The organism is Marinobacter sp. LV10R510-11A, assembly GCF_900215155.1.
Lineage (GTDB): Bacteria > Pseudomonadota > Gammaproteobacteria > Pseudomonadales > Oleiphilaceae > Marinobacter.
This window is the reverse complement of sequence record NZ_LT907980.1, coordinates 804,152-861,822: the sequence shown is the minus strand read 5'-3', so window position 1 is coordinate 861,822 and position 57,671 is coordinate 804,152. Positions and strand designations below refer to the sequence as shown.

At 53.4% G+C, this 57,671-nt stretch carries 50 protein-coding genes, 1 tRNA gene and 1 pseudogene (2 of these 52 running past the window's edge); 19 read left to right on the top strand and 33 right to left on the bottom strand.

Annotation, left to right across the window (positions count from 1 at the left end):
* Both CPH80_RS04085 and CPH80_RS04080 read right to left on the bottom strand, forming a co-directional pair.
* On the bottom strand, positions 1 to 327 hold the 5' portion of the coding sequence (locus tag CPH80_RS04085) for a histone deacetylase (RefSeq protein ID WP_096275737.1). Its footprint begins 807 nt before the window's first position; 327 of the gene's 1,134 nt are visible here — the first part of the coding sequence; it begins with the start codon at positions 325 to 327; its stop codon lies off the left edge, out of view.
* Positions 328 to 522: 195 nt separating this feature from the next.
* A tRNA-Ser gene (locus CPH80_RS04080) sits at positions 523 to 613 on the bottom strand.
* A gap of 257 nt (positions 614 to 870) precedes the next feature.
* Here CPH80_RS04080 and CPH80_RS04075 point away from each other — a divergent pair.
* From CPH80_RS04075 to CPH80_RS04055, 5 genes are all read left to right on the top strand, one after another.
* The gene (locus CPH80_RS04075) at positions 871 to 1,587 is read left to right on the top strand and encodes a Bax inhibitor-1 family protein (protein WP_096275736.1); all 717 of its coding nucleotides are present in this window, start codon (positions 871 to 873) and stop codon (positions 1,585 to 1,587) included.
* A 136-nt stretch (positions 1,588 to 1,723) separates the two neighbouring features.
* On the top strand, positions 1,724 to 2,140 hold the full coding sequence (gene tusD / locus CPH80_RS04070; RefSeq protein ID WP_096275735.1) for a sulfurtransferase complex subunit TusD: 417 nt from the start codon (positions 1,724 to 1,726) through the stop codon (positions 2,138 to 2,140).
* 2 nt (positions 2,141 to 2,142) lie between these two features.
* Entirely contained in the window at positions 2,143 to 2,493 is a 351-nt protein-coding gene (locus CPH80_RS04065; RefSeq protein WP_096275734.1) for a DsrE family protein, read from the top strand.
* A 35-nt stretch (positions 2,494 to 2,528) separates the two neighbouring features.
* On the top strand, positions 2,529 to 2,813 hold the full coding sequence (gene tusB / locus CPH80_RS04060) for a sulfurtransferase complex subunit TusB (RefSeq protein WP_096275733.1): 285 nt from the start codon (positions 2,529 to 2,531) through the stop codon (positions 2,811 to 2,813).
* Positions 2,814 to 2,816: 3 nt separating this feature from the next.
* Positions 2,817 to 3,143 (top strand): TusE/DsrC/DsvC family sulfur relay protein, encoded by a 327-nt coding sequence (locus tag CPH80_RS04055; protein ID WP_096275732.1) that lies wholly within the window; start codon positions 2,817 to 2,819, stop codon positions 3,141 to 3,143.
* Here CPH80_RS04055 and CPH80_RS04050 read toward each other — a convergent pair.
* The 3 genes from CPH80_RS04050 to nfuA all read right to left on the bottom strand — a co-directional run bounded on the left by CPH80_RS04050 (position 3,140) and on the right by nfuA (position 5,594).
* The gene (locus CPH80_RS04050; RefSeq protein WP_096275731.1) at positions 3,140 to 3,496 is read right to left on the bottom strand and encodes a hypothetical protein; all 357 of its coding nucleotides are present in this window, start codon (positions 3,494 to 3,496) and stop codon (positions 3,140 to 3,142) included. The two genes, CPH80_RS04055 and CPH80_RS04050, sit on opposite strands and share 4 nt — an antisense overlap.
* Before the next feature lie 11 nt (positions 3,497 to 3,507).
* Positions 3,508 to 4,695, bottom strand: a complete 1,188-nt coding sequence (locus CPH80_RS04045; protein WP_096275730.1) for a hypothetical protein — start codon at positions 4,693 to 4,695, stop codon at positions 3,508 to 3,510.
* Positions 4,696 to 5,006: 311 nt separating this feature from the next.
* Positions 5,007 to 5,594 (bottom strand): Fe-S biogenesis protein NfuA, encoded by a 588-nt coding sequence (gene nfuA, locus CPH80_RS04040; protein WP_096275729.1) that lies wholly within the window; start codon positions 5,592 to 5,594, stop codon positions 5,007 to 5,009.
* A gap of 243 nt (positions 5,595 to 5,837) precedes the next feature.
* On the opposite strand from nfuA, the gene metH reads away from it, so the two are divergent.
* The 4 genes from metH (at position 5,838) to CPH80_RS04020 (ending at position 12,354) form a co-directional block, all read left to right on the top strand.
* Entirely contained in the window at positions 5,838 to 9,536 is a 3,699-nt protein-coding gene (gene metH, locus CPH80_RS04035; RefSeq protein WP_096275728.1) for a methionine synthase, read from the top strand.
* 33 nt (positions 9,537 to 9,569) lie between these two features.
* Complete coding sequence (locus CPH80_RS04030; RefSeq protein ID WP_096275727.1) at positions 9,570 to 9,806, top strand: DUF2970 domain-containing protein; 237 nt, start codon at positions 9,570 to 9,572, stop codon at positions 9,804 to 9,806.
* A 396-nt stretch (positions 9,807 to 10,202) separates the two neighbouring features.
* The gene (locus tag CPH80_RS04025) at positions 10,203 to 11,855 is read left to right on the top strand and encodes a nitrite/sulfite reductase (RefSeq protein WP_096275726.1); all 1,653 of its coding nucleotides are present in this window, start codon (positions 10,203 to 10,205) and stop codon (positions 11,853 to 11,855) included.
* The gene (locus tag CPH80_RS04020; RefSeq protein WP_096275725.1) at positions 11,848 to 12,354 is read left to right on the top strand and encodes a DUF934 domain-containing protein; all 507 of its coding nucleotides are present in this window, start codon (positions 11,848 to 11,850) and stop codon (positions 12,352 to 12,354) included. Before CPH80_RS04025 ends, CPH80_RS04020 begins: the two co-directional genes overlap by 8 nt.
* Before the next feature lie 144 nt (positions 12,355 to 12,498).
* Here the strand turns inward: CPH80_RS04020 and CPH80_RS04015 are convergent, their stop codons facing one another.
* On the bottom strand, positions 12,499 to 13,497 hold the full coding sequence (locus CPH80_RS04015) for a YhdH/YhfP family quinone oxidoreductase (RefSeq protein ID WP_096275724.1): 999 nt from the start codon (positions 13,495 to 13,497) through the stop codon (positions 12,499 to 12,501).
* Positions 13,498 to 13,519: 22 nt separating this feature from the next.
* The gene (gene sohB, locus CPH80_RS04010) at positions 13,520 to 14,584 is read right to left on the bottom strand and encodes a protease SohB (protein ID WP_096275723.1); all 1,065 of its coding nucleotides are present in this window, start codon (positions 14,582 to 14,584) and stop codon (positions 13,520 to 13,522) included.
* Positions 14,585 to 14,812: 228 nt separating this feature from the next.
* Between sohB and CPH80_RS04005 the strand changes: the two genes are divergently transcribed.
* Entirely contained in the window at positions 14,813 to 15,127 is a 315-nt protein-coding gene (locus tag CPH80_RS04005) for an SCP2 sterol-binding domain-containing protein (RefSeq protein ID WP_096275722.1), read from the top strand.
* A 79-nt stretch (positions 15,128 to 15,206) separates the two neighbouring features.
* On the opposite strand, the gene CPH80_RS04000 is transcribed toward CPH80_RS04005, so the two are convergent.
* The 4 genes from CPH80_RS04000 to CPH80_RS03985 all read right to left on the bottom strand — a co-directional run bounded on the left by CPH80_RS04000 (position 15,207) and on the right by CPH80_RS03985 (position 19,151).
* Positions 15,207 to 16,913 carry a chemotaxis protein gene (locus tag CPH80_RS04000; protein ID WP_096275721.1) on the bottom strand — a complete coding sequence of 569 codons (1,707 nt, stop codon included), beginning with the start codon at positions 16,911 to 16,913 and terminating at the stop codon, positions 15,207 to 15,209.
* A 213-nt stretch (positions 16,914 to 17,126) separates the two neighbouring features.
* Positions 17,127 to 17,837 carry a DNA polymerase III subunit epsilon gene (gene dnaQ / locus CPH80_RS03995; protein ID WP_096275720.1) on the bottom strand — a complete coding sequence of 237 codons (711 nt, stop codon included), beginning with the start codon at positions 17,835 to 17,837 and terminating at the stop codon, positions 17,127 to 17,129.
* 32 nt (positions 17,838 to 17,869) lie between these two features.
* Positions 17,870 to 18,313, bottom strand: coding sequence for a ribonuclease HI (rnhA, locus tag CPH80_RS03990; protein ID WP_096275719.1), 444 nt, complete (start codon positions 18,311 to 18,313; stop codon positions 17,870 to 17,872).
* A 46-nt stretch (positions 18,314 to 18,359) separates the two neighbouring features.
* On the bottom strand, positions 18,360 to 19,151 hold the full coding sequence (locus tag CPH80_RS03985; protein WP_096275718.1) for a class I SAM-dependent methyltransferase: 792 nt from the start codon (positions 19,149 to 19,151) through the stop codon (positions 18,360 to 18,362).
* 126 nt (positions 19,152 to 19,277) lie between these two features.
* On the opposite strand from CPH80_RS03985, the gene gloB reads away from it, so the two are divergent.
* From gloB to CPH80_RS03950, 7 genes are all read left to right on the top strand, one after another.
* On the top strand, positions 19,278 to 20,072 hold the full coding sequence (gloB, locus tag CPH80_RS03980; protein WP_096275717.1) for a hydroxyacylglutathione hydrolase: 795 nt from the start codon (positions 19,278 to 19,280) through the stop codon (positions 20,070 to 20,072).
* Between the two features lie 155 nt (positions 20,073 to 20,227).
* Positions 20,228 to 21,937, top strand: coding sequence for a LysM peptidoglycan-binding domain-containing protein (locus tag CPH80_RS03975; RefSeq protein ID WP_096275716.1), 1,710 nt, complete (start codon positions 20,228 to 20,230; stop codon positions 21,935 to 21,937).
* A 24-nt stretch (positions 21,938 to 21,961) separates the two neighbouring features.
* A complete protein-coding gene (locus tag CPH80_RS03970; protein ID WP_096275715.1) occupies positions 21,962 to 23,803 on the top strand; it encodes an extracellular solute-binding protein in 1,842 nt (613 codons plus the stop codon).
* A gap of 15 nt (positions 23,804 to 23,818) precedes the next feature.
* Positions 23,819 to 24,904 carry a microcin C ABC transporter permease YejB gene (locus CPH80_RS03965; RefSeq protein WP_096275714.1) on the top strand — a complete coding sequence of 362 codons (1,086 nt, stop codon included), beginning with the start codon at positions 23,819 to 23,821 and terminating at the stop codon, positions 24,902 to 24,904.
* A gap of 1 nt (position 24,905) precedes the next feature.
* Positions 24,906 to 25,931 carry an ABC transporter permease gene (locus CPH80_RS03960; protein WP_096275713.1) on the top strand — a complete coding sequence of 342 codons (1,026 nt, stop codon included), beginning with the start codon at positions 24,906 to 24,908 and terminating at the stop codon, positions 25,929 to 25,931.
* Between the two features lie 26 nt (positions 25,932 to 25,957).
* Positions 25,958 to 27,574 (top strand): ABC transporter ATP-binding protein, encoded by a 1,617-nt coding sequence (locus CPH80_RS03955; RefSeq protein ID WP_096275712.1) that lies wholly within the window; start codon positions 25,958 to 25,960, stop codon positions 27,572 to 27,574.
* Positions 27,575 to 27,640: 66 nt separating this feature from the next.
* Entirely contained in the window at positions 27,641 to 28,426 is a 786-nt protein-coding gene (locus CPH80_RS03950; protein ID WP_096275711.1) for an enoyl-ACP reductase, read from the top strand.
* A 60-nt stretch (positions 28,427 to 28,486) separates the two neighbouring features.
* Here the strand turns inward: CPH80_RS03950 and CPH80_RS03945 are convergent, their stop codons facing one another.
* On the bottom strand, positions 28,487 to 28,900 hold the full coding sequence (locus CPH80_RS03945; protein ID WP_096275710.1) for a PilZ domain-containing protein: 414 nt from the start codon (positions 28,898 to 28,900) through the stop codon (positions 28,487 to 28,489).
* Positions 28,901 to 28,931: 31 nt separating this feature from the next.
* Complete coding sequence (locus CPH80_RS03940) at positions 28,932 to 30,755, bottom strand: DUF1631 family protein (RefSeq protein ID WP_096275709.1); 1,824 nt, start codon at positions 30,753 to 30,755, stop codon at positions 28,932 to 28,934.
* 174 nt (positions 30,756 to 30,929) lie between these two features.
* Here CPH80_RS03940 and CPH80_RS03935 point away from each other — a divergent pair, with 174 nt between their 5' ends.
* Entirely contained in the window at positions 30,930 to 32,006 is a 1,077-nt protein-coding gene (locus tag CPH80_RS03935) for a 3-deoxy-7-phosphoheptulonate synthase (RefSeq protein WP_096281389.1), read from the top strand.
* A 24-nt stretch (positions 32,007 to 32,030) separates the two neighbouring features.
* Here the strand turns inward: CPH80_RS03935 and cobA are convergent.
* From cobA to leuC, 20 genes and pseudogenes are all read right to left on the bottom strand, one after another.
* Positions 32,031 to 32,873, bottom strand: a pseudogene (gene cobA / locus CPH80_RS03930) (uroporphyrinogen-III C-methyltransferase); the annotation flags it as partial.
* Positions 32,874 to 32,884: 11 nt separating this feature from the next.
* Complete coding sequence (gene serS / locus CPH80_RS03925) at positions 32,885 to 34,159, bottom strand: serine--tRNA ligase (RefSeq protein WP_096275707.1); 1,275 nt, start codon at positions 34,157 to 34,159, stop codon at positions 32,885 to 32,887.
* 102 nt (positions 34,160 to 34,261) lie between these two features.
* Positions 34,262 to 35,599 carry a replication-associated recombination protein A gene (locus tag CPH80_RS03920; RefSeq protein ID WP_096275706.1) on the bottom strand — a complete coding sequence of 446 codons (1,338 nt, stop codon included), beginning with the start codon at positions 35,597 to 35,599 and terminating at the stop codon, positions 34,262 to 34,264.
* Between the two features lies 1 nt (position 35,600).
* A complete protein-coding gene (lolA, locus tag CPH80_RS03915) occupies positions 35,601 to 36,260 on the bottom strand; it encodes an outer membrane lipoprotein chaperone LolA (protein ID WP_096275705.1) in 660 nt (219 codons plus the stop codon).
* 12 nt (positions 36,261 to 36,272) lie between these two features.
* Positions 36,273 to 38,837, bottom strand: a complete 2,565-nt coding sequence (locus CPH80_RS03910) for a DNA translocase FtsK (protein WP_096275704.1) — start codon at positions 38,835 to 38,837, stop codon at positions 36,273 to 36,275.
* A gap of 13 nt (positions 38,838 to 38,850) precedes the next feature.
* Positions 38,851 to 40,086 (bottom strand): O-succinylhomoserine sulfhydrylase, encoded by a 1,236-nt coding sequence (locus CPH80_RS03905; RefSeq protein ID WP_096275703.1) that lies wholly within the window; start codon positions 40,084 to 40,086, stop codon positions 38,851 to 38,853.
* A gap of 26 nt (positions 40,087 to 40,112) precedes the next feature.
* Positions 40,113 to 41,639 carry an amidophosphoribosyltransferase gene (purF, locus tag CPH80_RS03900; RefSeq protein WP_096275702.1) on the bottom strand — a complete coding sequence of 509 codons (1,527 nt, stop codon included), beginning with the start codon at positions 41,637 to 41,639 and terminating at the stop codon, positions 40,113 to 40,115.
* A gap of 34 nt (positions 41,640 to 41,673) precedes the next feature.
* Positions 41,674 to 42,210, bottom strand: a complete 537-nt coding sequence (locus CPH80_RS03895; protein ID WP_096275701.1) for a CvpA family protein — start codon at positions 42,208 to 42,210, stop codon at positions 41,674 to 41,676.
* A 91-nt stretch (positions 42,211 to 42,301) separates the two neighbouring features.
* A complete protein-coding gene (locus tag CPH80_RS03890; RefSeq protein ID WP_096281387.1) occupies positions 42,302 to 42,898 on the bottom strand; it encodes an SPOR domain-containing protein in 597 nt (198 codons plus the stop codon).
* 110 nt (positions 42,899 to 43,008) lie between these two features.
* Positions 43,009 to 44,316 carry a bifunctional tetrahydrofolate synthase/dihydrofolate synthase gene (gene folC, locus CPH80_RS03885; protein ID WP_096281385.1) on the bottom strand — a complete coding sequence of 436 codons (1,308 nt, stop codon included), beginning with the start codon at positions 44,314 to 44,316 and terminating at the stop codon, positions 43,009 to 43,011.
* Positions 44,300 to 45,226, bottom strand: a complete 927-nt coding sequence (gene accD / locus CPH80_RS03880; RefSeq protein WP_096275700.1) for an acetyl-CoA carboxylase, carboxyltransferase subunit beta — start codon at positions 45,224 to 45,226, stop codon at positions 44,300 to 44,302. The genes folC and accD overlap by 17 nt, the downstream gene beginning before the upstream one ends.
* Before the next feature lie 45 nt (positions 45,227 to 45,271).
* Positions 45,272 to 46,084, bottom strand: a complete 813-nt coding sequence (gene trpA / locus CPH80_RS03875; protein WP_096275699.1) for a tryptophan synthase subunit alpha — start codon at positions 46,082 to 46,084, stop codon at positions 45,272 to 45,274.
* Between the two features lie 54 nt (positions 46,085 to 46,138).
* Positions 46,139 to 47,347, bottom strand: a complete 1,209-nt coding sequence (trpB, locus tag CPH80_RS03870) for a tryptophan synthase subunit beta (RefSeq protein ID WP_413772265.1) — start codon at positions 47,345 to 47,347, stop codon at positions 46,139 to 46,141.
* A 26-nt stretch (positions 47,348 to 47,373) separates the two neighbouring features.
* Positions 47,374 to 47,991: a phosphoribosylanthranilate isomerase gene (locus tag CPH80_RS03865; protein ID WP_096275697.1), complete on the bottom strand. Its 618-nt coding sequence runs from the start codon at positions 47,989 to 47,991 to the stop codon at positions 47,374 to 47,376.
* Entirely contained in the window at positions 47,988 to 48,899 is a 912-nt protein-coding gene (gene truA / locus CPH80_RS03860; RefSeq protein ID WP_096275696.1) for a tRNA pseudouridine(38-40) synthase TruA, read from the bottom strand. The genes CPH80_RS03865 and truA overlap by 4 nt, the downstream gene beginning before the upstream one ends.
* A 106-nt stretch (positions 48,900 to 49,005) precedes the next feature.
* Complete coding sequence (locus tag CPH80_RS03855; RefSeq protein ID WP_096275695.1) at positions 49,006 to 51,984, bottom strand: FimV/HubP family polar landmark protein; 2,979 nt, start codon at positions 51,982 to 51,984, stop codon at positions 49,006 to 49,008.
* 315 nt (positions 51,985 to 52,299) lie between these two features.
* Entirely contained in the window at positions 52,300 to 53,415 is a 1,116-nt protein-coding gene (asd, locus tag CPH80_RS03850; protein ID WP_096275694.1) for an aspartate-semialdehyde dehydrogenase, read from the bottom strand.
* 112 nt (positions 53,416 to 53,527) lie between these two features.
* A complete protein-coding gene (gene leuB, locus CPH80_RS03845) occupies positions 53,528 to 54,601 on the bottom strand; it encodes a 3-isopropylmalate dehydrogenase (RefSeq protein ID WP_096275693.1) in 1,074 nt (357 codons plus the stop codon).
* A 126-nt stretch (positions 54,602 to 54,727) separates the two neighbouring features.
* Positions 54,728 to 55,375, bottom strand: coding sequence for a 3-isopropylmalate dehydratase small subunit (gene leuD, locus CPH80_RS03840; RefSeq protein ID WP_096275692.1), 648 nt, complete (start codon positions 55,373 to 55,375; stop codon positions 54,728 to 54,730).
* A 21-nt stretch (positions 55,376 to 55,396) separates the two neighbouring features.
* Positions 55,397 to 56,815 (bottom strand): 3-isopropylmalate dehydratase large subunit, encoded by a 1,419-nt coding sequence (gene leuC, locus CPH80_RS03835; protein ID WP_096281383.1) that lies wholly within the window; start codon positions 56,813 to 56,815, stop codon positions 55,397 to 55,399.
* 167 nt (positions 56,816 to 56,982) lie between these two features.
* On the opposite strand from leuC, the gene CPH80_RS03830 reads away from it, so the two are divergent.
* Positions 56,983 to 57,671, top strand: partial view of a LysR family transcriptional regulator gene (locus tag CPH80_RS03830; protein WP_096275691.1) — the 5' portion only. 256 nt of this gene lie beyond the right edge of the window; the window shows 689 of its 945 coding nt (coding positions 1-689); its start codon is at positions 56,983 to 56,985; its stop codon lies off the right edge, out of view.

Genomic DNA, 57,671 nt, shown 5'->3' with positions numbered 1-57,671 from the left:
TTGTCCATCCAGCGACTCGATGTGGGCCACATAGGCTGCATCATGTGCCCGCTCGAGCTGAGTGGCGCTGGCCGGGGCCGGCAGCATCCAGCGCAAGCCGTCGATAGGCTCCTTAAGCAGCTGATCGACAATCGCGGTCAGCCGATCCGGGCGTTCGGGGTGGCTATAGGTGTCCAGGTTGGCATTGGGGTACTGCAGCTCAATCATCGCCTTGACTGCGTCAGTCCATTCGGGACGGCCAGGATCCCAGCCGTGTGGATTGTGACCGAGCATGCGAAGGTCGTAATAGATCAATACGGACGCTGTCATAGCTGTCATCCAAGACATGATGTTTTCACCTGCCCATCTCAGCAGCGTGGATTATGCCAAAATGGGCACATGCCAACACAGTGCCATAATTGAGCGGGCAGGTCATGGCAGAGTCTAGTGTAGAAATCAGTGACGATAAAACCTGGTTAGCCCAGAGCACCAGCGCAGACAGGTCTTCAGAAGGAGGAATAAAATCTTGATTTTATGGAAAAATGGCGGTGGGCCAGGGATTCGAACCCCGGGTACGCTACTAACGTACGGCGGTTTTCAAGACCGCTGCATTAAGCCGCTCTGCCAGCCCACCGGTTTTCCATTGCTGCCTAGCGACAGCGGTGTGCATGATACCGGAATTGCCTGTACTGTCAACGCCCTGCTTAAAATTCCATGCATACTTCAACATTAACTGCTTTTAATGGAATCTGTAGGGTACTTTCATGTCGTAAATGATTGAAAGTTCAGAATTCGACATTACTATAGAGTGTAATTCTAGGTGATTGGCGTTTATCAGGCACCGCGCCTGGCGTCGACAACCAATTAAGCTGTATTAAACCGGAGATCAGAATGCAAAACAGACAGTACAATGCACAGCAGAACCACAAGGGCATGATTGCCCGTGGGTCCGCTACCGCACCCATCAGTGCTTCGGCGACCAAGGTTTTGCGCAACACTTACACCCTGCTTGCAATGACGCTGGTATTCAGTGCTGCCATGGCGGGCGTGTCCATGTCCATGGGTCTGAGCCAAGGCGCAAGCCTTGTATGCAGCCTGGGCGCTCTTGCTTTGATCTGGTTTGTGCTGCCGCGCACCGCCAATAGCTCTGCCGGCATTGCCGTTGTGTTCGCCTTCACTGGCCTGCTGGGTCTTTCGCTTGGTCCAAGTCTGCTGTATTACTTGCAGCTCAACAACGGCGGGCAGATAGTCATGCAGGCCCTAGGCGGCACTGGTGTGGTATTTTTCGCCCTGTCCGGCTATGTACTGACCACCAAAAAAGACTTCAGCTTCATGCGTGGCATGCTGGTTGCCGGCCTGGTTGTAGTGTTGGTAGCGGCTCTTGGCTCCATGGTTGCTGCAATGTTCGGGGTTGAGATCACTGCACTCAGCCTGGCCATCAGTGCTGCGATCGTGTTCCTGATGTCCGGTTTCATCCTGTATGACACAAGCCGTATCGTGAACGGTGGTGAAACCAACTACATCATGGCCACTACGGGCTTGTACCTGAACATCTACAACCTGTTCTTGGCCCTGTTGTATCTTACCGGCGCCTTCTCCGGCGATTAGTATCTGGGGTGCCTTTGGGCACGCCATAGTTAGCAAAAACCCCGGCCTTTGCCGGGGTTTTTGCTATTGCTACACTAACTAACAGGTACATTGGCTAACAGGTACACTGGCTTAACTTCAGGCAAGAACTGCAATCATGGCTGCTAACCTTCTGCAAAACTACACGCTGGTCATTACCGGGGCGCCCTATTCTTCCCAAGCTCCGCAGACGGCCCTGTCCTTCGCTCGGGCGGCAGTCGCTGCAGGCCATACATTGGACAGAGTATTTCTCTATGGTGATGGAGTGCATCTTGCCTCAGCGCTCGCTGCACCGCCTTCAGACGAAACCCATTGGCCTGCTGAATGGGCAAGGTTCCTGAAAGATAACGCCATACCCGGGGTCGCCTGTATCGCTTCTGCGTTAAGGCGTGGGCTGGTAGACAGTGCAGAACAAAAACGGTATGAGCTGCCGGCCAGCAACCTGCTGGAGCCTTTCATTATTGCCGGGCTTGGTGAGTGGGTTGAAGGCACCATGGCGTCGTCACGCGTTCTTTATTTCCATGGGGGAGGCTGAACATGAGCACGTTGATTGTAATTGACCAACCTCCATACGGAACCTGGGCTGGCCGTGAGGCCCTCGACATGGCCTTTTCGCTGGCTGCGTTTGACCAATCCGTGTCGCTGCTTTTTACCGGCGCGGGCGTTAACTGGCTACGGAGATCCCAGGAAACCAGCGGCATTGAACAGAAGTCCGTGGAAAAGAACCTTTCCGCAGCACCCATTTTCGGCGTAGAAGCTATGCACGCAGACGCAGCGGCCTGCACCCAATATGGGCTCGCCCTGGAAGATATGGTGGCAGGTGTCGTCATGACTGAAAGCAGTTCGGATCTGCTGCATCAATACGCACACACTGCCTTTGCTGGTTGATACCCAAACACGCTCTAACAGAGCGGGAACCCGTTATGACACCCATTCATACCCTTCACATTCTGAACAAAGTGCCCGGTCATCCGCGCACAGCGCAGTGCAAGCACGCGCTCAGGCCCGGGGATGCGCTGTTGCTTACTGAGAGTGCGGTGCTCGCACTTGCTGTATCGGGCGGGCATGACCCCAGCATTCCCGTTTATGCACTGGCGCCGGACGCTGTAGCTCGCGGTGTTGGGCAGTGCGGCGCTAAGGTGACCCTTGTGGACTTCCCGGCCATGGTTGATCTGACGGTTCAGGCCCAACACATAATCAGCTGGTGATCCATGACAAAGCTTCTAATGCCTGCAAGAAATAATGAGGGTTTTCTCGAAAACGCACGCGACTGGTCACCTGAAATTGCAGCGACAATTGCGGAAGATGACCACATAGGTCTTGATGAGAAACACTGGGAAATCATCACGTTTCTTCGCTTGTTTTACAAAGAACATGAACTGTCGCCGCCCTCCAACCGGTTGTTCGTCAAAGCGGTGAGGGAGGCTTTAGGTGAAGACAAGGGGAACAGTATTTATCTTATGCAGTTGTTTCCTGGCACCCCTGCAAAAACAGCGTGCCGCATAGCCGGTCTGCCACGGCCGACAAACTGCCTTTAGGGTGTATCTGGCGGCTGCTTTCGGCGCTCTAGGTCAGCGGCGCTGCCCAGTAAGCTACTGAGGCCGTTTTCAAACAACCCTGAACCGAACTTGAGGAACTGCCGGGTCGATTCTTTTACGGTGCCATCCCAGGCGCTTTCAGGCAGCTCCCGAATGGTGTCGGCAACGCCCTTTTTCACTCCAAGCGCCACTCGCGGTTCAATTTCCTCTGTCGCCGCTACAAGCTCAGCTACCTTGCGATCCAGGTAAGGCCGAACCACCAGTGCCCAAAAGCCCCAGAGAACAACAAAAACAGCAGCAGCCGTCACAAAAAACTGTGTAGTAAGTGTAGTAAATAGTGCCCAGGCAGGCATGGCGCCCTCCTTTAGGTCAGTGCAAAAAACTGAACGGCTCCAGCCAACGCGCCGAATATGCCGCCAATAAACATGAGCTGAATCTCTTCCTCGCGAAATGCAGGGCGAAGTATATCCTGGAACTCCGCCGGCCGGAGTGCTCTCATTTGTCCGGCTAGCACGCCGGCGACAACCGGTGCTCGCTCCTTATTAAAGCTCGGATCGCTGAACACATCGTGGGTCGCAAGCACCGCCTGCTCATTCATCGCTTTCTTCAAGTCGGTATAGCCGCTCATACCAACCGTTATTTGGGCACCGAGTTTCATTAGCAGAGAGTTATCCAGCAAAGGCCTTAGGTGCTTTTGTATAATGGCCCGGGTGCGGTCGCCCCCGCTACCGTTAAGCATGGCGTCAGCCACTTTTTCCACCGTGATCAACTCTTCTGCAACCAGCTTTGCCCAGATATCACTGATTTCTGGCTGGCGTCGTAAAAATAACCCCTGAATCTTCCAGAACAGAAACCGACGGGGCTTTAGCGGCGCAAAGATCAGATTAATGGCCAGCCAGTTCGTAATAAAGCCGATCAAAAACCCGCCAATAGGCAGCAGCCAGGGTGTTGGGTAGGCAGACCAAGCTGGTGCGAGAAAGCAGCCCAGAATTCCGCCAATAATAGCTCCGCGGTTGATAACCGACTTGAGTTCAACCGAACCCGCTTGTTTGAATATGCGATTCATGAGGTCTGGGTGTTGTTTCAGTTCACGACTCAGCAGCGCTTTTAGGTCGACCAGTTCATCAAGGTCATCCCCAAAATCATCGACCAGATCCTCAACCCGAGCCGGTAGCTGCTCCCGGGCCCATCGGTAAATCCGTCGGCGTAAAAATAAGGGCAGATTATCCCAGAGTACCGGTTGGATTTCGTACATAACTTCATCAATATACTCATCCAGCCGCGGTGTTACCTGGGAGATCACCTGTTCAATAATGCGCTGGGGTTCAAGCTTCTGATAAACGGCATTTAAATCGCCAAATTGCCGAAGCGTTCGGTCAATACAGATATGAGCCATTTTCTCGGATTTACGTGGAATAACACCCTGCCAGCCGATGGCACCAACACCCATAAACTTTACCGGATAGAAAGACATCTGTATGGCAAGCCAGTTGGTAAACCAGCCTACCAAGGCGGCCGTAATGGGCACGGACAGAAGCGCAGCGTCAAACAAGTGGAACCCCGGTTATACAAATGCAGATGAAGCATCTGCATATTATGTCATTTATAGTCCGGCGGGCCAGCAGCTACCGCCTCTATCTATAATGCAGATCATGCGGCAGCCAGGATTCTGTAACATTGGCCGAACCGCCATTGTCCTACAGCAAGTAGAGCAGCGTTTTGCGGGTATGTGTGGGAACTAGGCAGGTTTTACGAGATGTCACTGACATAACGAGGTTTTATTTTCCGGAAACACCTGCACAGCAATGGTCAGGTGTTTCCGTAATCGAGCGAACGGCTGCCCTTTAGCTGGGCAGTTGATCACTACTGGTAGTAAGCGTTCTCAGTCTGTGTGTGATCTGTTACATCACGCACTGTTGTTATTTCCGGTACCCTGTCCTTGAGCGTCGTTTCAACACCCTGCTTCAGAGTAAGGCTTACTGCGGAACAGCCCTGGCAGCCGCCGCCAAAACGTAAAACAGCAACAGATCCATCAACGATTTCAACCAGTGACACTTCGCCGCCGTGTGAAGCCAAGTTGGGGTTGATTTCCGAAGCCAACACGTAGTTTACTCGGTCAGGCAGTGGCGCGTTTTCATCAACGCTTGGAACCTTGGCGTTCGGCGCCTTGATTGTGAGCTGGCCGCCCATCTGATCCTTGGAGTAATCCACATACGCTTCTTCGAGGAAGGGGACGGAGTTATGATCCAAGTACAGCGTGAATCTTTTCAGATCGACCTGCTCATCGGTAGGTACAATCTCGTTAGGAGGGCAATAAGCCAAGCAGGTTTCTGCATTTTTGGTACCTGGCTGCGTTACGAAAATTCGTACACCCATGCCTTCCACATCCTGCTTTTCAATAAGCTCCGCAAGATAATCCCGTGCGGGATCTGTCACAGTAACCAAAGTCATGTTTTCAACCCGTTGGTAAGTTCAGAGTCATTTTAGGGGAGTTCGCGCCAACATGAAAGACCAAGTAAATTAGTTGGTCTTTCATGGGGTAGTCACTTTCCCGTACCACACGCCCCGCGCACCACACTTGACGCAAGTAAAGAATAACTACGGACGGAACTACGACTGGCGCTGACATTTTTGCTATCATCCCGCGCCATTGAAGCAAATACGCCGTTAATAACGACATCCGGAATACTGACTATGACCGATCGCGACATTCGCCTGACACAACTTCACAAAGCCCTGCGGGAACGCATTGTGATTCTTGATGGTGGTATGGGAACCATGATCCAGAACCTGAAGCTGGACGAGCAAGCGTTCCGGGGCGATCGGTTTGCCGACTATGACCGTGAGGTACAGGGCAACAATGACCTGCTGAATCTTACTCAACCTGCCCTCATGCGGAACATACACGCCGACTACCTAGATGCTGGCGCGGACATTATTGAAACCAACACCTTCAACTCAACCCGCGTGTCTCAATCGGATTATGGCCTAGAAGAGTTCTCCAAAGAGCTGAACGTGGCCGCTGCAAAGTTTGCACGACAGGTGGCGGATGAATATACCGCCAAAGACCCCTCTAAACCCCGGTTTGTAGCAGGCGCTGTTGGACCCACTTCGAAAACCGCCTCGTTATCTCCCGATGTGAACGACCCAGGCTTCCGAAACACTGATTTTCAAACCTTGGTCGACAATTACTACGAATCGGTAGAAGGCCTGGTTGAAGGCGGTTGCGATATAATCCTCATCGAAACCATTTTCGATACTCTGAACGCGAAAGCAGCGATTTACGCCACACAGCAGTATTTTTTAGACAGTGGTACCGAACTGCCGATCATGATTTCCGGAACCATTACCGATGCGTCTGGTCGCACGCTGTCTGGCCAAACCACTGAGGCATTCTGGAACTCCATCGCCCATTCTCGCCCGATTTCAGTGGGCTTGAACTGTGCCCTGGGTGCGGATGCATTACGCCCTTACGTGGAAGAGCTGTCAGCCAAAGCCAACACCTATGTTAGCGCACACCCCAACGCGGGCCTGCCTAACGAATTTGGTGAGTACGATCAAACGCCTGAAGAAATGGCAGAAACCATTGAAGGTTTTGCGCGGGATGGCTTTCTAAACATCATTGGCGGGTGCTGTGGTTCCACCCCGGAACACATAGAAGCGGTCGCAAAAGCCGTATCCAAGTACCCACCACGGAAGATACCTGAGCGCCCGGAAGCTTTACGTCTTTCTGGCCTTGAGCCCTTCACCGGCGATGAGAACACCCTGTTTATTAACGCGGGTGAGCGGACTAACGTAACCGGCTCCAAGCGGTTCCTACGCCTGATTAAAGAAGAGCAGTACGAAGAAGCCCTAAGCGTAGCTCGGGATCAGGTAGAAAACGGGGCCCAGATTATCGACATCAACATGGACGAGGGCATGCTGGAGTCCAAGGAGGTGATGGTCATCTTCCTGAATCTGGTTGCCTCCGAGCCGGACATCTCCCGTGTGCCCATTATGCTCGACTCTTCCAAATGGGACGTGATCGAGGCTGGGCTGCGTTGCATTCAAGGCAAGGCGGTGGTGAACTCCATCAGCCTGAAGGAAGGCGAAGACGAATTCATCAAACGCGCCCGAGACTGCATGCGATATGGCGCCGCAGTGGTGGTCATGGCCTTTGATGAAGACGGACAGGCGGACACCTATGAACGCAAAACCGAAATCTGTAAGCGCTCTTATGACGTTTTGATTGGCATTGGCTTCAACCCCGGTGACATTATTTTCGACCCGAACGTTTTCGCCATTGCTACAGGTATCGAAGAGCACAACAACTACGCCGTGGACTACATAAACGCCGCGCGTTGGATTCGGGCAAATTTGCCCCACGCGTCTATTTCGGGCGGTGTGAGTAACGTTTCCTTCTCCTTCCGTGGCAACGATATCGTGCGTGAGGCCATCCACTCGGTCTTTCTCTACCACGCAATCAAAGCCGGCATGAACATGGGTATTGTAAACCCCGGCCAGCTGGTGATTTACGACGAGATCAATCCAGAGCTGAAAGAACTGGTTGAGGATGTTGTACTTAACCGCCGCGATGACGCCACTGATCGCCTTCTGGAAATTGCCGAGCGCTACAAGGGCAAAGGCGGCAAGACCCAGGAGGAAGATCTGGCGTGGCGTGAGTGGCCAGTCACTAAGCGTCTGGAACACTCCTTGGTAAAAGGTATTACCAACTTTATTATTGAAGACACCGAAGAGTGCCGTCAGCAAGCCGAGCGCCCAATTCACGTCATTGAAGGCCCGTTGATGGACGGCATGAACGTGGTCGGCGACCTGTTCAGTGACGGCAAGATGTTCTTACCCCAAGTGGTCAAAAGTGCCCGGGTGATGAAACAGGCAGTGGCACACCTGATTCCGTTTATTGAAGCGGAGAAATCTGAGGGCCAGCGCGCCAAAGGCAAAATCCTGATGGCCACGGTAAAAGGCGATGTGCACGACATCGGCAAGAACATCGTGAGCGTGGTGCTGCAGTGCAACAACTATGAGGTCATCGACATGGGCGTTATGGTGCCCTGCGACAAAATTCTCGCCGCTGCCAAAGAGTACGATGTAGATATTGTTGGGCTAAGCGGACTGATCACCCCATCATTGGATGAAATGGTGCACGTTGCCCGGGAGATGCAGCGCCTCGACTTCCACCTGCCCTTGATGATTGGCGGGGCAACCACGTCGAAAGCACATACCGCGGTAAAAATTGAACCCCACTATAAAAACGACATTGCCCTGTACGTATCGGATGCCTCCCGGTGCGTTAGCGTTGCCTCGCAGCTTCTTAGTGAGACTGCCAAGCCCAAGTTAGTAAGCGACGCCCGCGACGAATACGACAAAATCCGCGAACGGCGCAAACACAGGGGTGATCGCACCAAGCTCGTCAGCCTGAAAGAAGCACGGGCGCGGGCTCCAAAAATTAATTTCGAAAACTACGTGCCGCCCAAGCCTGCTTTCACCGGTATTCGGTTATTTGAAGAGTATGATTTGGCCGAGCTAGAGCCCTACATAGATTGGACGCCATTCTTCATTTCTTGGGACATCGCCGGCAAATACCCACAGATTTTCGACGATCCCAAGCGAGGCGAAGCCGCCCGCAACCTGTTCGATGATGCCCAGATCATTCTTCGCAAGATGGTTGATGAAAAGCGCGTAAGTGCCTCGGGCGTCATAGGTTTCTGGCCTGCACATCGCCGCGGTGACGATATTGTGGTGTACACAGACGAAAGCCGAAGCGAAGAGCTGACCACCCTGCACCACCTGCGTCAGCAGGATGACAAGGCTCCGAATAAATCCATGATGACGCTGTCTGACTTTGTGGCTGAAAAAGGCACAGAGCATTGTGACTATATTGGCGGTTTTGCGGTGACCACCGGTATAGGTGCAGAAGAAATGTCGTTGGAATATAAAAACGCCAACGACGACTATAACGCGATCATGGTGAAAGGCTTGGCAGACCGCTTGGCCGAAGCTTTTGCCGAACGCATGCACCAGCGAGTACGCAAAGAGTTCTGGGGCTATAACAGCGATGAAACATTAGGCACCGAAGACCTGATCAAAGAGCGCTATCACGGAATCCGCCCAGCGCCTGGCTACCCCGCCTGCCCTGACCACACAGAGAAAGCGACACTGTTCGAACTCCTAGACGCCACCGCGCAAACGGGCATCGAGATGACAGAGAGCTTTGCTATGTTCCCGACTGCCGCAGTGTCGGGCTGGTACTTCTCGCACCCCGAATCCAAGTTTTTCGCGGTGGGTAAAATTGGCGTAGATCAGGTTGAAGACTATGCTGAGCGTAAAGGTCTTTCCAAAGCGGAAACAGAACGTTGGTTGGCACCCAGCCTCGCTTATGATCCAGATGAGTAAAAGCTAAATTTACACGCAGATAGGATGAATTTTATGACAAAGTCGTCTGGCACAGAGACTGATAAAAACAAAAAGCCTCGGGGCCCCAGCGTTTTTAAAGTGATGCAGAGCGTCGCAGCCGGCGCCCTAGGGGTTCAGTCCAGCAAGCACCATGGAGAAGATTTTGGTAGCCACAGCCCGTGGCCCTACATTATCGGTGGCTTGCTGTTCACAGCCCTCTTTATCGGCACACTCGTACTGATTGTGCAGTTAGCACTCTCCGGGCAGTAGCGTTACTGGCCGGACACCCACATCACAGCAAATGTAACCACAAGCGCAATAATCAATACGGCAGCTATGGCATCGACCTGGCTGTCTGATTGCATTAACTTCTTCATTATTTGCTCCTTTCCCGAGTTTATTGCATCAAAATTTAGTGAAGCAGGCCAACACCATCGCCTCCCCCATCAGTAAAGCAGTAAATTGACATTCGTCTAGCCCGCAACGCACCGGCTTATCGCTTGAATCGATAATCATATCTTGAAATAATCGTTTCTAGAATAAGAATGGCCTGCTATCCTTCGTTTCAGATATAAGGCTCCCGATTTTCGGGCGCAACCCTACAGTCCGGAATCGAACTCCCTTGGGTGCATGCCGCTACGATATTATTGTACAGGACTTTCCTTTATGTACGTATACGATGAGCACGACCGGCAAATGGCCGCCGAGCGGGTTGCACAGTTCCGCGATCAGACCGAACGGGCGCTGGCTGGAGAGCTGGAGGAAGACGAATTTCTTCCTTTGCGCCTCCAGAACGGGCTTTACATCCAACGGCTAGCACCCATGCTGCGTATCTGCGTACCTTACGGCATGCTGCGTTCTGTTCAACTGCGCCGTCTGGCACGTATTACGCGGGATTACGATAAAGGCTACGCACACTTTACCACGCGCCAGAACGTACAACTTAACTGGCCTGCTTTGGAAAGTGTGCCTGATATTCTCGCTGAGCTGGCAGAGGTGGAAATGCACGCCAACCAAACCAGCGGCAACTGCATCAGAAACACCACCACAGATCAGTTTGCGGGTGCGCAAGCCGACGAAATTACGGATCCCCGGCCCTACTGCGAAATTATTCGCCAGTGGTCGACTTTTCATCCGGAATTCGCGTACCTGCCCAGAAAATTCAAAGTGGCTGTCAATGCGTCTGAAAAAACAGACAGAGCAGCCATTCAGGTGCACGACATTGGCCTCCAAATCGTGCGTAATGAAGCCGGCGAGTTAGGTTTTCGGGTACATGTAGGCGGCGGGCTTGGGCGCACACCCATGGTTGCTCCTGTAATCCGTGAATTTCTACCTGAGCTGGATCTACTGACCTATCTTGAATCTGTTCTCAGGGTCTATAACCGTTACGGTCGCCGTGATAACAAGTTTAAGGCCCGTATTAAGATCCTGGTAAAAGCCCTAACCCCAGAAGGCTTTGCAGAGAAAGTGGAATCTGAGTGGGCGCACATTAAAGATTCTCCTACCCGGCTCACTCCGGAGGCTATCGAGCGCGTCCAGGGTTACTTTACCGAACCCGATTATGCACAGTTGGACAACGCAACTGAGTTGCTTGCACAGCAAAGGTTCGAAAACCGTACATTTGATCAGTGGCTGCAGCACAACATAGACACCCATAAAAAGCCCGGTTACGCCATTGTATCGCTGACCTTGAAGGAAACCGGAACGCCTCCGGGAGACGTCACCGATAAGCAGTTTGAGCAGATTGCAGACCTTGCAGACGAATACAGTTTTGGTGAAGTACGGGTAACACACCATCAAAACGTGGTGCTCGCAGATGTGCGCCAGGATCGCTTACTGGAGCTTTGGCAACAGCTCGGCCCCATGGGCTTTGGCACCGCCAACCTGCACACTCTAACGGATATTATCTGCTGCCCGGGCGGGGATTTTTGTGCTCTGGCAAATGCCAAGTCAATTCCCGTTGCCGAGGCCATTCAGCGACGCTTTGATAACCTCGATTACCTGTACGACATTGGCAATATCGACCTGAATATCTCCGGGTGCATGAATGCTTGTGGCCACCACCATGTGGGCAACATTGGTGTTCTGGGTGTCGATAAAAAAGGCCAGGAGTTTTATCAGGTAAGTCTTGGCGGCGCGTCACAGCACGATGCTTCTATCGGCAAGATTCTGGGGCCGTCTTTCGCCCGGGATGATATGCCCGACGTGATTGCGAAGATTATTGATGTGTACGTTGATAAGCGTACGGAAGAGGAGTCTTTCTTGGACACCTACCGCCGTGTTGGTATCAGTCCTTTCAAGGAGCGGGTTTATGCCTGATATTATTTTCCGAGATGGCAGCGTCCGTCAAAACCCTTGGGTTGTGGTTCAACGGCGTGAAAACGGTGACTCTCCGGATATTCCTGAGCAGCAAAAAGCGCTGATTCCAGCAGATCTGTGGATTGAAAATCGTGAACAGTTTGCCGGGAACGACGATATCGGCGTTTGGTTAGATAGCCATGATGAGCCAGGCGTTCTGGCGGATCACGTTCATGAGCTGCCTTTGATTGCGGTTAACTTTCCGAAGTTTAGCGATGGCAGGGGCTATAGCACTGCGAGATTGCTGCGGGAGCGTTTTGGCTACAAAAATGAGCTGCGGGCCATTGGTGATGTGTTGCTGGATCAGCTTCAATTTATGAAGCGCTGTGGCTTTGATACTTATGAGTTGCGGCCGGATAAAGATATTCGTAAGGCTGCGCGGTCTTTGAACTTCTTCAGCCAGGGGTATCAGGCTGCTACGGATACGGACTTGCCTTTGTTTCGGCGTCGGGCTTCTTAGTTCCGAACGCTGGAGTACGCAGTTAGGGCCGAAGAGCTTATCAAAACACGCTGTGAATACGTCCGTGTACGCTCGGCTCCGCCATCCATGGCTCCGCACGGTTTTGATAAGCCCTTCGACCCTAACTGCTCAAACTATGGCATTTCAGATCGCGTGATCTAAAACGATTTTCCCTGCTGATTCGCCTTTCAGGAACGCTTTCAGCGCTTCATCGAGATCAGCACGGCCAATCTGCTTTGCAGACGCTTCTGCCTTCGGGCATTTCCAGGCGCTCGCGAATCTATTCCACACAGCTTCTTTCTCAGCCAACGGAATTTCTACCGAATCCACACCCAGAAGGTTTACACCACGCAGAATAAACGGCAGAACCGTAGTCTGAAGTTGTGGCCCTGCAACTAGGCCACAGCAGGAAACTGAACCGCCCGGCTGGATCTGTTTAAGCAGTTCAGCCAGAGGTGTCCCGCCAACCGTGTCCACGGCGTTGGCGAAGGCCGGCTTCAGCATGGGTTTCTTATCTTCAGCCAGTGCGTCACGCCCTACTACCTCAGTAGCACCAAGTTCTTTCAAGCTTGCAACGTGATCGGCTTTGCCGCTGATGGCTACAACATCAAAGCCCAGCTTTGCCAGAAGTTCTACCGCAATGCTGCCCACGGCTCCGGAGGCGCCCGAAACGGCGACTTTGCCTTGCTCTGGCTTGGCACCCATGGTTAGGAGCTTCTGGACGCTCAAGCCGGCTGTCAGGCCCGCGGTGCCGTAGACCATTGCAGTTTCGGATTCCCAGCCGGCAGGCGTAGATACGCACCAAGCGGAAGGCACGCGAATGTATTCGCCAAAGCCGCCGTCGGTGTTCATGCCCAAGTCGTAGCCGGTTACGATCACTTGGCTGCCAACAGCCGGGGTTCCGGTGGCGGATTCGACAACTTCGCCAGCAGCATCGATGCCCGGTGTGTGGGGAAACGAGCGGGTGACACCCTTGTTGCCGGAGGCAGAGAGCGCGTCTTTGTAATTCAGTGATGAGTAGCTGACTTTTATCAGGACCTCACCCGGCGGGAGATCTCTGGTGCTAAGAGTCTGTTCGGCGCCTTTATAGGCGCCATCCTGTTCCTCGACACGCCAGGCTTTGAATTGGGTTTCGCTCGTCATGATCTTCCCCGTTTGCTGTTAGCTACTGAATTTTCTGGTTGCGAAAAGCGCTCAGAACCTTCCATACACTGTGCTCGAGTGCTGCACTGGTTGCCAGCCCGAGCTTCTCCGGCAGGGTTCGTTTGCGCTGGAATGACACGGAGACTACGTCTGCGCGGTCGCAAGCTTCAATGAGAAATTCGTCTGAGGTTTTGATTTCATCGATGAGTTTTACCTCAAGCGCCCGCTTACCGAACCAAATATCACCCGTTGCTACCGCCGCAATATCAAGCTCAGGACGGCGTTCACTGACATAGTCTTTGAATAGGACATGGGTATCTTCCAGGTCATCAAGAAATTTCTGACGGCCTTTGTCGGTGTTTTCGCCGAAGATGGTCATGGTGCGCTTGTGCTCACCCGCGGTGAGTATTTCGAAATCCACGTTGTTTTTCTTGAGCAGGCGGTGAAAATTCGGTAGCTGAGCCACCACGCCAATTGAGCCAAGAACCGCGAAAGGTGAGGCAATGATTCGGTCTGCAACACAGGCCATCATGTAACCGCCACTAGCGGCAACCTTATCGACGCACGCGGTAAGATGGATACCTTTACTGCGGATACGATCCAGTTGCGCTGCCGCGAGGCCGTAGGAGTGCACAAGGCCACCGCCGCTCTCGAGGCGAATGACTACTTCATCCTTATCTTGCTCGGCAACACTCAATACCGCAGAGATGGCACGACGAAGCGGTTCAGTATCACTGGCTTTTATATCACCATCAAAATCGAGCACATAGATACGCCCTGGCGCTTCTTTAACAGCGCCTGCATCTCCTTTCTTTGCTTTTCCGGCTTTCTTTTCTGCTTTATCTTCTTTCTTTTTTGCTTTGCTCCAAGCTTTCAGCTCGTGTTCGGACATGAGCCGAGCTTGAATGGTCTCACGAAGCTTGCGGTACTTTTCGTTGAGCTTAAGAATCTGCAGCTCACCGTCATCTTCATGATCGCCCCGGTCTTTGTGGGTAGCAGAGACAATAATGGACACAACCACCACTGCTGCAACAACAAAGGTGATCACTTTCGCCAAAAATAAACCGTATTCAGTCAGAAACTCCAAAACGCTTCTCCAGGAAGTTATGCAAGCACGAGAGTGTAACTTACCGAAACTCTGGTGATAAGCAGAGCAAATAAATTAAAACAAGCGTTCGATCGAGCTTGACAGGGGTAACATCTCACCATAAAGTCGATTTGCGAAGTCGGCTCTACCCGGCTACCGCCAAGGCGATCAAAGCTAGGCACGTAAAGCCGTTATCATGACAAGACAACCATCAAAAAGGGTAAAACAATGTCTGTAGATCAAATCTTTGAAAAACTCGAGAAAAATTTCAACGCAGACGCAGCTCAGGGCCTAGACCTGGTGTTTCAGTTTGATATCGAAGGCGACAAGAGCTACAACTTGGTCATCAATGACGGCACTTGCAAGCTGAACGACGGCGCTCACGCTGATCCTTCTGTAACGCTGATCATGAATGCTGAAACTCTGGAAGGTATCGTGTCCGGCGAAACTGACGGCATGCAAGCCTTTATGGCAGGCCAGCTTCGCGCCGAAGGCGACATGATGTTGGCCACAAAGCTGGGTGAGCTGTTCAACATGGGCTAATACCGCCCCGTTGAGCTCACAAAAAACCCGCGCTAGGCGCGGGTTTTTAATTGTGTAAAGCCTATTCGCTAGAACATCATTACAGCCCTACATCATCCATCGATGTTTCCGCCAGTCTGAGCAGGTCGGCATTACTCTCCTCACGCTTACCAATGCTTTCAATATAATACTCAAGAGATGTCAGAGCATCTGCCAGCGCTTCCAGAACCTGAGTTTCGGGCGCTTCACGGGCGTCTAATAAACGCTCCTGAATGGATGCAGCAACACGCTTAAGAACGTGAGCTGCCCCGGGATCATTTACCATCTTCAGTCCGCCCCAAATACTGTGCAAAGTAGCGGGCAGATTAGCGAGGTGAAGCTTGTCGTAATCTGATTCCACAAAGGCTGTAATCGCACGCTTGGCTAACGTGAGCGCACCACGGGCCTCATCGGCAACGACATAGACTGCTTCTTGGAAATAGATGGATTGCTCACGGCTTCGCTCACTGCCTGCCAGTGCGTCTGTCTCTGCTGTGATTCCGCGGCTAACAATTTGCATAACCGCATCTTCAATACTCAATACCGAATCGGCGAGACGAAAAAGCTCCTCCTCACCAGGCAACCGGGATTCAGCTTCCCATGTGCGAAGCGTAACCGCCTCTTCGCGAGCTATGGTTGCCAGGCGATTAAGGCCCAGCATAAGCAGTGTATTCCCAAGACGTTCCAGAGTTTCCGCTATGGATGAGAGCTCGGCCAAATCCGGCTCAATGCCTCGCTCTATGATATCGAGCTTATCTTTGAGTTGGTTGAGTTCATCCTGCAAGGCTTCGGAAAGAGATTCCAGCACATCCGTGCCCGGGCCATACAAGCGCCGTGCGTGGGCATCAAGAATGGAATCTGAAAACTCGGCCGGAACCAACTGGAAAGCAGACAGAACACGAGTGGCTTCGGGATTGCCGGAACCACTGCGGTAAACTAGGTAAACAAGATCACGAATGAGCGAGTCAGGCGCGTCCTTAGCGGTTGCGACCTTACCGACATAAACCAATTCCCGTGAATACTTTTCGATACGCATAAACATGCGCTTGCGGGCTTTGGTAAAGGTCATGGCGCGGTCTACCATGGTGTCTGCGGCAATTGCGACGAGACACCACATTTGACCCATGGGCGCGCCCTGACACAAGCGGGCAAAACCCCGTGCGGCGCGGCCTATAAGTTTTTGACTGACCACCGGGTTCCGATCCCTGAGTATGCCCAGCAAGGCTACCTGAAAGGTAAGGCGCATGCGCCGGGCAACGATCTCGTATTCGGCGTCAGTGCCTTCGAACGCCTGAACCGACAGGCCTGAGCAAAAATCCGGGCGGTCTTTAACATCAACTTCGAAGAAGCAGGATTCCGGGTAGGGTTTTTCGCGACGGGCTTCTCGCAGTTCGTTGATAACTGGCAGCAGCAGTTCAGGGTGATCCGCGCGCTGCTGATGGTAGTATTCTACGTAGCGGCGAAGGATAAATAGCGCACTGTTCAACGTGGTAAGCAGGATGTTCTTGTCGTCGTTTGCGCCGACAGGTACATCGTTTGCCATGGAGACCGCTTCTTGGCAGAGCAGCGTACCGCCGCGAAGTTCCACCAGAATGAAGATGCCACGAAGCTGATTCAGGAAATCCAGGCAGTTCTGCAAATCCTCCCCGCTCTCACGGTTTTCCTGAAAGCGCTCAAGACTGGATTCTGCCTGCTTGATGGTCTGCTCTATTTCACTTTTGACCAGATCAAACGACTGCGATTTCGTCGCCAGAGACGATTGAACCATAAACGCTTCCTATTAATCTGCGGAGACTACCGCACCGTCTTGGTGAGCTGTGGCCTGACAATGACGCGTGCCAAACTTTTTTATAAGTAGGATCACTCTTCCCGACTAAAGTGCACGACCAGAAAACTGGCGAACTTATCACTACTTATAACATAAAACTCAAGGGCCTCAACAAAGCCGGAATGTAACAAATGGTACAGGCAGACCCAGTTCTCATTCTGCGCCTTCCAGTTTGCTCCAAACCGTACCGCCGGCCTTTTTTTCCAAAGCCGTCATGAACGCCTGATGGGCTTTATTCTCGGCTTCAGTGGCTTTAACAATAGCCAGCTCAGGACGATCTGAACTCACTCTGCGAATACCGCCAGAACCACCCCCATTTTCAGACCCTGCATCGAGAGACAACGCGGTTTGTCCACCCGTGAGCAGCAGGTACACTTCTGCAAGGATTTCCGCATCCAGCAGCGCTCCGTGGAGCTCTCGGTTGCTGTTATCAACGCCATAGCGTTTGCATAGGGCGTTCAGGTTGTTCTTCTGGCCTGGGTGCTTCGCGCGGGCGAGGGCAAGGGAGTCCACAACGCCACAGTGGTCGGCGGTTTTTCGCACCGGTTTAATCCGTCCAAACTCTGAATCCATGAAACCGATGTCGAACGCGGCGTTATGAATAACGAGTTCAGCGCCTTTTATAAATTCAAAAAACTCATCAGCGACAGCCGAAAACTTTGGCTTATCCACGAGAAATTCATTGGTAATGCCGTGGATGGTAATGGCCTCCGCTTCCACTTCCCGCTCGGGATTGACGTAAACATGGTAGTTGCGGCCTGTTAATTGGCGCTCCACCATCTCCACACAGCCAATCTCGATAATCCGGTGCCCTTCTGCGGGGTCTAAACCCGTTGTTTCTGTATCCAGTACAATTTGTCTCATATATTCCACACAGGTTCCGTTCAGAGTGTGCTTCAGCTGCCAATCAGCTCGGCAACACCCTTGTTCGCAAGTTCGTCCGCCAGCTCGTTATCCGGGACACCTGCATGGCCTTTAACCCAGTGCCAGCTAACTTCATGCTTTGTGGTTTCCAAATCAAGCTCTCGCCACAGATCGTCGTTTTTCACGGGTTTTTTCGCCGCGGTTTTCCAGCCGTTTCGCTTCCACCCTGAAAGCCACTCAGTAATACCCTTACGCACATACTGAGAATCTGTATAAAGCTCCACTTGGCACCCGCGATTAAGTACCTTCAAACCTTGAATAGCCGCGAGTAACTCCATGCGATTATTGGTGGTTTGCCGTTCGCCGCCATGCATGGTTTTACAGACACCGCCGTAACGGAGTACAACGCCCCAACCACCTGGCCCTGGGTTGCCTTTGCAGGCTCCATCGGTATACACAATTACCTTTTCGGACATTAAAACTCCTGCTTCTATATAGGTCTGATGGCCCCATAATGGCCGGTCAATCTTCAGGGTGGTTCCGGTTCTGTGAAGGGCAGCCTCTAGATGCGCCTGCTGTGCTGGTTCCGGACAACCCCATAACCTTCTTCTGGCGCCATTGGCTCCGTTGTGGAATCCGGGCGCAAACCCGTTTTTTCGCAAGGATACAGTAATACGCCCCAACCGGCAGGAATCCGTAACTGGCTAAACGCTCACTGAACTTGCCCGAAGCCTTGCCACCATTGCGCTGGAAAGGCAGGCGAAAAAGCCGGGTCACAGACACCTCAACCTGAAAGTCCAGCAGACTAAGCCAGTCTTCCATGCGTCGCCGTAAAAGAAAGCGTCCTCCCCAAGGACCGGCATGATGTCGTGATATAAGCCTGCGCAAACCCCAAAAACTGATGGGATTAAAGCCAATAAGAGCGATAGTGCCGCCGCCCCTCAATACCCGCGCGCCTTCTCGCAGAACCTGATGGGGGTAATCAGAAAAATCAGCGGTGTGGTGAAGCACAACCAAATCCATAGAATCCCCGGGGAACGGCAACTCGTCCGCATCGCACACCACCACGCCGTCTGGTATTCCGGCAAAGCACCTGGGTGTCGTCATTATTTTCTGCGAAAAGTCAGTGCCGCTGGTAAGCGGCAGCCGGTGGCTAACACTCACCTGAAGCTGCCTTGCTCCCGTAAGGCTTGCAAGCCTGCGGTCAAGCAAGGCTCGCTGATCTGCCAGCAAAGTACGCCCAAGCGGCGTCTGAAACCAGTTCTCAAAACTCTCGTTTCGGGACGGATAATCAACGATTTGGCCTTTCTTCACACTGCCTGTACTCCCGCGTTAACAAAGAACCTGCAAGTAGAGTCACAGATTCAGAGGGTGTTGGGGCTATGGGTTTAATGCTCTATCATATCAGGCACACTTGCCAAGCACATACGGGGACATCTGATGCTCACCATCTCTGCCATCTCGGCATTCAGCGACAACTATATATGGTGTCTTGCAAACCCAGACACCGGCAAAGCATTGATTGTGGATCCGGGCCAGGCCAAACCGGTACAGGATCACCTTGCCAAACAAGGGCTGACGCTCGATACCATTTTGGTTACCCATCATCACCCGGATCACGTAGGCGGTATAAAAGCGCTGGTACAAGAACATCCTGACTGCCGCGTAACCGGGCCTGCGGATTCACCTTTTAAGGGTAGCACCAGCCTTGTTCACCCAGGCGATGAGGTAGTGTGGGAAGATGTCACATTCCAAGTAATGAGTGTGCCCGGGCATACCCTAGATCACATCGCGTACTTTACCGATGTCGCTATTGCCGGCCGCCCCGCTCTCTTTTGTGGCGACACACTCTTCGTCTGCGGCTGTGGCCGCTTGTTTGAAGGTACCCCCGGCCAAATGATGGAGTCGCTGAAGTCCCTCAGGGATCTGCCTGGTGCCACTGCCGTATATTGTGGCCATGAATACACTTTGGCCAACCTTCGCTTTGCCCGTAGCTGGCTGCCAAATGACAGCAAACTCGAAGCTTTTGAGCGTCAGTGTAAGGAGCGCCGGGATGCTGGCGAGCCAACTGTGCCCTCGATACTTGCAGATGAGAAGCAACTAAACCCGTTTTTGCGCTGGGATGACCCTGCAATCGTGGCCGTGGCGAAACAGTACTGTTCGGAGCAAGGGCTGCCCGCAGACTCTGACAGTGCAACCTTCGCCGCCATACGGCACGGCAAGGATAATTTCTGAGCGGTTAACATTACCTCTCATCACCGTAACGAGAGATCTGTTGACCACTGGAAAGGCACTCCCATAGAATTGTTTCACCTTCTTCTCGTAACTCACTAAATATGCCGGGTTTTTAGACATAAAACCTGGCAGTTAACCGGATTTGGAAATCGCTTATGTCGGTCAAACGATTGCCCCTGCTGTTTTTTCTTAGCGCCCTAGCAGGCGGCTGCAGTTCTCTTAATTTGGCAGCGGACACAGCCCCACAAAGCCCTCTTGATTCAGATGAGGTGACTCTCGCGGCCGGCGACGAAGGATTGAAAGAATCCGTGGAAACCGTCGAGAACAGCGATGCCGTCCGTGACGAGCCGCTTGATGATGCCATAGCGCCTGAACTTAAGGCCGCAGCACGAGAAGCACGGGAAAAACTCGACAACCCCGAACAAAAAGCCGCGAACCAAGCCACTGAACAAGCAGATATGTGGTTTCGGTTGCGGGCTGGTTTTGTTCTTGATCACGATATCGACAACAAACGCGTTAGGGATCAGTTGAACTGGTATGCACGGCACCCGAACTATATTAACCGGGTAGTCGAGCGCGGCAGCCGCTACCTGCACCACATAATTAACGAAACGGAGAAGCGTGGCCTGCCAGCCGAATTTGCACTTTTGCCTATCGTTGAAAGTGCCTTTGACCCCTTCGCTTATTCCCACGGCCGTGCCGCTGGGCTCTGGCAGTTCATACCTTCAACCGGTAAATATTTCGGCCTTACCCAGAGCTGGTGGCACGATGATCGGCGCGATGTGCTTGCCGCTACCGACGCGGCTCTCACCTATCTTGATCGGTTGTCCAACCGGTTTGATGGCGACTACACGCTGGCCTTGGCCGCTTATAACAGCGGGGGCGGCACAGTTTCCAGCGCCATGCGCCGTAATCGGAAAAGCAACAAGCCTCAGGATTATTGGTCATTGCAGTTACCACAGGAAACCGAACATTACGTACCCAAGCTGATCGCGCTGGCAAAAATATTCGATGATCCGCAAGCCTATGGCATTGAACTTCCGGCCCTTACGGACGAGCCGTATTTCGATGTAGTCGAAACCGGCGGGCAACTAGACTTGGCCCAGGCTGCGGAGCTAGCCGGCGTTGGTATTGACGAGATATACCTGCTCAACCCTTCCTACAATCGTTGGGCGACATCTCCCGAAGGCCCGCATCGCCTACTCGTGCCAAATCAGAATGCGGATGCGTTCCGTACGGCTCTGGCAGACATCCCCCCGGGTAAACGCGTTTCCTGGCGCAACTATGAGGTCAAATCTGGAGATAGCCTGAACACTATTTCCCGCAAGTTTTCTACCACGCCAGCGGTGCTGCTGCAGGTAAACAATCTCAACAGCGACCTTATCCGCATTGGTCAGCGGTTGATGATCCCATCAGCTTCAAAGAATTCCGATGCCTACGCGCTTAGCGCATCTAAGCGGCTTGAGCGCAAACAAACCAAAAAGCGCGACGGCAACAAACTAAGTTACAGCGTACGCCGTGGCGACACCTTTTGGGATATCGCCCGCGAGCATCGCGTTTCGGTACGGCAAGTCTCCGCCTGGAACGGCATGGCCCCCGGGGATCCTCTTATTCCCGGTAAAGAGCTGGTGATTTGGTCGAATACCGCACAGCCTACACTCGCATCTGCCGACAGTACCCGGGGTAAAGCCATGGTTCGTAAGGTGGGATACCGCGTTCGCAAAGGTGACTCTTTGGCGCGTATTGCCAATCGTTTTTCCGTGAATGTGCGGGACATCGCAAGCTGGAACGATCTGAACACCTCTCGATATCTGCAACCCGGGCAAAGTCTGGTACTCTACGTCGACATTCGGAACAGCCCCTAAAAATCAGCGGTTTACGAGAGACCCATGACAATAATACGAACAGTCTCAAGCCTTACAGCGGTTTTTTCATTCTTGGCCCTGCTGGCCACGCCAAGCATTGTTTCTGCCAGCAGCTCAGCACCTGACGCCCCTGAACCGGGTGCACAAGCTGTTCATGGCATGGCCATGCATGGGGAACCCAAATACCCAGAAGGGTTCAGTCACTTCGACTACATCAACCCCGACGCTCCTAAGGGCGGCGACCTTAAAATGGCCGTCGTCGCCAATGGTTTTGATTCCTTCAACCCCTTCGATATTCGAGGCGTGGCTGCAGCGGGCATTAGCAACTATCTTTACGACACTCTCCTTGAGTACTCAGCGGACGAGCCGTTTTCCATGTATGGGCTCATTGCTGAGTCGCTAGAAACACCGGAAGACCGTAGCTATGTGGTTTTCAATTTGAGGCAATCGGCCCGGTTTCAGGATGGTGTGCCCATTACCGCCAAAGACGTGAAGTTTTCATTTGAAACCCTCACCACCAAGGGTCACCCGTTTTACCGAAATTATTATGCGGACGTGAGTAAGGTGACGATTGAGAACGACAACCGGATTCGCTTTGATTTTCAGCAAACAAGCAATCGAGAACTGCCTCTGATTCTCGGGCAAATGCCCATTCTGCCCGCCCACTATTGGAAAGACCGGGAATTTGGAGATAATGGCCTAACGCCCCCTGTGGGCAGCGGTGCGTACCGGATCGGTAGCTTTGAAGCGGGCCGCTCCATTGTGTACGAACGGCTCGATGATTACTGGGCGAAGGATCTTGCGGTTCGAAAGGGCCGATTTAATTTCGATAAAATTAGGTATGACTACTATACCGACGAGACGGTTGCCCTAGAGGCATTCAAAGCCGGCAGTTTCGATTTCAGAGTAGAAACCTCCGCCAAAAACTGGGCCACTGCCTACACCGGTGATAGGTTCGATAACGGAACGATCATCCAAGAAGCAATCGAACACCATCGCCCGACCGGCATGCAAGGATTCGTGTTCAATACCCGCAAAGAGGTTTTTAGTGACCCAAGGGTACGGGAAGCACTGACCTACGCGTTTGATTTCGAGTGGACCAACAAAAACCTGTTTTATGGTCAGTATGCGCGCACCAACAGTTACTTCGAGAACAGCGAGTTGGCTTCCACCGGGTTGCCATCGGGCCGGGAATTGAACATCCTTGAACAATACCGGGGGCAGCTAGACGAAGATATCTTCACAAAGCCCTTCAAAGCACCGTCCACCGACGGCAGACAAGGCCTACGGGGAAACTTGCGGACGGCTATAGGGCTTTTGCGCTCGGCCGGTTACGAAGTACGTGACGGCAAGATGGTGCACGCCGAAACGGGCAAGCCTCTTAAGTTCGAGGTTCTGCTGTCCCAGAAAACCTTTGAAAGAGTTGTGCTGCCCTTTAAAAATAACCTGGCCCGGCTCGGTATTGAAGTGTCCGTGCGCTTGGTAGACAGCAATCAGTACGTCCAACGTGTGCGTGAATTCGATTTTGACATGATTACCCAGAGCATCGGCCAGTCCGACTCCCCTGGCAACGAGCAAAGGGAGTACTGGCATTCTTCTACCGTAGGCGCCAACGGCTCCCGAAATTATGCGGGTGTGAGCGATCCGGTGGTCGATCAACTTGTGAACCTAGTGATACAGGCGCCGAACCGAGAAGAGCTGGTGCAGCGCACTCGCGCCCTCGACAGGGTCTTGCTTCATGGGTTTTACGTGGTTCCGCATTGGCACCTAGCGAAAGATCGTGTCGCCTATTGGAGCCATCTGAAACATCCGGAAACAACACCCAAAAACGGTACCGACCTCGATAACTGGTGGGCTAAGCCCTGAGGAATCTGCCGCTAAATGGGCATCTACATACTCCGGCGCCTGGCGCTTATTATTCCTACCCTGCTCGGCATTCTGCTGCTCAACTTCCTGATCGTTCAGGCAGCCCCTGGCGGGCCAGTTGAGCAACTAATTGCGGAGATGGAAGGCCATGGTGGCAGTGCGCTGGCACGGGCCTCTGGTGGCGATATGGGGGCAGAGGTTTCCAGTGCCTCAGGTGACCGGCGCGGCTCCCGAGGTATTCCCGATGAAATGCTGAAGGAAATCGAAGTGATGTATGGCTTCGACAAACCGGTCCACGAGCGTTTCTTCAAAATGCTCAAAGATTACGCCACCTTCAATTTCGGCGATTCCTTCTTCCGGGAAAAAAGCGTAGCCGAACTGATTGTGGACAAAATGCCGGTCTCTATCTCCCTTGGGCTCTGGTCTACGCTCATTATTTACTTCATATCCATACCTCTGGGAATTCGCAAAGCGGTTTCAGACGGTTCCCGTTTTGATGTCTGGAGCAGTTCAGCCATTGTGATCGGCTACGCCATTCCGGGTTTCCTGTTCGCTATTCTGCTGATCGTTTTGTTTGCCGGCGGCAGCTACTTCGACTGGTTCCCTCTACGCGGCCTTACCTCTAACGACTTCGATCAGCTCAACTGGTATCAAAAGGTTGGGGACTATTTCTGGCACCTTGCTTTGCCGGTAACCGCCAACGTGATCGGCGGCTTTGCCACACTCACTCTGTTGACCAAAAATTCCTTTCTCGATGAGATAGGGAAACAGTATGTCGTAACAGCCAGAGCCAAAGGCCTCGACGAGAATCAAGTTCTGTACGGCCACGTATTCCGTAACGCCATGCTGATTGTCATCGCCAGCTTACCCGGAGTGCTGGTCACCTTATTCTTTACAGGCTCGCTGTTGATTGAGGTTATATTCTCTCTGGATGGGCTCGGCCTGCTAGGCTTTGAAGCCGCCTTGAACCGGGATTATCCAGTTATTTTCGGCACCCTCTTTATATTTACCCTGATGGGTCTCGCGCTCAAACTAATCAGCGACATCACCTACGTGCTGGTGGATCCGCGCATCGACTTTGAAAGCCGGGAGGGCGCGTAACGTGAAGGCGCTTACCCCAATTCAACAACGCCGCTTACGAAACTTTCGCAATAACCGTCGCGGCTTCTGGTCTTTATGGGTATTTCTCGCCATTTTCGGGCTAACACTGGTTGCGGAACTGATCGCCAACGACAAGCCGCTGGTCATCTCGTATCAGGACACTCTGTACTTTCCGGTGGTAGAGAACGTGACCGAGGAGACCTTTGGCGGCTTCCTCCCCACAGATGCGGATTATCGGGACCCCTTCATCTCTGAAGAAATTCTAGCCAATGGTTGGATGCTCTGGCCGCCCATCCGCTTCACCTATGACACCATTAATTACGATCTCGATGTGCCCTCGCCTGCACCGCCCAGTGCAGTAAACTGGCTGGGCACCGACGACCAAGGGCGGGATGTGGCTGCGCGCGTGATCTACGGCTTTCGTATTTCCGTGTTATTCGGGTTAACACTCACCATCGCCAGCTGTATCGTTGGCGTGCTGGTAGGTGCCATACAAGGCTTCTACGGTGGCAAGATTGATTTGATCGGCCAGCGCTTTATCGAAATCTGGTCGGGCCTGCCGGTTTTATACCTCCTGATTATTCTCTCGAGCATAGTGCAGCCGAACTTCTGGTGGCTTTTGGGCATCATGTTGCTGTTCAGCTGGATGGGATTAGTGGATGTGGTTCGCGCAGAGTTTTTGAGAGCCCGAAACTTTGAATACGTTAAAGCGGCCCGAGCACTCGGGTTAGATAACCGCAAAATCATGTTCCGCCATATTCTCCCCAACGCCATGGTGGCGACGCTGACGTTTTTGCCGTTTATCCTGACGGGCGCCATTACCGCCCTCACCTCCCTGGACTTCCTTGGCTTCGGTTTGCCCTCTGGCTCGCCCTCCCTTGGGGAACTAATTGCCCAGGGCAAGGCCAATCTCCATGCCCCCTGGCTGGGTATGTCGGCATTCGTTTCCCTATCACTAATGTTGACCCTGCTGGTTTTTGTGGGCGAAGCCGTGCGTGATGCCTTCGACCCACGCAAGAACGCATAAAAGCGAGCTGGTATGAGCGAACTAACATGAGCGAGCTGTTAGAGATTACCAATCTCTCGATCTGCTTTAACCAGGGCCAGAAGGCGGTGGATTCCCTGTCACTCACCCTAAAACAGGGCGAGACTCTGGCGTTGGTTGGCGAAAGTGGTTCGGGCAAATCCGTTACTGCGTTATCTATTCTGCGGCTGCTGGATGAACGGCACGCCAGCTATCCCAGTGGTGAGATCCGTTATCGCGGTGAAGACCTGCTTCAGGCGCCAGTGAAAAGATTGCGTCAGGTGCGTGGGCGGGAGATCAGTATGATTTTCCAAGAGCCCATGACGTCGCTCAACCCTCTGCATAGCGTGGAGAAACAGGTCAGCGAAACCCTGGAGCTTCACAAAGGTATGCGTGGGCCCCAGGCCAGAAAGCGCTGCCTTGAGCTGTTGCAACTGGTGGGCATCGAGAACCCTGAAAGTCGCCTTGGTGCTTATCCGCACCAGCTTTCTGGCGGCCAAAAGCAGCGGGTGATGATTGCCATGGCTTTGGCTAACGAGCCAGATATGTTGATCGCCGACGAGCCAACAACTGCGCTGGACGTAACGGTTCAGAAGCAGGTACTGGAGCTGTTGCGGGATTTACAGCAGAAGCTTGGCATGGCCATTTTGCTCATCACCCACGATCTCACCATCGTGCGCCGCTACGCCAACCGGGTTGCGGTAATGGAGCATGGCAAGTTGGTTGAGGAGCAGGAAACGTCTGCCTTGTTTGCATCACCCAGCCACCCATACACCCGCAAGCTTCTGGACGCAGAGCCTCCTGAAGCACCTGTCGCTCAAGCCAAAGGTGATATGCCACTATTGAGCGTAAGCAACCTAGATGTGCGATTTACAACCCGCAAAGGACTGTTCGGCAAGGTAAAAGAGTATTTTCACGCGGTTAAACGTGTCAATTTCACCCTCAATCGCGGCCAAACTCTCGGCATTGTAGGTGAAAGCGGAAGCGGGAAAACGACCATTGGCCACGCCCTTCTCAAACTCACGGCCAGCACCGGCAGTATAAAATTAGACGGGCAGGAACTGGCCTGGCTGGATCAAAACGCATTTCGGCCCTGGCGTCGCCGAGTACAGATTGTTTTTCAGGATCCATTTGGTAGCCTAAGCCCACGCATGTCCGTTGCTGAAATTGTTCGCGAAGGGCTGGAAATTCACGATTCTGAAAACCATGAACAACACGACCAAAAGGTGATCACCGCCCTGTGCGATGTAGGCCTAGACCCGGAGGCAAGGCACCGTTACCCGCACGAGTTCTCTGGAGGGCAGCGCCAGCGCATTGCGATTGCTCGGGCGTTGGTTCTTCAGCCAGATCTTATGATTCTGGATGAGCCCACATCGGCTCTGGATCGCACGGTACAGAAGCAGGTAATCGAACTGCTTCGGGATATTCAGGCACGCTATGGTCTAAGCTATATCTTTATTAGCCACGATCTGGCCGTTGTTCGGGCGCTCAGCCATCAGTTACTAGTACTCCGGCACGGAGCGATTGTGGAATACGGAGATGCGGGTGAGATTTTCAGATCGCCCAAAGAACAGTACACACAAGAGTTGCTTCACGCGGCGTTTTTCTACCATCAGGAAGATGCCACCATCACTAAGACTATTTGAGCGTTACGCCTGCCGGGATACTTCGGGGATAATGCACCAAAATCAAAAACACAGGGAGAACGACCTATGGGATTACTCAGTGGCAAGAAAGCGCTGATTGTTGGCGTAGCCAGCAAACTGTCCATTGCATACGGCATTGCAGAGGCCTTTGCCCGCGAAGGCGCGGAATTGGCCTTCACCTATCAGAATGAAAAGCTGCAACCGAGAGTGGAAAAATTCGCCGCCGGATGGGGCAGCGAACTGACCTTTCCTTGCGACGTAGCCAGCGATGAAGAAATCGAGAATGTGTTTAAAGAACTGGGCAAGCACTGGGACAACATCGACATTATCGTTCACGCCGTTGGTTTTGCGCCAGCAAACGAGCTAGACGGAAATTACGTGGATGCAACAACCCGTGAAGGCTTCCGGATTGCCCACGACATCAGCTCTTACAGCTTTGTCGCTCTGGCCAAGGCCGCTCGGCCCATGATGCATGAAGGCAGCTCCTTACTCACTCTGACCTACTTGGGCGCGGAAAAGGTTCTTCAGAACTACAACGTGATGGGCCTTGCCAAAGCGTCGTTAGAATCCAACGTGCGCTACATGGCAGCAAGCCTTGGCCGTGACGGCATTCGGGTAAATGGTATTTCTGCCGGGCCAATCAGGACACTGGCGGCCTCTGGCATCAAGAGCTTCCGTAAGATGCTCGCCGAAAACGCCAGGCGTGCTCCATTGCGCCGGAATGTGACCACAGATGAAGTGGGTAATGCAGCTGCCTTTCTGACCTCTGATATGGCCAGTGGTATTACGGGTGAAATCATGTACGTGGATGCCGGCTTCAACATTACTGGCATGGGGGAACTGGAAGAGTAAAAGCTCCGGTCACGTCTTCGTCTTGTGCAGAAAGCCAGCTACATGCTGGTTTTCTGCTAGTTAAGGCGCTTCCATGGCATTTGCGACCGCGTCTATCCACTCCACATACGCGGTTTGATCGGATTCAATTATCCGCACCCCCACTAGATAGTCCCGCTCATCTGGGCGGCACCAAACCACCTCCACGGTAAGAATGAAGGCGTCTGAGTGACTTCCCAGTGAAACAGAGGCAGCAAACAAGGCCCCATCAGAGAGCGGCTCGGCTGCGAGCAAGCAAAGCCCGCTCGCCGAGATGTCACGAATACCGCACACCAGTTCACGCCCGGGCGCACCCGGCACGCCTTCGGAAGCAGGATACCCGGCTTCCAGCTCCAGAATGATCCGTGCGCGGGCCGTTAAACGATACTGCATGCGGTTGTCCTGCCCGCCAGACGGCTCTTCCCGTGTTCCAAACGTGTAGTCAGTGTCTTTCATTGTTATTCCTGGCTTCTTATTTAGGGTTCCGTCAGTGTCGCCCGACACGAATACGACCGACCACTCTGCTCAGTGTGTCATCAAACTCCGCAGCACCACCCAGAACACGAACCCGCTCTTCAACAATACTGAGCACCAATTCGTGCTCCAGGAACTCCCGGCGATTGAGGCCCAATCGATCAACAAATATCAGTTTTCGAGAGGCGTTGGTGCGAACGGCCAGCTTGAGCCGGGTGTTTTCAGTGTCCGGCTGTTCGGCGTTCACCACTATCCAGCCACCAAGATTTATCTCATCTACCTGCTTTTGTGCCTGCAGCGTTTTTTCGTTATACAGTCGATCCTGCTCAGCCTTTTCATCGGCCAAGCGCTGGCTTTCTACTTCCTGATGCTGACGCTCCAAGTCGGCTTGTCGCGCAGCCTCCTGTTCCTGTCGCAGCCGTTCTGCGGTCTCATTTTCTTTGCGCAGGGCTTCTGCGCGGGCCTTGGCCGCTTCAGCCGCTTTCTCACGCTGTTTGCGTTGCCTTTCCCATGCTACTGCGAGCACTGCTACGGTTTCCTCAAGCACTTCACCAAACGGCGTTTGGGCTGGCAGGGGGCGAATGCGTCCTTTACTTTGCGCTTGGCAGAATTCTTGCCAGGGCTGTAGGCCGAGCTTCACTCCGGCGCCGTTTGTCCAAAGAATCTCAGCCGAGTCCTCAAGCAGGGAAAAAAAGTAACGACGCTGCTCGGTCGTACCTTCACCCTCAACAAACCACCTGCCCTCGAATGGCTGAGAATCATCGGCCGGGAGCATTTCAAAGCTGAGCCAAACCGGGTTCCATGGAAAACTCTCCGAATCCGGCAGTGCATCTACCCGTTCCGGCGTTTCGCCCCTTAGTCTAGACACCATCACAGACTCAACACCGGCAAGCGCATTGGCCTCAAGAGGGGCGTCGAATACACGGCTCCAAACATCCGTAATCCGATCACCTATCTGCTCACCCACATGGTATAGCCGGTTTCTGTCTTTGTCGGAAAGCGACGGATCGCCAATCCACACCAACCATTCAAGCAGCTTGCTGCCATGCCGGCAGATTTCACCGTTAACGCCGGAATCCCATACGGCCTGCTTCAGCAGACCCTGCCAATGATCGAAGATAAACCGAATCACCGGCTGCGGCAGTTTTCGCCCCTGCAGAGCCCTGCCGATGAGAGCCCTTGCGGTTTGATCCGCCCGTCTCTGGCGTGCTGCGCCCTGCTCGGTTGTCAGCAAACGCTCGCGCAATTTGCCCGTTTGAGCATTACGCCTAACGGAATCGTCCTGCCACTGCACACAAAATGCTTCGAAAGCTTCAATGTTGCCTGATTCGAAACTTGAAGAAACGGCTATAACCAACAAATCCAGCTGCTCGAGCAGGGCTTTCGATGAACGCCCGCCGGAGTTACTCCAGCCCCGCCACTCCCGAAAGCTGTCCAGCCATACCAGTAATATGTCACTGAACGCGTGTTGCCCATCAAGATTCATGCGCCAGGCGAGATAAAACCTCAGCCGTGCGAGACGGCGGGCAAGCTCGGTGTGCAACCCACTGGTTTTGAGGAATACATCCATGATGCGATCGGCCACATAAGCCGCATTGATCTGGCGCACGGACCAGTCAAGGTGCACGGAACGGATAAGGTGAGTTACACGCTCGTCCCGTTGCTCTATCCAGCACGAAAACAGCAAAGGTTGCCAGTCGCTTGCGGTTTCTGGCGACAGCTTTCCGGCAGGATAAGGAAGGTCGGGAACACGAATACCGGCAAGCACATCATCAATTTTTTCGGCAACTGCCTTCCGCGAGGCCACCTGATGCGATTTCGGCCTATTTTGTGACATCCATTCCCCGTGCTCAAGAAGCGTTGAAAAGGCCCAGTAAATAAAGCAGTATAACCAACTCGCCGGGGTTGACCACAACCGGATCCGGCGCTATTCGAGTTAATCTGCAGCCCGGCTGGAATATTGAACAGAACAGCCGGGGCAGCAATGAAAGAATCGGGGAAGCAGCAGAACATGTCCGGCAACAAACTTGAGAACCTGAACGTGGCGAGCCAGGAAGCACTAATTACCCCTGAAACGCTCAAAAAAGATATGCCGCTTGGCGGCAACGCAGCGCAAACCGTTACCAATGGCCGCCAGGCGATTTACGACATTATTGACGGCAAAGACCATCGTTTGTTTCTGGTAGTGGGCCCCTGCTCTATTCACGATGCTGAGGCAGCACGGGATTACGCCGCCCGCCTCAAAAAGCTGGCAGATGAAGTCAGTGACACGCTGCTTATCGTTATGCGTGTGTATTTTGAAAAGCCGCGAACGACGGTTGGCTGGAAAGGCCTGATCAACGACCCACACCTGAACGACACCTTTGATATCGAACGTGGCCTGCACTTGGGTCGTTGCCTACTGCTCGACATCAATGAACTAGGGCTGCCCGTTGCAACCGAAGCTCTGGACCCGATCTCGCCTCAGTATCTGCAGGATACGATTGCCTGGTCCGCCATTGGTGCGCGCACCACGGAATCCCAAACTCACCGCGAGATGAGCAGTGGGCTTTCCATGGCAATTGGCTTCAAGAACGGTACCGATGGCAGTCTCGATGTTGCGGTAAACGCCATGAAGTCTGTTTCTTATTCGCACAACTTCCTGGGCATTGACCAGCAAGGCCAGGTGGCTATTATCCGCACCAAAGGCAACCAGTATGGACACGTGGTTCTGCGCGGAGGCGGCGGCAAGCCTAACTACGATTCAGTCAACGTAACGCTTTGCGAGCAGGCGCTCGATAAAGCGGGATTACGTAAATCCATCATGGTGGACTGCAGCCACGCGAATTCCAGCAAAGACCCGGCCATCCAGCCACTGGTTATGCAGGATGTCACTCATCAGATCCTCGAAGGCAACACGTCTATCCAAAGCCTGATGATTGAAAGCAACATCAACTGGGGCAGTCAGTCTATTCCGGAAAACCTGGCAGACCTGAAGTACGGCGTATCCGTGACAGATGCCTGCATCGACTGGGAAACCACAGAAAAAGCCATTCGCGACATGCGTAACAAGCTTAAAGACGTTCTGCCGAAACGCAAAACAGTCTAAGCCCTACTGGCACTACCAACGCTGTCATACAGACAGCGTTGGTAGTGCCCCGACCCAATCTAACCTATCCCGCAACGCAACCACGTGGCCAACAATAACCAATGTGGGTGCCTGCACCTGTTCTTCGTTTACCCTCTGCACAATCGTTTCCAAATTGCCGGTAACCACTTGCTGTTCCCGAGTGGTGCCCTTGGAAATCAGCGCTACCGGCATGTCCGGCGCCATACCGTGCAATATCAACTGTTCGCAGATGATCGGTAAGCCGACCAGCCCCATATAAAACACCAGTGTCTGGTTGTTCTGGACAAAGTCCTTCCAGGGTAAATCACAGGTGTTGTTTTTCAGGTGACCGGTTACAAAGCGCACCGACTGGGCATAATCACGATGGGTCAGCGGAATACCGGCATAAGCAGCGCAGCCAGAGGCCGCTGTAATGCCCGGTACGACCTGAAACCGAACGCCAGCAGCCGCCAGAGTTTCAATTTCCTCGCCGCCACGGCCAAAGATAAACGGATCCCCACCCTTGAGCCGGACAACCCGATACCCTTCTTTTGCCAAATCGACCAGCTTTTGATTAATCTGATCCTGCGGCAACGCGTGGTTTGCACGCTGCTTGCCCACATGGATTTTTTCAGCCGCGTCCGGGATCAGTGCAAGAATTTCTGGCGAGACCAGTCGATCGTAAAGAACAACTTCGGCCGACGAAATAAGCCGCCAAGCTTTCAGCGTGAGCAGTTCCGGATCGCCTGGGCCGGCCCCCACAAGGGCCACCTCCCCTGCGGAGCTGTTGGGGTTGGAGGTAACCGGGTTTACTCTATAGCGAACCGGAGCCGGTGTTGCGCCAACGCCCGCTCCCACTTTTTGTTGGGGCTTGTCAGTCATTGAATACGCTCAACGCCACCCATGTAGGGCTTGAGTACCTCGGGAACAAGAATGCTGCCATCAGATTGCTGATAGCTTTCCATAACCGCTACCAGAGCCCGACCTACCGCTAGGCCAGAACCGTTCAGAGTGTGCACAGGCTCAGGCTTGCCAGTTTCCGGGTTGCGCCAGCGGGCGGACATACGGCGAGCCTGAAAGTCCCGGGCGTTGGAGCAGGAGGAGATCTCCCGAAACTTACTCTGCCCCGGTAACCAGACTTCGATATCGTAGGTTTTTGCGGCAGAAAAGCCCATATCGCCGCCGCACAGGGCAACCAATCGATAAGGAAGTTCGAGCAACTGAAGTACTTTTTCAGCGTGTCCGGTCAGTGCTTCCAACGCCGCATCTGAATCTTCAGGGCGAACCACTTGTACCAATTCAACCTTGTCGAACTGGTGCTGGCGAATCATGCCGCGGGTGTCGCGACCGTAGGAGCCGGCTTCACTGCGGAAACAAGGGGTATGGCACACCATTTTCAGGGGCAGTTCTGCTGCATCAAGAATCGTATCTGAAACCAGGTTCGTAACGGGCACTTCCGCTGTCGGAATCAGGTACAGCGGATGCTCTCCCTGCATCTTGAACAGGTCTTCTTCAAACTTCGGCAGCTGGCCGGTGCCGTAAAGCGCATCGGCGTTTACCAAGTAAGGCACATGGGTTTCGGAATAACCGTGTTCGTCGGTGTGCAGGTTTAGCATAAACTGCGCAAGGGCTCGATGCAGGCGCGCCACCTGCCCTCGCATCACCGCAAACCGTGAGTGGGCAATGCGCGTGGCCGTTTCGAAATCCAGGCCGCCAAGAGCATCGCCCAAAGCCACGTGATCTTTAGGTTCGAAATCAAAGGTTTTTGGTGTGCCCCAAGTACGGACTTCAACGTTGTCTGCCTCGCTGTTGCCCGTGGTTACGCCCTCATCCGGTAGGTTCGGAATGCCCGCCAGAAACGCGTTGAGTTCCGCCTGCAAGATGCGCAACTCTTCCTCGGCTTCCGACTTGCGGGATTTCAGACTCTCCACCTCATCCCGCAATGGCTGAATATCTTCGCCAGCGGCCTTGGCTTTACCAATTGACTTCGACTTTTTGTTCTGCTCGCCCTGCAAGGTTTCCGTGCTTACCTGAAGGGCCCGGCGGCGCTCTTCAAGCTTCTCAAAGGCGGCCACGTCAAAAACGAAATTTTTGATGGCCAGCCGACGGGCGATCTCTTCAGTCTGGTTACGGACGAGTTTGGGATCGAGCATGGTTATCCTGGATTTTCCGGTTTGCGATGTATGTAGATTAGCAGGCCATTATACCTGTGCCGCTGCTGCTGGCTAGCGCCGGCGGGCAACCTTATAAAAAGCTCAGGTATGGCGTTTGTTGGGGCTTTGTTCGTTCAGGGCATCGAGTCGTTGGCGCTTTTCGGAGAGCTTGATCTCTAGGCCACGGTTAACTGGCTCATAGTACCTGCGCTGATGGATGGCCTCTGGCAAGTAGGACTCTCCAGCGGCGAATGCATCCGGTTCATGGTGAGCATAACGATAGGAGTCGCCGTGCCCCATGCTTTTCAGCAGCTTGGTGGGCGCATTGCGTAAATGCACGGGAACCTCGTAATCTGGATCCTTCCGTATATCTGCCATGCACTGGTTGAATGCCTTGTAAACCGCGTCGCTTTTCGGCGCGAGTGCCAGATAGGTTACGGCCTGCGCTAGGGCCAGTTCGCCTTCGGGGCTCCCCAACCGTTCCTGTGCAAACCAGGCATCCATACTCAGCTGCAGGGCCCGGGGATCGGCGTTGCCGATATCCTCACTCGCAATGCGCACCAAACGGCGAACGACGTACAAAGGGTCGCAGCCACCATCAAGCATCCGACACAGCCAGTACAGCGAGCCGTCAGGGTCTGAGCCCCTTACGGATTTGTGCAGTGCCGATATCTGGTCGTAAAAAACATCTCCGCCCTTATCAAACCGGCGCAAACTGGTTTGCATCACTTGTTCAAGCTGGTCTGCGTTAACGCGATTTTTACCGTCACTGTCCAGCTCTGCTAGATCGGCAGAAATCTCGAGGATGTTAAGCGCCCGCCTAGCATCGCCGCCGGATGCCGATGCCATTACCCGCAGCACCTCGTCAGACACCGCGAGTTGGCCCCCAAAACCTTCTTCTGAGGTCAAAGCCCGGCTGAGCATACGGAGGATGTCGTCTTCTTCGAGATTCTTAAGCACATACACACGGGTGCGGGAAAGCAGAGCGCTGTTGAGCTCGAAAGAGGGGTTTTCAGTGGTGGCGCCGACAAAAATAAAGGTGCCATCTTCAATATGTGGAAGAAACGCATCTTGCTGGCTCTTGTTGAACCTGTGCACTTCGTCCACGAACAATAGCGTGTCTTGGCCCTGGGACTGCTTACGGTTGCGCGCTCGTTCAACGATCGCACGAATATCTTTTACGCCACTTAAAACCGCGGACACATTCTCAAAACTGAGGTCGCCGACGCTCGCCAGTAGTCTTGCAAAAGTGGTCTTACCCACCCCGGGCGGGCCCCAAAGAATCATGGAGTGGAGTTGCCCCTGCTCCACAGCTCTACGCAGCGGTTTCCCGGGCCCCACGAGGTGCATTTGACCCACGTAGTCGTCTAGGGATTCCGGCCGCATACGCGCCGCTAGAGGCCGGAACCCGACCTGCTCGGTGAACAAGCTGCTTTGCATGTCAGCTTTCGTCCCGGATTACGTCAACGTCCTCCGGGTATTCAAGCGTAAACACGCTCTTGTCGACGGTGTCGTTCAGCTGAATACGGTCAAAGCTGAGCACACTAAGCTGTGACAGGGAATCTTTCATGCGCATCTCCTGCAGTTCATTCTTAAAGAACGTCAGCTGCAGGGACACAAACAGTGAATCTTCGCTTTTGGGTTCAAGGGTGAATTCCCGTGTATCGTCGCTGATCTGACGACTGGACACCCGGTAAGTTTCTTCCAGGTTATCCACTTCACCACTCAACAGCAGTGCAGGTGTGGTCTGTACCCGATCATCCAAGTTATGCACAGTGACCTGTTCTAGGTCAGGATCATAAACTTGCACGGTGTTGCCATCACTGACGACAAACTGCGACATAGGGGCGCGGGTTTCCCAGTAAAACAGACCCGGCCTTTTGGCCTTCAGAGAGCCACGGGTTTCCTGAACCTTGCTGCCGTCTTCGTTTACCACAATTTGGATAAAGTCGGCTTGATAGGTTTCATAGCTTGTTAACACAGAGGCTAATTCCGCTGCCGATTCCTCGTTGTCGGCTGCCATTAGTGAGCTGCTGAACAAAAGTGCGACAACTACAGCCAGCACGGGGGCCAGCACGGGTTTTAGGGAAAACTGTTGCATACAATACGACTCCTAATTTCTCGGTGGGGGCGGCGCCAAGACTTCACGGCCACCGTTGTGGCCCGCAGCACTGACAACACCCGATGCTTCCATAGCCTCAACAATATTGGCCGCCCGGTTATAACCTATCCTGAACTTTCGTTGCACGGAGGAAATCGACACTCGGCGGCCCTCTGTTACAAAGGCTACAACCTCATCGAACAGTGCATCGCCTTCGCTATCGCCGCCTTCCGTTAATGTGGGGACGCCTGGCAGATTTTCGCCTTCGGCACCGTTAAGTACATCGTCTACATAAACGGGTTCGCCTCTGGCCTTCCAGGCACTTACAACCCGGTGAACCTCGTCGTCATCCACAAACGCACCATGAACACGCACAGGGAGGCCTGAACCCGGAGGCAAGTACAACATATCGCCGTGGCCGAGGAGCTGTTCCGCACCACCCTGATCCAGCACTGTGCGAGAATCGATCTTAGACGACACCTGGAACGACATACGGGTGGGAATGTTGGCCTTGATCAGGCCGGTGATCACATCTACAGACGGCCGCTGAGTGGCAAGAATCAGGTGAATCCCTGCAGCCCTCGCTTTTTGGGCAATACGCGCGATCAGTTCTTCCACTTTTTTGCCGACAATCATCATCATGTCGGCAAACTCATCAATAACTACGACGATGAACGGCAATGTCACCAGTTCCGGGCGCTCTTGTTCATCGCTGGCGAGATACTCATCCGGCTTCCATGTTGGGTCAAGCAGCGGCTCTCCGGCTTCTGCTGCGTCTTTTACCTTGCGGTTGAAGCCTGCAACGTTACGGACACCCAAGCTGGCCATAACGCGGTATCTGCGTTCCATTTCGGCCACGCACCAACGCAATGCATTTGCAGCATCTTTCATGTCGGTAACAACCGGCGTTAGCAGGTGAGGAATGCCATCGTAGATGCTGAGCTCAAGCATCTTTGGGTCGACCATAATGAAGCGGACTTCGTCTGGCCTCGCCTTCAACAACATACTTATTAGCATGGCGTTAACACCCACCGACTTACCAGAGCCGGTGGTGCCGGCAACCAGCAGATGGGGCATTTTTGAGAGGTTTGCAACCATGGGGTTGCCACCTATGTCATTACCCAGCGCCATGGTGAGGGCCGAGCTGGATTCGGTGAACACCCTCGATCCCAGAACTTCGCTGAGGCGTACGATTTCACGCGTTTCATTGGGAATCTCGATACCCACCACAGACTTGCCCGGGATAACCTCCACAACCCTAACGCTGAGCACAGCCAGTGAACGGGCCAGATCCTTTGCAAGGTTCGAAATCTTGCTAACCTTAACGCCGGCGGCCGGTTTGATCTCAAAACGAGTGATAACCGGACCCGGGTTTACCTCAACTACCTCAACAGAAACACCAAAGTCAGCCAGCTTTTCCTCAAGCAAGCGCGACATGTGTTCAAGGGCTTCCTCTGAGTACCCACTTTCCTTGTGCTCCTCAGGCGGATCTAACAGCGAGATGGGCGGGATTGGGCTTTCTATGTCTTCAAGCAGCGAAGGTTGAGAGTTTTTTCCGTTGCTTGCTTGAGGCGTTTGATCGTCTTTCTTAAACGGCGCTATTTTCAACGACCTGCCGACCGCCGACGCAAGCTTTGGCGTGCCCTGAGTGAACGGCTGCTTGCGAGCTTTAGCCGGTGCCTCATCACGGGAGCTGAAGCTTTCCAGTCTCGCGGGCTCCAGCTCTTCGCCGGCAGAAAAACCTTCAAGGCCTGGCTCTAGCCGTTCACCCGCTTGTTCTTGAGGCTTGGCCGCTTTGCGTGGGCCAAACCCAGGGATCTTGTGCCACCAGGGCGATCTGGGCTGTTCGTGTTCGGCAGCCGCCGCCTGAGCTTTTGCAGCATCGGCTTTATGCGCGGAGGCAGTGCTGGACTCTGGAGCTGGTTTCGTTTTGTCGGAGGTGGCAAGCCGCTTTAGTGCCTGCCCCAAGCGGAGCGTCATCTCACCCAACTGATCCATGAGCCAGAACCAAGAAAGCCCCACCGTAACCGTGAGGGCGAACAGAAGTATGGCTATAAGCAACAAGGTCGTTGCCGGTAAGTTGAAAAAACGAACCATGGCATCTGCAACGGCGGTTCCCAGCACCCCACCGGACGAGGCGCCTAACCCAAAGACTGAGTAAAGCGAAAGGAGGCTGGTCGCAGACAACAGAATCAGCAGAAACCCACCAAACCGCATCAGGAACAACGGCCAGTGCAAATCCAGAGAATCGTTTCGCAGGCGTATCAACATGATGGCGTAACCCGCCACCATCATTGGGAACAGGTAGGCCACATGGCCGAAGAAATCCATAAGCAGGCTTGCAAGCCAGGCGCCAGAGCGGCCCGCTGAATTGAGCACATTAGTGTCATGACCAATGCTGGCCCAGCCTGGGTCAGCAGCGTTAAACGTCACAAGAGCCATAGTTAGATATATACAAAGGGCAACAAGCCCAATCACCGCACCTTCACGCGCACCCTGCGCGGCAAGGCGGCGAAAGCGCAGCTGCTTCTGTGTTAGTTCTTGTGGTGATTTCTTCGCTTTTGCAGATTCGGCCATGAATGCTCAAACGTTAAATGTTGCTTGCGTTCTGAAGCGCCTGAAAACCTCTATACAAGTCTGTTTTCAGATCTTCAACTGCTTCTATACCCACCGACAGACGCAACAGGTTTTCGGTTATGCCTGCGCTGGACTTGTCTTCTGGAGACAAGCGCCCGTGGGTTGTGGTCGCCGGATGGGTAATCGTGGTTTTCACATCACCCAGGTTCGCCGTGATTGAAATCATGCGGGTTGCATCGATGAAGCTCCAGGCTTCTTCGCGATCGCCTTTTAGACAAAATGACAGCACCCCACCAAAACCTTTCTGCTGTTTTTTTGCAAGCGCGTGCTGTGGGTGGCTTTTAAGCCCTGCGTAATACACTTGTTCCACTTCCGGTTGCTGCTCCAACCACGTCGCTAACTCTAACGCATTGTCACAGTGAGCTCGCATACGGATTGGTAAGGTTTCCAAGCCTTTATGGAACACCCAAGCATTAAACGGGCTCATGGTGGGCCCTGCGGACCTTAGGAAGCCATAGACTTCGTCCATGAGTTTCGTGGGGCCGACAACAACCCCACCCACACAACGGCCCTGGCCATCGAGGTATTTGGTTGCAGAGTGAATCACGATATCGGCACCGTGCTCCAGGGGGCGCTGCAACACAGGCGTGCAAAAACAGTTGTCCACCACGAACAGGGCGTCATTGTCGTGGGCAAGCTTTGCCAAAGCACCCATGTCGGCAACCTCACAGAGTGGGTTAGACGGGGTCTCGACGAACAGCATGCGGGTATTTGGGCGTATTGACGATGCCCACTCTTCGGTATCCGTAAGGCTTACCAACGTTGTTTCAACACCAAACTTTGCCATGTATTTCTGAAACAGCACATTGGTGGTTCCAAATACACCACGGGAACAGATAACGTGGTCACCGCTTTTTAGCAGCGCCATACATGTGCTGAGAATGGCAGCCATGCCGGATGAGGTTGCTACAGCGCGGTCTCCCCCTTCCATGGCAGCAATGCGGCCCTCAAAGGCTTGAACCGTGGGGTTGGTGAAACGGGAGTATATATTGCCCGGCTCCTCGCCACCGAAACGCGCCGCTGCCTGAGCAGCACTGCCATAAACAAAGCTGGATGTAGGAAAAATCGCATCACTGTGCTCAAGCTGACCGGTCCGGATCTGCCCTGCCCTCACCGCCAGAGTATCCAGGGACATACCGTCGAGATCCGATTCGGGAATCTGGACAGTTTCTTCGCGGTGAAAAGTCATGAGCGTCTCCTGGTAAGGCTCGGTGTTCAGTCTTCGTCGTTGTAAAGATCAATAATGCCGTTGTCAGTTGACGCGGCGCCTGCAGTTCCCGACCGTTTCATATCATTGCGAGCGTCATCGAGGCGCTCGAGATACGCGGAGTCAATATCGCCCGTCACGTAGTTCCCGGTGAACACTGAGCACTCCCAGCCGTCAATGTTGTCATTTACATCGCTTACACTGGTCACCAGATCTTCGAGATCTTGGTACAACAGCCAGTCGGCTCCTATTAGACCGCGAATTTCCTCAACGGTCCTGTCATGAGCAATCAGCTCTTTGGCCGATGGCATGTCAATGCCATAAACGTTGGGGTAACGAACCGGAGGCGCAGCCGATGCGAAGTAGACATTCTTGGCGCCGGCGTCCCGAGCCATCTGCACAATTTCTTTGCACGTGGTTCCGCGAACGATGGAATCGTCCACCAGCATTACGTTTTTACCCCGGAACTCAAGCTCGATCGGGTTCAGTTTCTGGCGCACCGATTTTTTGCGCATAGTCTGGCCAGGCATGATAAACGTCCGGCCAATATAGCGATTTTTGATGAACCCTTCGCGGAATTTCAGGCCTAGTCGGTGGGCCATCTGTAAGGCCGATGTCCGGCTGGTATCAGGAATAGGCATAACAACATCAATATCGTGATCCGGGCGTTCACGCAGCACTTTATCTGCCAAGGTTTCACCCATGCGCAAGCGCGCCTTATACACGGACACGCCATCGATGATGGAATCCGGCCGAGCAAAATAGACATGCTCAAAAATACAGGGGTATAACTTCGGTTTTTTAGCGCATTGCTGGGTATACAACGTGCCGTCGGTTTCGATATAAACGGCTTCTCCGGGGGCGATATCTCGTACCAGAGTGTAACCGGCCGCGCTCAGGGCAACACTTTCGGAAGCAAGCATGTATTCCTTGCGGCCGGACTCGCTGGTTCGTTCACCGTAACAGATGGGGCGGATGCCGTTAGGGTCACGGAAGCCGACAATACCGTGCCCGGCAATCATGGCTACAACCGCATAGGCGCCGGCACACCGCTCGTGAACGGCACTTACGGCCGAAAAGATATCATCCTTTGTAGGATCAAGTTTGCGTAGTTTTTGCAGCTCGTGTGCAAACACGTTCAGCAGCACTTCCGAATCCGAGTTGGTGTTGATATGGCGCAGATCGGTGCGGAATAAATCCCGGCTCAGTTCGTCGGCGTTGGTCAAATTACCGTTATGGGCAAGAGTAATACCGTAAGGGCTGTTTACATAGAAGGGCTGAGACTCTGCAGAACTTGAGCTTCCGGCCGTCGGGTAACGCACATGGCCTATGCCTACGTTGCCCACCAGACGATGCATGTGGCGAGTATGAAAAACGTCACGAACCAGACCATTATCCTTGCGCAGGTAAAAGCGCTCGTCCTGAAAGGTAACAATGCCCGCCGCATCCTGGCCTCGGTGCTGAAGTACAGTCAGCGCATCATAAAGCGACTGATTGACGTTGGAAGTACTGACGATGCCGACAATGCCACACATGGATAAGGTGATCTCCGGGTGTTAATTCTGAATGTTAGCGAGATGCGGACGTGGGTTTCACGGCCTTTTGAGAATCTGGCTCTAGAAAACGGGCGAACTCGTCGCCGAATGTTCGCCTGGACCAGTCTTCAACCACCGAAAGGCGGTCTATCATGACGGACGTCCTCCACCAGGTATCCTGGGCCAGAGGGGTGTAACGGATAAAAGCAATCGCGACGATAACAACAACAATGCCACGCAGCAGGCCAAACCCCATGCCTAGTACTCTGTCAGTCGCTGAGAGCCCAGTGGCACGGACAAGATGCCCGATCATGTTGTTGATGATTGCGCCGACAATGAGTGTTCCGAAAAAAAGAATGGCAAATGCTGCTATCAATCGTACAAGCGGCGTCTCAACGGTGTTCTCAAGCAGCGCTTGCATCTGGGGGTGAAAGGTGCGGGCAAGTATGAACGCGCCCACCCAAGTCACTAAAGACAAAGCTTCTTTTACGAAACCGCGTTTTAGACTGATGAGAGTGGAAACTGTAATGAGGGCAATGATGACCCAGTCAATCCAGATCAGCGCGTCCATGGAAATCCCGGTGGAGAAAAGGAAGCGCGAATTCTATCAGGAAACCCCGGCGCGCCAAACCGCCAGAGTGATATAAAGCAGGTTAAAAGCGTTATTTGTCGCCGGAAGTGACGAGACTGTTCAAGCTGAAAGCTTCATCCAGTGTGCGCTTCGCAGACTCTGCCTTGGTTTTCTCAGCGAAAGGCCCACTGAAAACCCGCGTAAGGGTGTTGTCTCCGCGAACGACTTCCTGAAGATGGGAGTTATAACCCTTTTCGCGAACGCTATCCCGAAGGCGTCTGGCGTTGTCACCATTGCCAAAACTGCCCAACTGCACAACCCAGGCACCTTCCAGAGACCGGGTAAACTCCGCATTTGTCTGCTCGGCATTCGCCGGAGATTCCGTTTGCTTGGGTGTTGCTGGTTGTGAGGTCTCTGGCTGGGTAGCCGGCTCCGGCTCATCATTTTCCAGAATGCGGAAGTCCTGATCGGCTGAACCTGAATTCGAAGCCTGATCTTGCTGATAAGGAGGTGTTTGCGCTATATCCGACTTCGGCGATTCAACTTCCGGAAAAGGCGGCTCTTCCGGAATATTGATCGACGTGGAGGTGCGCTCTGAGTGAGGCTCATCGAAGACCATAGGAACAAAGATAACGGCCAGCGAAACCAGCACCAGCGCTCCAATTATTCTTTGCTTCAATCCATCCACGTTACTTGGCTCCCCATTCATTTTTCCTGCCACATACTAACTGTCCGCCTGTCATAACTCCAAGCTCTGCGATGCGCTATGAACAAAGTTTAAGGCGCTGAGCGTCTGATTTACAGCAGCAGCGAGCGCGCTTGTGCAACGGTAAAAAATGAACCGAAAACAATCACAATACTATTTTTGCTGGCATGGAATTTTGCTTCCGCAATGGCATTAGCTACAGAATCGTGAGTACTTACCTGCTTTAATGCACAGGACTCAAGCTTTGCTTTCAAGGCTTCTGAGCCCAAACCACGAGGTACATCCAGCCCCGCTAAATACCAAGAATCAACGACCGAAGCCATGGCCCTGGTTACTCCCGCAACGTCTTTATCCCCAAGTGCGGCGTACACTGCGTGAACCTTCCGACTACCCTCTTTGACTTTGAGAGCTTGCAACCTCGAGCAGAGCCAGTTTGCGGCATGGGGATTATGACCTACATCCACATACAGGTCAGGGTCTCGCTCAAGGCGCTCAAATCGCCCAGGTACACTTACTCGGCCCAGAGCTGTTTCTATTGCCGACACCTCCATCCCAGGCTCAAGTGTTCGCATCGCCATTACAGCAGCTGCAACACTCTGAACCGGCAAAGGCCCTGCAGGGAGGCTAACCAACTGCCCTTGGTACTGCAGTGTTGCAGTCGCTTCACCGCTATCTGCTACCACTTCGCGGACTGTGTAGTCCTGCCCTGCTCTGGTCAGCACCACCCTCTGAGCAGTTGCCTGTTGAAGCACGGAACGTGGCGGATCCATATCGGCAACAATGGCCGGTATGCCTGGGCGAAGAATGCCGGCCTTTTCAAACCCGATGACTTCACGGTTGTCGCCGAGAAACGCCACGTGGTCAATATCGACAGACGTTATAATCGCCAGATCCGCGTCTACTACGTTTACGGCATCCAGCCGGCCACCAAGACCTACCTCAAGAATCCAGTCCTGCACACCGGATTCCCGAAGTGCGACGAACGCCGCCAACGTGCCAAATTCAAAATAGGTCAGCGTTACCGAACCACGAGCCGCCTCAACCGTCTCGAAAGCGAAAATGAGAGCCGCATCGTCAATGTCTTTGCCATCAATGCGGACTCGCTCGTTGTAGTTCTGCAAATGCGGTGACGTAAAGGCGCCGGTGCGCCGACCTGCGGCCAGCAACAAAGCCTCAAGAGTGCCAACGGTACTGCCCTTGCCGTTGGTTCCGGCAATCGTTATCACACGCGCCGCTGGCTTGTTTCGGAACAGCCGGCGTAATACGACAAGAACCCGGTCGAGCCCGAGGTCAATTTCAGTGGGGTGGATCGATTCAAGCCAAGACAGCCACTGCTCAACAGTGGCACCCGCCCCCGGCGCATGCGGGGGTTGAGGTGTTTTTTTACTCGATGGGGGTATCAACGTCTGGTTTTTCCGTTATGTCAAATTCAATGGGTTCGTCTGTTCCCGGTCGCTCCTGACCGGTGAACTTCGCCAGCACGTGGGCAATGCGCTCACGCATCTGGTGGCGGTGCAGAATCATGTCGATCGCCCCGTGCTCAAGTAGGAACTCACTGCGCTGGAAACCTTCGGGTAATTTTTCGCGAACCGTCTGTTCGATAACCCGCGGACCTGCAAAGCCAATCAATGCATTGGGCTCGGCAATATTAAGATCGCCCAGCATTGCGAGACTGGCAGATACACCACCGAACACCGGGTCCGTCATCACCGATATGTAAGGTATGCCTTCCCCCTTCATACGCTCAAGCACAGCTGCAGTTTTGGACATCTGCATCAGCGACAGTATGGCTTCTTGCATCCGAGCGCCGCCGCTGGCAGAAAAGCAAACCAGAGGAATGCGCTCTGCAAGCGCAATATTAGCGGCCTGAACGAACTTTTCCCCAACAACTTGGCCCATGGAGCCGCCCATAAACCCGAACTCGAAGGAACAGGCCACTAGCGGTACACCCAGTGTTTTGCCTTTCATGGCAATAAGCGCGTCTTTCTCACCCGTAGTTTTTTGAGCCTGAACTAGGCGATCCTTGTAGCGCTTGGTGTCCTTGAACTTCAGTCGATCCCAAGGTTCTAGGTTTTCGCCAATTTCCTCTCGACCCTCTTCATCAAGAAAAATGTCGAGGCGACGGCGGGCGTTGACCCTCAGGTGATGATTGCATTTGGGGCAAACATCGAGGTTTTTCTCCAGCTCCGGCTTGTAGAGAAAGGCGCCACATTTAGGGCACTTTTTCCAAAGCCCTTCAGGAACACCTGTTCTGCGATTGGATTCCGAGCGGATTTTGCCCGGCATTATCTTGTCCAGCCAGTTACTCATGGTTTTATCCTGTCCTTTGATTCCGGCCCGCCCTCACCTTTCGAGTCAGGAAGCCAAGCTGTCCAGTGCTTCGCGCATGGGGTTGAGCAGATCCGTCAGTGCCCGTTTAAGCTCTCCGATATTTGCCTGGTTTCTGGCTATTGTATCGACCAGCACACTGCCAACAATTACACCATCGGATACCCGTCCCACGGCTGCGGCTGTTTCCGCATCGCGAATACCAAAGCCAACGCCAACGGGCAGAGCCGTCAATTCATGAATATGCGCCACTTTAGCGGCAACTTCATCCACGTTTATTCTGGCAGCTCCCGTTACGCCGTTAAATGAAACATAGTACACATAACCAGAAGAGTGATCGGCAATTGCCCGAATTCTCTCATCGGTGGTGGTTGGCGCCAGCAGAAAAATGGGGTCCAGCCCTCTCTGGGAGAACATAGGTGCAATGTCATCGGCCTCTTCCGGTGGCAAGTCCACCGTAAGAACACCGTCTACGCCCGCTTTTGCGGCCGCATCGGCAAAGGCTTCGTAGCCCATGGCTTCAATGGGGTTCAGATAGCCCATCAACACTACCGGGGTTGTGTCATTGGTTTTTCTGAACTCACTCACCATCGCCAGAACACGGCGCAGCGATGTGCCGTGCTTGAGCGCCCTTTCACAGGCCAACTGAATCACTGGGCCATCGGCCATGGGATCAGAAAACGGCACACCCAGCTCGATGATATCCACCCCGGCATCAACCATGGTGTGCATCAAGCCCACGGTCTCATCTGGGTGAGGGTCACCGGCGGTAATAAAGGGAATAAGTGCCTTCCGGCCTTGTCCTTTGAGGGTCTGGAGAACCCCTTCAATTCGGCTCATGCCTGCTCCTGTCGATTATTCCGCGTTCAGAATTCAGAGTTCGAAGTTCAAAACTCAGAGCTCAATACCGTCTAACTGCGCAACGGTATGGATGTCCTTATCGCCGCGGCCAGATATGTTGATTACGACCATCTGATCTTTATCCATCGTGGCTGCAAGCTTTACGGCGTAAGCTACCGCATGGGCAGTTTCCAGCGCAGGCATGATACCTTCAACCAAGGTTAGCATGCGAAACGCGTCCAACGCCTCATCGTCGGTTACCGACACATAGTTAGCCCGACCGATATCCTTCAACCAGCTATGTTCCGGCCCAACTCCTGGATAATCCAGGCCCGCACTGATCGAGTGAGTGCCTGCAATTTGCCCGTTCTCATCCTCCATCAAATAAGTACGGTTACCATGGAGCACGCCCGGGCGACCCGCACACAAAGGCGCCGCATGCTGCCCCGTCTCAATACCAAGGCCACCGGCCTCTACCCCGTAAAGCTGCACAGATTCGTCGGTGAGGAACGGATAAAACATGCCGATCGCATTAGAACCGCCGCCTACACAGGCAACCAGCGCATCAGGCAGTTTTCCGGTTTTTTCCAGCGACTGACGACGGGTTTCACGCCCGATGACTGACTGAAAATCCCGAACCAACAGCGGGTACGGGTGCGGGCCCGCAACGGTACCTATAATGTAGAACGTCTCATCAACATGAGTGACCCAGTCACGCATGGCGTCGTTCATTGCATCTTTGAGCGTGCGGCTTCCACTTTGAACCGGGTGCACTTGGGCGCCCAGAAGCTTCATGCGGTATACGTTCAGAGATTGGCGCTTTACGTCTTCAGCACCCATAAAGACATGGCATTCAAGACCTAGGCGGGCACAGACAGTGGCAGTAGCAACGCCATGCTGCCCGGCCCCAGTTTCGGCGATGATGCGTTTTTTGCCTAGAAAGCTGGCGAGCAGAGCTTGGCCGATGGTGTTGTTTATCTTGTGCGCGCCGGTGTGATTGAGATCTTCCCGTTTTAGCCAGATCTGCGCGCCCCCGGTTTCGCGAGTCAGCCGCTCAGCAAAATACAACGGGCTGGGGCGGCCAACATAATCTGCAAGATCTTTGTCGAAGGTGGCCTGGAATTCCGGATCCTTCTTTAGCCGAAGGTATTCCTTTTCCAGAGTCATCAGGGAATCCATCAGCGTCTCGGAAACGAATCGTCCACCAAAGGGACCAAAATGTCCCCGCGCATCCGGCAAGGCAGTCAGCATTTCTTCAGTCAGTTTTTCAGACACGGTGAACCTCTCTATTAGACACGGTGAGCCTCTTTAATAAAGTCAGAAATTTTTTCGATGTCTTTGATGCCTTTGCTTTTTTCAACACCGCCGCTGACATCAACCGCCCAGGGCTTCACCTTCTCAACAGCGCGGGCCACGTTAGCAGACGACAAGCCACCGGCCAATATGAGGGGCAAAGAGCGCTCGGAAGGAATCAGGTCCCAGTTGAACGAGTGCCCTGTACCTCCAAACCGTTCAGGATCCCAGGCATCGACTAAAAGCCCCGATGCACCATGGTAATCACTCAAAGCCTTTTCAATCTGTCCGGCTTGCTGAACCCTCACAGCTTTTATCCAGCGCCGGCCAAACCGGCTGCAGAATTCTGGAGTTTCATCGCCGTGGAACTGAAGTAAATCCAGCGGAATACGATCAAGTGCTTCCCTCACCTGTTCTTCCGATGGGTTCACAAATAGCCCTACCACTGAAACAAACGCAGGAACGTGCCCGGCGAGAACCTTAGCCTGCTCAATGGTAACGGCTCGGGGACTGGGTTCGTAAAACACAAACCCCAAGGCATCCGCACCCTTAGCAACGGCGGCTTTTACATCCTCAACACGGGTCAAGCCACATATTTTGACGCGTGTATTCATGGTACCTGTACCGGTTTCTGTTTCGGGTGAATGTGCGTTGGATATACCGGGCTATTCTCGGCTTGGCTGAACCAGGGCCTTAAAAAGGCAGGGCCACATTCAGCAGCGGGCAAAGGAAAGCCTTCCGGATAACCCACATCGACCAAATACAAACCATGGGGCGGCGCAGTGACTCCGGCAAGAGTGCGGTCTTTCGCCAGCAGTATGTCACGAATCCAGGATACCGGCTGCTTCCCAGTGCCTACAGCCATGAGTGCCCCGGCAATATTCCGAACCATGTGATGTAGAAAAGCATTGGCCTGCACATCGATTACGACGAAGTGACCCTTCCGGGTTACTTTAATTTGCTCAAGAAAACGAATAGGCGTGCGAGATTGGCACCCGGCGGCACGAAATGAAGAGAAGTCGTGCTCTCCTGCAAGCGCCTGAGCTGCTTGGTGCATGCGCTCCGCATCCAGCTCCTGACACGCCCAGCTTACCTGCCCACGCTGAATGCCAGGCCTCACAGGGTTGTTATAGATAACGTAGCGGTAGCGCCTGTAAATTGCAGAAAATCGGGCATGAAAATCTTCACTACCGTTGCCGGCCCAATGCACAGCGATATCAAACGGCAGCGCGGTATTGATACCCATCACCCATGAGCGAAGGCTACGAATGGAAGGCGTCTCAAAATGCACAACCTGGTAGCTTGCGTGCACCCGGGCATCGGTGCGGCCGGCGCAGACTAAATCTACCGGGTGGTCAGCCACTTTTGCTACGGCTTTAGCCAGCTCTGCCTGTACCGAACGAACGCCGGACTTTTGCAATTGCCAGCCGTGAAATTTGCGGCCGTCGTACTCAAAAGCCAGGGCAACCCGCCCGCCGCCGATGGCATTATCCGTTGTGAGTTTCTGAGAATAGAGAAACAAGTGTGAATCCGAAAAGTATGTTGTTGTAAAAACAAAACGCCGGCAAAGTGCCGGGATAATCCCCGGCGGCCGGCGTTTGCTGCCTCAATAATCCGATTATAGCGGATCAGGACAGATTTTTAAGCAGATCCTTAGCTTCGGTTTTCTGCTCGTCGTCTCCCTCGAGGGAAACCTCTTCCAGAATATCGCGAGCACCGTCACTGTCGCCCATCTCGATATAGGCCCTTGCCAGATCAAGCTTAGTTGCAGCTTCATCTGTTCCGGCCAAGAAATCAAAATCATCATCGTCACCAAGATCGCTTTCATCGATGTCAGCAGCGGGTGATTTTGGAGCTTCATCCCGAACTTCATCAGAAGCAACTGGCAGATCTTCCTGCTCTGGGCTCGCTGTGTCGCTACCACCTGTCAGATCGCCTTCACTGAGGTTATCTTCAAGCTCCAGCTCATCGTCCAAGGCCAGCTCATCATCCAAGGCCAACTCGTCATCCAGGGATAGCTCGTCATCTTCCAGTTTAGCATCTGTAGAATCCGCGGAATCCGAGAACTCTTCCATAAGGGCAAGATCCTCATCGGAGACATCTAGCTCCAAGTCGTCAAGCGTGGACTCTTCCTTGTCGGAATCGCTAAGCGCTTCGTCCTCACCCGCAACCTTGTCCAGTTCGGCGTCCAACTCGTCCAAGAAGGACTCGTCCAGAGAACCAAGATCCGTGCTTTCAGTGTCTGGCGTAGATTCTAGCGAATCAAATCCGCCCTCAAGTGATTTCTCATCGAGTTCTTCAAGAGACTTATCAGAAGAGCCATCAAGTGAATCTTCAGGCAACTCTTCAGGGTCGTCTAAATTTATTTCCAGTGAGGAGTAGTCGCTCTCTTCTTCAGTAGCAACGTCCGGCGCATCGTCTTTGGTATCTGGCAGATCAAGACCGGACAGATCGTACTCGATCGGCTGTTCTGCCTCATCTATAGCACCAAGACCGTAATTCGTCTCGTTAGACCCGAATTCGCTCTCAACCTGCTCTGATTCTTCAGAAGCTAAGTCGTCGGAAGCACTGGCGTCCTCGCCAAACGATCCGGATCGAAGCTGTGATTCAAGGTCATCAATGCTCGGCATTGATTCCGCTTCTTCAAGACGGGTACGAAGGTCATTCGCCTGAGCAATCGCCTCTTCATCATCCAATGTCCGAATTTCACCAAACTGCTTCTCGAATGACTCACGATCCTGATTGTCTGCATAAACCCCCAGCAGCTTCAATCGCAGATCAGTGCGGCTTGGCTCACGGGATATCGCGGTTTCCAGAACCTCACCAGCCTGATCGTAACGACCATAAGCGACATAGGCATCCGCTTCTTCAAGCGCATCACCGGCACTGGTCTGTTCCGGTTCATCCTCTTCAAGGTTCAGATCGAAGGCGTCGTCTTCAGGCCCTTCAGACTCACTATTAAGTTGCTCATAAAACGCTTTTTCACGGTTCGCATTGCGTCTCGCAAGAAGCAAAAGGATCAACAGAAGAAGAATCAGGCCGCCACCTAGGGCAATCTGATAAATCGTGTTGCCGGTAATCGCATCAATCACATTACCCGGGAAGCCCTTATCGGCGACTGGTTCGGGCTTCGGTTGAACCTTGGCGTCAGGGGTTTCAGCTTTTGCGGGCTGCTCGGCGTTGCCTGTCTCGGCAGCCGGTTTCTCTTCGGGAGTGGTTTCCGCAACGGCAGAATCGTCCCCGACAGCATCCGCATCGGTAACTTCGGGCTCGCTGGAAGCTTCCAGCTCGGCATCTGCTTCTACAGGCTCTTCAGAGGCCAGCGACTCTTCCGCAGTCATCTCAGAGTTAGCGGTTGAATCCTGATCTGTCTCAGCTGCAGGTTCAATTACATCGGCGTCCGTTTCAGCTTCACCAGCCGCGGCAATGTTGCCGTCGGTCACGTCGGTCACCAAAGCATCTTGATCCGCAGAATCGTTGGCAGCAGCACCCTGCTGAACGCCTGCAAGCTGGTTGTTTTTCAGCTCGAGTAACCGCTGCAGCGTCTTTACCTGATCCTGAAGGTCGTCAACGCGGGTGTTGAGCTCATCGTTTTCGCGGCGAGAGCTTTCGAGCTCTTCCATGGCCACGGCTTTACCGGCATCTACGCCACCGGCCAGCTGACCATCACCACCTGCAGATCCACCTTCGGTCTCGGTGCGGCCACCTTCATCATCGGCAACCAAGAGCTTGAGCTCATCACTAGTGGCCGCAACTTCCCCGGCACCCGTGCGCTTGGGCTGCTGTGCTGCGGTCGCATCCACAGTACGCTTAGGCTGCTGGAATTCCTGATTCTGTTGCGCAACCGTTTGGGTCGCTTCTGCGCGGCTACGACTGCGGATTTGATCTGCTGTCGGAACACGTAATACTTGCCCACGCTTTAGCCGGTTGATGTTGCTACCAATAAACGCATCCGGGTTCAGATCCTGCAACGCCAGCATAACTTGCTGAGTAGAGAGACTGTTATCGGGGCGAACGGTAGTAGCTATGTTCCAAAGCGTATCTGATGGCCCTGTGGGCCCGAAGGTATCAGACCGATAACCACCGCCACCGGACTGTTCCACTCTGGCCTGCCGACGAACCGATTCGGCGCTGCGGGTAGAAGACGCGGGCCGCGATTGAGCGCTGGATGGCGCCCGCACTGGCTCTGAAACACCGGAATCTTCCGCGTAAACCGGAGGATCCACCAAAACAGCGTATTCCCGCATCAGCCGACCGTTGGGCCAAGTCAGTTCCAGCAGGAAGTTGAGGTACGGCTCTCTCAAAGGTTCACGTGAGGAGACATTTACCACCAAGCTGCCATTGGCGCGGGTCGTTACGTCGAAGCGGAGTTTTCCAAGAAATTGGTTCCGCTGCAGACCAAGCCGTTGATAAGCGCTTTCTGAAGCTATGTTCACATACACGTCGCCGGGATCTATACCCCGGCTTTGTGGCAGAACAATTTCTGCATCCATTGGCTCGTTCAGATAGGACTGAAGTTCAATTTCACCCAGCCCGAGGGCTTGAGCGACGCCGGACCCGAGCCCTCCCGCCAAAGCCAGTGCAACCGCAAGCTTGCGTACCTTCATGCTTTTTCCTTTCCAGTCTCCGTTATCCGCGACTGTTTTTTTTCAAACAGAATCGGACGGCGTGGGATGACTTCCGTCTGGATTATTCTGGATTAATGTGTCGCGTTTTTAACTTTCAGTCCGGCAAGTATTGTTGATAAAGCCTCTTTTATCAATCAATCAGCTGCAATCCTTGCACCATTTATTTATCAGTTGCACGGAACTCCCTAGTGTCCCTGAAAATAACAGGGGCGGAGCCTGAAATCAGCCTCCGCCCCCTAACCGGCTTTCTGAAACCGGACACAGTTGGCATTAATTGCCTCTGTGTAACATTTCTTAACGTTCCTGAAGGATCCGTAACATGCGCCGCAGGGGCTCAGCGGCCCCCCACAACAGCTGATCACCCACGGTAAACGCAGAAATGTACTCCGGCCCCATGGCCAGTTTACGGATGCGTCCGATAGGTACACTCAACGTGCCGGTTACCTTAGCAGGAGTTAGCTCCTCAATGCTCGCGTCACGATCATTAGGGATAACTTTAACCCAGTCGTTAGCGTTCGCCAAAATGGATTCTATTTCTGCTATCGGCAGATCTTTCTTCAGCTTGATAGTAAGCGCCTGACTATGGGAGCGCATGGCGCCTATCCGCACGCAAAGGCCATCAATAGGAATCGGGTTATCTGAGCGACCAAGGATTTTGTTGGTCTCTACCCCAGCCTTCCATTCTTCCTTACTCATGCCGTTATCAAGTTGTTTATCGATAAACGGGATAAGACTGCCTGCTAAAGGCACCTCGAAATGCTCGGTGGGAAACTCGTCGGAACGCATGGTTTCAGTCACCTTGCGATCGATCTCCAGGATCGCCGAAGACGGGCTTGCCAGCTCATCTCCTACACTTCGGTTAAGCTCACCCATTTGGTTCAGCAGCTCACGCATATTCTGAGCGCCAGAGCCTGAAGCGGCCTGATAGGTCATGGGAGACACCCACTCGACCAGATCCTGCTCCAGCAGGCCGCCGATGGCTAGCATCATCAGGCTGACTGTGCAGTTACCACCTACATAATCTTTCACGCCGCCTTCCAGAGCAGCGTCGATTACATTGCGGTTAACCGGGTCCAGAATAATAACCGAGTGATCCGCCATCCGCAGTGCAGAGGCCGCATCAATCCAGTAACCCTTCCAGCCTGCATCACGCAGCTTCTGGTACACCGCATTGGTGTAATCGCCACCTTGGCAGGTAAGCACCACATCTAGGGTTTTGAGGGTTTCAATATCGAATGCATCCTGTAGGGGCGGAACGCCCTCTTTCCCCACATCCGGGGCTGGCTGACCCGTCTGCGATGTGGAGAAAAATACCGGATCGATATCTCTAAAATCATTTTCTTCGCGCATGCGTTCCATGAGGACTGAGCCCACCATGCCACGCCATCCTACAAGTCCAACTCGCTTCATGTGCGACCTTTGAACCTCATTTTATGCCCGCCCTCAACCTTTATCGCTGGCAGGGACAGGAAGAATGATCCCGCAGCAACCGCATCGTGTTGCTATCGGGTATTGTCGTAAATTACAGAGCAGCCAGTACCGCATCACCCATTTCGCGGGTAGAAACCCGGGTGCCGCCTTCCGACATAATATCTGCCGTGCGTAGCCCCTGATCCAGTACTTTATTTACCGCCGCCTCTATAGCCGCTGCAGCCTGTTCTTCATCAAGGCTGTACCGCAACATCATTGCCACACTGATAATAGTGGCCAGCGGATTGGCGATACCTTTACCAGCAATATCTGGCGCTGACCCGTGGCAGGGCTCATACATGCCCTGCTTTTGAGAGTTCAGCGATGCCGATGGCAACATACCAATAGAGCCGGTAAGCATGGCCGCTTCATCAGACAGAATATCACCAAACATGTTGCCCGTCACAATTACGTCGAACTGCTTGGGCGCACGAACCAGTTGCATCGCAGCATTATCAACGTACATATGAGACAGCTCTACATCCGGATATTCGCGCTGCAAATCGTTCATGATTTCGCGCCACAGAACGGTTACTTCGAGCACATTAGCCTTATCTACCGAGCACAGTTTTTTGCTACGCTGTTGCGCGGCTTCAAAGGCCACCCGCCCGATACGGCGGATTTCAGATTCTGTATAAGCGTAGGTGTTGTAGCCCTGGCGCTCACCGCTTTCCAGTTGCCGAACACCCCGCGGCTGGCCAAAATAAATGCCACCGGTAAGTTCGCGCACAATCATGATATCCAGGCCCGAAACCACCTCAGGCTTAAGGGACGATGCTGACGCGAGTTGCGGGTATAGAATGGCCGGGCGTAGGTTGGCGAATAATTCCAGATTCGACCGCAGGCCAAGTAACCCTTTCTCCGGGCGTTTTGCCATGGGTAGATGATCCCACTTTGGCCCGCCGACAGCGCCCAGCAAAATAGCATCGGCTTTGCGGGCTTTCTCAAGGGTCTCATCCGGTAACGGGTTGTCTGTTTCGTCCAGCGCAGCACCGCCTACCAGAGCTGACTCAAAAGCGAGCTTCAGATCAAACTTTTCGTTGATGGCATGCAGGATCTTTTCAGCCTCTGCAACAATTTCTGGACCAATGCCGTCACCCGGCAGAAGAAGTACCGTTCTGGACATAATGAACTTCCAAATCTCTAGTATCCGAGCCCCACAGGCCCGGCAGGTTAATGATTGCCGGATAACGCGTAGCGCATCCGGCTTAAATTGAATATCACCTACTCAGCAACGCACCTAAAAGCAAACTTACTGACCAGCACTAAACAACCAAGGCGCCGTTTGGCGACGCTGGTCTTCGTAGATTTTGATCTGCTCGGCATCTTCAAGGGTAACGCCGATGTCATCCAGGCCATTGAGCAAGCAGTGGCGGCGGAAATCATCCACATCGAACTCGAAGGATTCACCCGACGGCGTAATCACGGTTTTGGCATCTAAATCGACGGTCAACTCATAGCCTTCCGAAACCTCAGCTTCCTGAAACAACCTATCTACGATATTCGCTTCTAAAACAATGGGTAGCAGGCCATTCTTAAAGCAGTTATTGTAGAAAATATCAGCAAAGCTAGGCGCAATAATAACCCGGAAACCGTAATCATCAAGAGCCCAAGGAGCGTGCTCGCGGCTGGAGCCGCACCCGAAGTTACTGCGGGCTAAAAGCACACTGGCGTTCTTGTAACGGGGCTGATTAAGCACGAAATCCGGGTTCAACGGGCGTTGTGAACTGTCCTGATCCGGCTGGCCTTCATCCAGGTAGCGCAGCGCATCAAACAGATTCGGGCCAAAGCCCGTGCGCTTGATCGACTTCAAAAACTGCTTGGGAATAATCATGTCCGTATCCACATTGGAACGGTCCATGGGGGCCACAAGGCCCTGGTGTTGCGTAAATGCGCGCATGATTCAGTTCTCTCCTGTGGCTCAGTTCAACAATTCGCGAACATCAACAAAATGGCCAGCTATGGCTGCAGCAGCGGCCATGGCCGGGCTCACCAGATGCGTTCTACCGCCAAAGCCTTGCCGACCTTCAAAGTTACGGTTAGACGTAGACGCACAGTGCTCACCCTGCCCGAGCTTGTCTGCGTTCATGGCCAGGCACATGGAGCAACCCGGATCTCGCCATTCAAGGCCTGCTTCAATGAAAATCCGATCTAGGCCTTCCGCTTCTGCCTGTGCTTTTACCAAGCCAGAACCCGGCACAACCATCGCCTGGATAAGGCTATCGGCAACTTTGCGGCCCTTGACCACAACAGCCGCTTCGCGCAGGTCTTCAATACGGCCGTTGGTGCAGGAGCCGATAAACACTCTGTCTAACTTGATATCAGTAATCGCCTGGTTTGGCCGCAAACCCATGTACTTCAAAGCCCGCTCAATGCCTTCACGCTTGATCGGATCTTCTTCTTTTGCGGGGTCCGGCACATGGCCAGTAATGTTCACAACCATTTCTGGGGATGTACCCCAACTTACCTGGGGCAGAATCTCTGCGCCGTCTAGCTCAACAACCTTATCAAACTCCGCGTCCAGATCGCTGTGCAGCGTACGCCAGTACTTAACCGCCGCATCCCAGGTTTCACCCGTTGGTGAGAACGGCCGGCCTTTTACGTAATCGATCGTAGTGCCGTCTACAGCAACCATGCCAACACGGGCACCGGCTTCGATGGCCATATTACAAATGGACATCCGGCCTTCCATGGTGAGGTTCTGAATGGCCTGACCACCAAATTCAATCGCATGGCCGGTGCCACCAGCCGTGCCAATTTTGGCGATGATCGCCAGCACCACGTCCTTACTCGTTACACCTTTGCCAAGCTGGCCGTTTACCTTCACCAGCATGTTCTTCATCTTCTGCTGCACTAGGCACTGAGTGGCCAGCACATGCTCAACTTCGGACGTGCCAATGCCGTGGGCAAGACAGCCGAACGCGCCGTGGGTCGAGGTATGGGAATCCCCGCACACAATGGTCATACCCGGCAATGTTGCACCCTGTTCTGGCCCAATAACGTGCACAATGCCCTGACGCAGATCCTTGATCTTGAATTCCAGAATCCCGAACTCGTCGCAGTTCTTGTCGAGGGTTTCCACCTGGATACGAGAAACCGGGTCAACAATACCGTCAATGCCCTTTGCACGATCGGTCGTCGGAACGTTGTGGTCAGGCGTAGCCAGGTTGGCATCGATGCGCCAGGGCTTACGATTCGCAATGCGCAGCCCCTCAAAAGCCTGGGGAGATGTCACTTCGTGCAACAAGTGGCGATCAATATAAATCAACGCAGAGCCGTCGTCCCGCTGCTTAACCAAATGGTCGTTCCACAATTTGTCGTATAAGGTCTTGCCCGCCATGATTCTCTCTCGCTCTCTGGAGGTACAGTTTTTGGTGCTTTCTATTAGCGCTCTGCACCCATGATACCGCTCGCGCTTAAATAACCGCAATTCATGTTTTTCATTCATCGCATTCCAATTGGTTATGCGATAGCCTTTCCTGATAGAACATAACAGGAAGACACATCTTGGACTCAAATGCCCTCAAAGCGTTCCTGACCATCGTCGACCAAGGCTCCTTTTCAGAAGCCGCTGAACAGCTGCACCTCACCCAGCCAGCCATCAGCAAACGCCTTGCCGCACTGGAAAACCAGCTAGGCACAACATTAGTAGACCGCAGCCACCGACAAATTCGCCTCACCGACTCCGGCAGCCGGCTACTACCCCATGCCCGCAAGATTCTCGACGAAATCCACAACGCCCGCATTGCCCTCTCGCCAGATTCCGGTTTGATAGAAGGCGAACTACACATTATTGCCAGCCACCACATAGGCCTTCACCACTTGCCAAAATGGCTGCGCCGGTTCAAGCGTGAATACCCCCAGGTGACCATCAACCTGCAGTTCATGGAATCGGATGCAGCCTACGAACAAATGCGCAAACGCAACGCCGAGCTCGCGTTCGTCACACTCAGCGACAGCATGCTCCCAAGCTTCCACGTATTTGCACAGTGGCCCGACCCCATGGCGTTCGTGGTGGGTGCAGACCACCCCCTAGCCTCGTTGAAAAAACCAACACTCGCGGACCTGGCAAACCATCCGGCCCTGCTGCCAGACACGTCCACCTCAACTTACCGGGTCGTCAGCCGCCTGTTCCTGGAAGCAAACCTGCCCCTACAGCCGCAAATGCCCACCAACTACCTGGAAACTCTAAAAAT

What these genes read in the sequence shown, in the direction of transcription:
- CPH80_RS03975 (WP_096275716.1), top strand. Translation starts at nt 20,228, where the DNA reads ATGTCGGTCAAACGATTGCCCCTGCTGTTTTTTCTTAGCGCCCTAGCA.
- CPH80_RS03920 (WP_096275706.1), bottom strand. Translation starts at nt 35,599, where the DNA reads ATGCAAAGCAGCTTGTTCACCGAGCAGGTCGGGTTCCGGCCTCTAGCG.
- gloB (WP_096275717.1), top strand. Translation starts at nt 19,278, where the DNA reads ATGCTCACCATCTCTGCCATCTCGGCATTCAGCGACAACTATATATGG.
- CPH80_RS03945 (WP_096275710.1), bottom strand. Translation starts at nt 28,900, where the DNA reads ATGAAAGACACTGACTACACGTTTGGAACACGGGAAGAGCCGTCTGGC.
- nfuA (WP_096275729.1), bottom strand. Translation starts at nt 5,594, where the DNA reads ATGACTTTGGTTACTGTGACAGATCCCGCACGGGATTATCTTGCGGAG.
- CPH80_RS03970 (WP_096275715.1), top strand. Translation starts at nt 21,962, where the DNA reads ATGACAATAATACGAACAGTCTCAAGCCTTACAGCGGTTTTTTCATTC.
- tusB (WP_096275733.1), top strand. Translation starts at nt 2,529, where the DNA reads ATGACACCCATTCATACCCTTCACATTCTGAACAAAGTGCCCGGTCAT.
- CPH80_RS03950 (WP_096275711.1), top strand. Translation starts at nt 27,641, where the DNA reads ATGGGATTACTCAGTGGCAAGAAAGCGCTGATTGTTGGCGTAGCCAGC.
- CPH80_RS04005 (WP_096275722.1), top strand. Translation starts at nt 14,813, where the DNA reads ATGTCTGTAGATCAAATCTTTGAAAAACTCGAGAAAAATTTCAACGCA.
- CPH80_RS03910 (WP_096275704.1), bottom strand. Translation starts at nt 38,837, where the DNA reads ATGGCCGAATCTGCAAAAGCGAAGAAATCACCACAAGAACTAACACAG.
- dnaQ (WP_096275720.1), bottom strand. Translation starts at nt 17,837, where the DNA reads ATGAGACAAATTGTACTGGATACAGAAACAACGGGTTTAGACCCCGCA.
- CPH80_RS04050 (WP_096275731.1), bottom strand. Translation starts at nt 3,496, where the DNA reads ATGCCTGCCTGGGCACTATTTACTACACTTACTACACAGTTTTTTGTG.
- CPH80_RS03965 (WP_096275714.1), top strand. Translation starts at nt 23,819, where the DNA reads ATGGGCATCTACATACTCCGGCGCCTGGCGCTTATTATTCCTACCCTG.
- lolA (WP_096275705.1), bottom strand. Translation starts at nt 36,260, where the DNA reads ATGCAACAGTTTTCCCTAAAACCCGTGCTGGCCCCCGTGCTGGCTGTA.
- CPH80_RS03905 (WP_096275703.1), bottom strand. Translation starts at nt 40,086, where the DNA reads ATGACTTTTCACCGCGAAGAAACTGTCCAGATTCCCGAATCGGATCTC.
- CPH80_RS04025 (WP_096275726.1), top strand. Translation starts at nt 10,203, where the DNA reads ATGTACGTATACGATGAGCACGACCGGCAAATGGCCGCCGAGCGGGTT.
- CPH80_RS03895 (WP_096275701.1), bottom strand. Translation starts at nt 42,210, where the DNA reads ATGGACGCGCTGATCTGGATTGACTGGGTCATCATTGCCCTCATTACA.
- trpA (WP_096275699.1), bottom strand. Translation starts at nt 46,084, where the DNA reads ATGAGCCGAATTGAAGGGGTTCTCCAGACCCTCAAAGGACAAGGCCGG.
- metH (WP_096275728.1), top strand. Translation starts at nt 5,838, where the DNA reads ATGACCGATCGCGACATTCGCCTGACACAACTTCACAAAGCCCTGCGG.
- accD (WP_096275700.1), bottom strand. Translation starts at nt 45,226, where the DNA reads ATGAGTAACTGGCTGGACAAGATAATGCCGGGCAAAATCCGCTCGGAA.
- CPH80_RS03855 (WP_096275695.1), bottom strand. Translation starts at nt 51,984, where the DNA reads ATGAAGGTACGCAAGCTTGCGGTTGCACTGGCTTTGGCGGGAGGGCTC.
- CPH80_RS04000 (WP_096275721.1), bottom strand. Translation starts at nt 16,913, where the DNA reads ATGGTTCAATCGTCTCTGGCGACGAAATCGCAGTCGTTTGATCTGGTC.
- CPH80_RS04030 (WP_096275727.1), top strand. Translation starts at nt 9,570, where the DNA reads ATGACAAAGTCGTCTGGCACAGAGACTGATAAAAACAAAAAGCCTCGG.
- purF (WP_096275702.1), bottom strand. Translation starts at nt 41,639, where the DNA reads ATGTGTGGCATTGTCGGCATCGTCAGTACTTCCAACGTCAATCAGTCG.
- leuB (WP_096275693.1), bottom strand. Translation starts at nt 54,601, where the DNA reads ATGTCCAGAACGGTACTTCTTCTGCCGGGTGACGGCATTGGTCCAGAA.
- leuD (WP_096275692.1), bottom strand. Translation starts at nt 55,375, where the DNA reads ATGCGCGCATTTACGCAACACCAGGGCCTTGTGGCCCCCATGGACCGT.
- CPH80_RS03955 (WP_096275712.1), top strand. Translation starts at nt 25,958, where the DNA reads ATGAGCGAGCTGTTAGAGATTACCAATCTCTCGATCTGCTTTAACCAG.
- CPH80_RS04065 (WP_096275734.1), top strand. Translation starts at nt 2,143, where the DNA reads ATGAGCACGTTGATTGTAATTGACCAACCTCCATACGGAACCTGGGCT.
- serS (WP_096275707.1), bottom strand. Translation starts at nt 34,159, where the DNA reads ATGCTCGATCCCAAACTCGTCCGTAACCAGACTGAAGAGATCGCCCGT.
- asd (WP_096275694.1), bottom strand. Translation starts at nt 53,415, where the DNA reads ATGAAGCGAGTTGGACTTGTAGGATGGCGTGGCATGGTGGGCTCAGTC.
- CPH80_RS03865 (WP_096275697.1), bottom strand. Translation starts at nt 47,991, where the DNA reads ATGAATACACGCGTCAAAATATGTGGCTTGACCCGTGTTGAGGATGTA.
- CPH80_RS04020 (WP_096275725.1), top strand. Translation starts at nt 11,848, where the DNA reads ATGCCTGATATTATTTTCCGAGATGGCAGCGTCCGTCAAAACCCTTGG.
- leuC (WP_096281383.1), bottom strand. Translation starts at nt 56,815, where the DNA reads ATGGCGGGCAAGACCTTATACGACAAATTGTGGAACGACCATTTGGTT.
- rnhA (WP_096275719.1), bottom strand. Translation starts at nt 18,313, where the DNA reads ATGTCCGAAAAGGTAATTGTGTATACCGATGGAGCCTGCAAAGGCAAC.
- CPH80_RS04055 (WP_096275732.1), top strand. Translation starts at nt 2,817, where the DNA reads ATGACAAAGCTTCTAATGCCTGCAAGAAATAATGAGGGTTTTCTCGAA.
- tusD (WP_096275735.1), top strand. Translation starts at nt 1,724, where the DNA reads ATGGCTGCTAACCTTCTGCAAAACTACACGCTGGTCATTACCGGGGCG.
- CPH80_RS04075 (WP_096275736.1), top strand. Translation starts at nt 871, where the DNA reads ATGCAAAACAGACAGTACAATGCACAGCAGAACCACAAGGGCATGATT.
- CPH80_RS03940 (WP_096275709.1), bottom strand. Translation starts at nt 30,755, where the DNA reads ATGTCACAAAATAGGCCGAAATCGCATCAGGTGGCCTCGCGGAAGGCA.
- CPH80_RS04015 (WP_096275724.1), bottom strand. Translation starts at nt 13,497, where the DNA reads ATGACGAGCGAAACCCAATTCAAAGCCTGGCGTGTCGAGGAACAGGAT.
- CPH80_RS03935 (WP_096281389.1), top strand. Translation starts at nt 30,930, where the DNA reads ATGTCCGGCAACAAACTTGAGAACCTGAACGTGGCGAGCCAGGAAGCA.